Source organism: Helicobacter sp. (genome assembly GCF_014799995.1).
Lineage (GTDB): Bacteria > Campylobacterota > Campylobacteria > Campylobacterales > Helicobacteraceae > Helicobacter_D.
This window is the reverse complement of the sequence record NZ_JAAVGY010000042.1, coordinates 1-57,671: the sequence shown is the minus strand read 5'-3', so window position 1 is coordinate 57,671 and position 57,671 is coordinate 1. Positions and strand designations below refer to the sequence as shown.

The following is a 57,671-nucleotide window of genomic DNA, read 5'->3' as shown; positions in this document are numbered from 1 at the left end:
ACCCACTTTCCAATCTTTATAATTCTAAATTTTATGAAGTTCAAAGCTCTATTACGATTTCAAACCATGGTTATCTAGGATATTTGGTTGTTGCAAGTGAAAAGTTTTGGAAAGAATTGCCTCAAGATTTGCAAGAAAAATTCTCTATTGCAATGCGTGAAGCAACAATTTTTGAACGCGAGGAAAGTGCAAAAGAAGAGAAAATGTTGCTAGATAAATTAAAAGCCGATGATAAGACAAATACAACAATTTATGAGCTAGATGAAGCGCAAAAGAAACAATGGCAAGATGTGATGATTGCGATTTATCCTAAATTTTATGATTTGATTGGTAAAGATTTGATTGAGAAAACACTCAATACAAAATAATCAATGATTACTTTTAAAGGGTTTTATTTTGCGTGATTTATTATTAATGATTCAGAAACCTTTTTTGTGGGCTCATAAAGACCCGGGCGTCAATAAGCTTTTTGCTATCTTAGATAAGATTATTGCAGGAATTAACAAAAATGTCGCCGTGATTGGAATGGCACTTGGAATCGTAATTACCGCAATCAATGTAAGTGTGCGTTATATTGCAGGATTCTATCCAGAAATTGGTTCCTTGACTTGGGCAGAGGAAGTGGCAAGATATTGTTTTTTGTGGTCAGCATTTTTTGGGGCAGCGTATGGCTTTAGAAAGGGAGTGCATATTGCCGTTACAATGTTGGTTGAGAAATTTCCGCCTGCACTTGCTAAGGCTTGTGTATTGGCAACACACATTTTAAACTCTATCTTTTTGGGCTTTATGTGCTATGCTAGTTTAATGGTTTGTTATTTAAACTATGAAATTGGTTATATGAGTGAAGCACTGCACGAAGTACCTTTATGGGTATTTCTTCTCTGTCTGCCTATTGCATTTTTGGGGGCAACTTATCGTTCTGTGGAAAAAATCTATGAAGTTTCTTGGACAGATGCGGATAAAGTTGTCAAAAATGCAGAAGAAGAGATGATTCACGATTCTGTGGTTAAAGATTAGTAAAGTTTGGAGAATCAATGAGTGTTGCATTTTTGCTGATTGTATTGTTTGGTTTGTTATTGGTGGGTGTGCCTGTTGCTGTTTCTCTTGGAGTGAGCGCAGTTATTACAATGTTACTCTTTAGCTCCTATGATATTATGGGTGTGCCTGAAATTATGCTTAATGGTTTAAAGCCCGCTTTAATGGCGATTCCAATGTTTATTTTGGCGGGTTCTTTGATGAGTAAAGGAAGTTCGGCACAAAGAATCGTAGATTTTGCTAGAAGTATCGTAGGGCATTTGCCCGGCGGTCTTCCGATGAGTGCTATTTTGGCGTGTATTATCTTTGCCGCTGTGAGTGGAAGTTCTCCCGCGACAGTAGTTGCGATTGGTTCTGTTATGTTTGCTGCCTTAAGTCAAGCGGGTTATCCTAAAAGCTATTCTGTGGGTGCAATCACTTCGGCAGGAAGTCTTGGAATCTTGATTCCGCCTTCGGTTGTAATGATTGTTTATGGAGTAACAGCGGAAGTCTCTATTGAAAAATTATTTATGGCTGGTGTTGTGCCCGGTGTGATGATTGGCGGAATGATGATGGTTTATGCGTATTTTGGGGCAAAACGATTAGGCTTTAAGGCTACAAAACCCGCAAGCTTTGGCGAGCGTTGGGCGAAGTTTAAAGAAGCATTTTGGGCATTACTCATTGTTTTTGTCGTCATTGGTGGAATCTATGCGGGGATTTTTACCGCCACAGAAGCGGCGGGCATTAGTGCGGTGTATGCGTTTGTCGTCTCAATTTTTGTCTATAAAGATATTAAGATTAAAGACTTGTATAAAGTGCTTTTAGATGCAGCAATCACTACGGCGATGATTTTTTTCATTATTGGTTTTGCGGTTGTATTCGCGCATTTCTTAACGAGCGAACGTATCCCTCATATGATTGCGGAATCTTTAGTGAATATGAATATGAGTTGGTGGCTCTTTTTGATTTTGGTTAATATTGCTCTTTTTGTAATGGGGCAATTTATGGAACCTAGTTCGGTGGTAATGATTATGACACCTTTGCTATTGCCGATTGCGTTGCAGTTAGGTATTGACCCAATCCACTTCGGAATCGCAATGATTGTGAATATGGAATTAGGTATGCTGACACCACCTGTTGGCTTGAATCTTTTTGTGGCAAGCTCACTTACAGGCTTGAGCCTCAAAGATGTTACCCTTTCGGTAATTCCTTGGCTTTGCGTCTTGCTGTTGGGGCTTGGACTTGTTACTTATGTTCCAATTATTTCACTTTGGTTGCCAAGTTTGCTAGGTTAATTGAATCCACAAGGCTTAGATTGGAAGAATCGCTTATAGCATTTTTTGAAAATGCGCCCCACCTTATTAGTTTAATAGCGGGGATTCTGACTTTCATAAGCCCTTGTGTGTTGCCACTGATACCTGCTTATCTCTCCTATATTTCTGAAATTTCACTTCAAGAGTTAAAGGATTCTACAAGACTTGATTTAAAGAAACGTTTTAGAATCTTAAGAAGTGCAGTATTTTTTGTTTTGGGGCTTGGAATTGTTTTTGTGCTTTTAGGAGCGGTAGCGGCTAGAATCTTGCAAGGTGGAATCCTGCTAAGCCCGATTCTGCGCTTTATTGCTGGAGGGATTTTAATCATTTTTGGATTGCATACATTAGGAATATTCAAGATTCCATTCTTAAACTATACAAGAAGTTTTCATACGGAATATCGTTTTAGAATCTTAAGAGATTTTTTGACACCCTTTTTGCTTGGGGTGAGCTTTTCGCTCGGTTGGACGCCTTGCGTTGGTCCAATTTTGGCGGGCATTATTTCACTCGCAAGCTTAGACGAAAGTAATGGCATAATTTTGCTAAGTATTTATACGCTCGGATTCTCTTTGCCCTTTTTGTTTTGTGCGCTTTTGATTGGTTATGCTTTTAATTTTTTAGAGCTTATCAAATCTCACTTTCAATGGATTGAACGATGTGCAGGAGGCTTATTAATTTTGATTGGAATCCTTGTTGCAAGTGGAGGAATGAGCGCATTATCTGCTTATCTTGTAGGGATTTTGGGCTAGGATTCTGTGATGACATTAAAAAATTTTGTGGATTTAGACGAGATAGAAAAGATTTTGGTGTTTGGGTGGCGCAATCACCTAAAAATCGCCCCTCTAATGAAAACACAAACGATTCCCCTAAAAGAGCATTTACATTTCTTGGAATCCTTGAAGCAAGATACAACCAAGCAATATTTTTTGGTTTTAGAAAATAGTGAAATCTTAGGCGTGATTTGCTTTGTGGATATAAGGCTTGGAATCTCTTGCGAATTTGGGATTTATCAGAATCCGGATTTGCAAGGATATGGCACAAAGCTAATGGAAGCTATGCTAAAATATGCTTTTGAAGTTTTAAATGTCGCGACACTTTATGCTTGTGCCTTTAATGATAACACCAAAGCCCTTGCGCTTTATACAAAATTTGGCTTCAATCTCACAAACAAGGACGCAACAATGAGCTATTTCACATTATCAGCGGGGGGGGGGGGCATTAAATAGCTATTTCATTGCATATTTTTGGAATCTTACAAGCAAACAATATGCAATCAAGACAAAGCTTCCTTTCGTCTTACAATCCCTAAAGTCGCAAATCCCCAGCTTTTCACCTTTGCATAGGAGTGCTTTATGCAAAGTGGGTTAAAAGTCGCGATTCTAACTTCTGCCAATCAGTGGTTTATCCCTTATGCTAGGGAGTTAAAAGATAAGATTGTCGGGGCGCAGCTTTATTTTTCTCACCAAGAAATCAAAGAATCTTATGATATTGTGTTTATTTTGTCGTATCATCAGCTCATAGAGCAAGAATTTTTAGAACGACATAGAATAAATTGCGTCATTCACGCTTCTGCACTGCCTCGCGGCAAGGGTTGGTCGCCTCTTTTTTGGCAAGTGTTAGAGGGTAAGGATTCCATTGTTTTTACGCTTTTTAGGGCGGATACAAAGGCGGATAATGGAATGATTTATTTGCAAAAGACTTTGCATTTAAGCGGTTTAGAACTCTATGAGGAATTGCGAGAGAAGCAGGCGAAAATGTGTCAGCAAATGTGCTTGGAATTTTTGAGCCTATTGCCGACTTTAGAACCAAAAGCCCAAAGCGGGGAGGAGAGTTTCTATCCTAAAAGAAGCCCAAGAGATAGTGAATTAGACATTACAAAAAGCATAGAATCGCAATTTAATTTATTGCGCATTGTAAGTAATGAGGAGTTTCCCGCATTTTTTTATAAGAGTGGTAAGAAATTTATTATAAAGATTTATCAGGATTCTGTTGTGGGGGGGGGGGAATAATTCCTAGTCTTTGTTTGAAGCTAGAAAATTATATTGATTTGCAAGTCAAGGCACAAGAGGAGATTTTGCAATACCGCAATGATGTGCGTGTGAAGTCAAACTTGTATCATCAGCATCATATTTCCTCCCAAGAGCATTTTGCCTTTATAGAATCTCTGAAAAATAATCCCCAAAAGCAGTATTTTGTCGTTTCTCTCTGTGGGCAAATGCTTGGGAGTTTGAATTTTTCCTTTCAAGATAAAAAGGCGGTAGAGTTTGGATTCTTTGCAAATCCTTGCTTGAATGTCGGCGGAATCGGGCGGGTATTGGAGCAGATTAGCTTATTTTATGTTTTTGAGATTCTAGGGGCGGAGCAATTACACTTAGAAGTGTTTAAGTCCAACAAGCAAGTAATCAATCTACACAAGAAATTTGGATTCCAAGAGAGTGGCGAGAAGCTAGTAAATGGCGAAGAAGTACTAGAAATGTCGCTAAAGAATCTAAGGGCAGAATCGTAATCTACTCTTAGGAGTAGATTTTAAGGTATTTGTATAAATAGTGTAAATGTCGTTCTTCTTCTTGCTTGACTTGATTGACGATATACCATAAGCCCCAAATATAATGCACTAAAATACGAGCTTGATACACTTCTTTTTCTGTGATTCCACCATAGATTTGGATAAACTCTAAGGCTTTTTTTCTTGGCACATCAAATTCACAAATAAAATTTGCAATATCCCATAATTTCGAGCAGAATCCAGAATATTCAAAATCTACTAATCTAACTTCTTTACCATTATACATTACATTTCCCCTTAGTAAATCCCTATGATTGAGCACTTGTGTGTCTCCTTGCAAAATATTAGCTATTTTTAAAATAAAATCACTTTCTTTTGAAGTAATGATTCTTTTGCCTGCTAGAGATTCGTATTTATGAATTTCATCTATAAATGAGATGGGAGAGAAGTCTTGAGGCATTGGAATAGAATGGAGTTTTTTTAGTGTTTTTGCAAGGGATTCTAAAAAGTGTGTGCTCAAATCGTTGCTTTTGGTTTGGTCTGAAAATCCATTCAAAAAGGCGCTTGTTTTAATATAATCAGAATAAAAAGTTGTTTCAGCAGAAATTTCAGTTGGGATTAGTGCAATGACCTTGGATTCTTGTTTTCTATCTACAAAGGATTCTGTGCCAATACCCGGAATCCTAAGAACCTTTGTGCCATTGAGCTCTATTTTGAAGTTATAATTTGTAAATCCTCCAAGCCTTAAAGCTTTGCCATTTGTGGAGCATTGGGAAGCAAACTCTTGTGGAGTGAGAAGAGAAGCATTTAAAGCATCTTTTAAGCTGTCAATCTCATAAACGCTATCTTGAACTTCTAAAATGCGGTAGGATTGGTGAGGAATCATCTTTAAAATTGCATTTTCATAATAATCTTGTGGTTTGCAAGTTTGTAAAGATTGTTTAAAGGGCTCTATATCCTTTGCACCAATAAAACTAATGCCACATTCGCAAAGCCCACTTTTACAATTTGTGTCTATTCGTAGGAGATTGTTGTTTGCATCTATTTCAAATCCCCAAGTTAGTGCGGTAGTTTGGTCAATATGTTGGGCTATAAGTGTAGAATGTTTTGTGAGTGATTCTAAAAATGCCCCATTTTTAATATAAGAATCTCCATTAATTAATAGAGTATCGCCTACTAAAAACTTTGAAGCAAATGCAAGAGTTGCTGCACTATTGGTCGTCTCAAAGTGTGGAAAATATAAGGTTTGGAATCCTAATTTTTGAGATAGAGAATCTATTTTTTCTGCCTTGTGTCCCGTGATAACTAAAATATCAGTAATCTTGTGGGATTGTAATTGACAAATTATCCTCTCTAGTATGCTTTGGTTGTTGAGAATTAAAAGTGGTTTTGGCTTGTTTAGTGTGAAAGGCAATAGCCTTGTGCCTTTTCCAGCAGCTAGGATAATTGCTTTCATTTTTTATCCTTTAAGATTGAGTCTATTTGTGTTTTGATTGCTTGACATGAAGTGCCGATATTATAGACATTGTCATCACGCAAATTTTGGAAAAATTGTTTTTGGGATTCAAAGTCAATGGAATCAATCTTGCTTTTAAGCTCGGCGAAGTTGCGTGAATTTTGCTTTTCTATAATATATCCACCTCTTTTTAAATCTTTATTCAAAGGAAAAGGCATAAAGAAAAAGCTAGGTTTCAGAGTTGCATAAGAATAAGTAAAGGCTGTGGCAGACCAATCTGTAACTAGATAATCGCTGAAATTAAAGAACTCATTGCCCATTTTGCAGTCAAACGAAACGCGGGGTTGGTTTTGGAATCTTGCTCTAATTTGTTGATGAAAGAGGTGGTTGTTGGTATAGTTTATTGGGTGGGAGCGATAAGAAATATTGTATTGCGTATTTTCTAACAACCATTCTATCATATTGCAATCAAAACCCGCATACGCATTGAGGTTAGAATATCTCATATCCACATAACGCAAAGTGGGAGCATAGGTGATAGTGTTTGCGGGGGTGTAATGGTAATTTTCTAAGGTTGTATCAAATTGCGGATAGCCACAAGGCAATAATTTGACTTTCATTTTGCTAGTTCTTAGCTTAAACTCTTTCATTGCTGTTTTTGAAGGCACGATGATGTAATCTATATTATCACTAACACCGCAATCTGTCGTTAGTCTGTGGGGCAAATAAATGCGTTTGGCTTTTTTGCTTAAAAATGTGCGGTCAATTTTGCCCTCTTGATAGCCTACTTGGTCTGCAGTGATGATTAAGTCAATCTCTGGAATATCGGTGTTTAGATAATAATGCGTTTCGCCATCTATAATACGATAAGGAAAATGAAAATTATGGTGGGCTGATTTTTCAAAATCGTCATTTAGGATGCTATCCACAATCGTGATAACATTGTAATCTTTCTTTAGTTCGGAGATGAGATTGCCGTAATTAGAACGATAAGTAGGATAATAAGAAACAATCGCAATATTTTTTTTCCTAGAGCTTAGGGATTCTTTGATTTTTTGGGTAGTCAGTCGAATAAAAGTATCAATTTGGTATTGTGCATTCATAATAAATCCTCTTGTGTAAAATTTAGAATCTCTTGTGTTTTTGCTGGTGCTAGATTTGGCAAGTCTTTCAGCGTTTGCTTGAGTTGTTGTTGCGAGAAGCTAAAAAAATTGAAGCGACTTATTAATAAATAGAAATGGTCTTTTCCGAAATCAATAGAAGTAAAACAAGGCAAAAAAAGCACGCTTGGCTTTAAAAATCTTAAGTTAAAACATAGGGCAAGTGTAGAAAAATCTGTGATGAGCGTGTCGCAGCTTTTGGCACTTTGTAAGGATTTTATGGGTTGGATAGAGGGGAGGGAATCTAAAATAACTTTGTGGTAAGATTTGGGAGTTTTGGGATTGGGGAGATAGAGAACTTCATCTCCTGCCCCCCCCCCCATTTATTTGCTTCTAATAAGCATTCAAGTACAGAAATATCGTAGCCGCATAAAGCATTGGCGTGTAGAATGTCTTTAGATTCTCTAAAACTTGGCGCATAAACAAGTTTCATTTTACTTCCTTTGTAGTGGTATTTGTTGTGTCATATTTTTTAGGAATCTCCATCCAAGTTTTTGCTGCGCGTTTTGTAACTTCCAAAGTTGCATCCATTCCCCCTGCAAGAGAAAAAAGCCAAAATTTATGTGCATAGAGCCAATCAATTTGTTTGACTTGTTTTTCAATGAGCGTTCGCACAGGACGCACGGCGATTTTTGCAAACTCTAGCTCTTGATGCACGATATAGGATTGCACCGCATCAATGAAGCATTTGATAAAAATATCCTCTTGAAAGAAATTTTTAACATCATCAATCTCTTCTAGTAATTTATCCATTTTGGCAAAGTTGATTTTTTCTAGCTTATTGGCACGATTGAGCCGCTCTAATTCTTCTGTCATCTTAACAACTCTCAAGAAGAGCTTTTCTACTATTTTTTTTCTTTTGTAGCCATAATCTAAAAATTCTTTGACTTTTGCCTTGATGAGTTTTTGATTCGCAGCAATTTGCGCTTTGGTAGGCGGTGTAAGCTGGATAGGGGACTTTTTCGCTTTTGGCAGAGATTCTAGCACCTCTTGGAATGGAATCTCTTTCGTCCCTGTGATTCTTGCTCCTCCTTCTGTGGCGTTAATCACCTCTATCGGGTAAGGTGTTTCTGCAATGTCCTTTTCAAAGAAGTTGAGAAACATTTTCCACACATTGCTTGTTTCCACGACACCCTCTCCGCCATAGGCAGGCACTAGAATCTTGTCTTTTGCATTTTCTTTTGGTTTGTATTGCGTTTCGTTTTCGCCAAATATTGCGTCTTTGGAGTGTGTTTTGCCATCAGGAGAAAACGCCAAATCTTGCCCGATAAAAATGCAACGTTTAAATTGGCTATGCACAATGAGTTCGTATGCCATATTTGCAGCACTCATTCCGATTCCAGCATAGCCATATTCTTTTAAATCAAAGAATCGCGTATAGCCAAAGGGGCGCATACTATAAGTTTTGATTCCTTTTGTAATCGCCTTGCTTGTCGCTTGATGCACAATGCTAGTGATTGCAAAAATCACATTTTTTTGTGCTTCTTTGGGAGTTTTGATATAAAAATCTGCTGTGGGCTCTACACGTTCTAATGTTACGACAATGTCAGGTTTAATCTTGTGCTTCACAAGAATTGGGAAAGAAGCATCAACGCAGAAAATCGTAAGATATGGGGCGTATTTTTTTAACAAAGGTAATTGCTTATAGAGCGAAGGTCCTGTGGAGACAATCACGGCAGTTTCTGTGTTTTTGGCAGATTTAATAAAATCTAGCATAGAGGGCGTGGTAATCATTTCGGGGAGATTTTGCAAATGGTGTTCTAAGCCAATCAAGGCGTCAATGGCGTCATTACCCACAGAGATGACATGGTGTTCTAGTAAGCGGACAATAAGGGTGTTTAAATCCAAGCATTCTTTCGTGTATTGTCCATAGTAACTATTGTAAAGATGTAAATTGTAAATACGAGAATAAATCCATTGCCCCTCACTAGACAAATAGGAGCTTAAACTCCCAAAATCCGTTGTTTGTGTCCAAAAAATCAAAAGCTTTTGCTGTGCAATTTCTTCGCTAAAATCCGCGAAGTTTAATGCAATGTAAATTAATTCCAATTCGGGCTCAAAAATAAAGATTTTTTTCAGAGATTTTGCATTTTGGTTTAGCAATAAACGATAAAAAATGCCGTTTCCAAAACCAAAAAAGTATAAAAATGGATAGAGTGCAAAGGGTTCAAATTCTTTTATTTTTTCCAATGTCTGCATTAAGGGTTCGTTTTCATAAAGTGCAATCTTGTTTTCTTTATCATAAATGTTAATATTTAAAGGGTCATCTCCAATATAGACTTCGTATTTTTGATTGGGGACTAGGAATTTGAGCTGCGCTGCTAACATGGGATTGACTTTGGAGAGGGCGTCAATGTTTTTGTCCAAACGAGAATTGAGAGATTGAGACATAGGGATTCCTTATAATGAATTAAGCTAAGAAATTATAGCAGAAAAAGCCCAAGAGATTGGGCTTAAAACTATTGTAAAAGTCTCAAAACATTTTGTTGCACTTGGTTAGCTTGCGCCATTGCGAAGCTTCCGGATTGTGCTAAAATGTTTGTTTTAGAGAAGTTTGCTGATTCACTTGCGAAATCCACATCACGGATTTGAGATTCTGCGGATTTGACATTGACTTGTGTTACAGTAATGTTGTTGATTGTTACCACAAGTTGTTGTTGCACAGAACCCAAATCCGCACGGATTCTATCTAGGTGTTCTTGTGCGGATTGTGCCATATCCATAACCGCCATTGCACCTTCCATACTTGTTACACCTGCCCCGATTCCGTTTTTATTGACAAAAGCGGTAGCGGTGTTGTAGTTTGCACCAATGGCTGAAGCGACATTAGCGTCAAACTCACCATTGACGCTGCGAAGATTAACGGTGTATTGTGCAAGTCCAGAACCTGCTTGGATATTTGTCGCACCAGAGTGCAAGCCAACTTGAGAATAATTTACGCCAGAGACGAGAATATCCCTTGCATTGAGACGAATCAAAGTCAAGCGTCCAATGATTGCGTGTGTGTTTCCTGAAACTGCAGCAAAGGAACCACCTTCTGTTATTGGGGCATTCGCACTATTGACGCCATTAAGCACGTGAGAGCCATCATCTACATGGACAGAAATTGCCCTTCCGTCATTACTTGTGAGTTGTAACGCCCCAGAGATACTAAGGGAAGCATGCACGCCTGTGCGCTCTTTTTGTGCGTTGATTGCCGCAATCAATCTGCCATCATAGTCATTTTTTTGCACATCATTGACATCGCCGATTTGGATTCCATTAATGGTAAGTCCGCGCACAGTTCCAGAACCAATCGCACCCACGCCTTGCCCCATTACGACATAAGTTGCACGCACGCCAAGTATATCAGAGTTTTTGTTGATTGCCTCTGCAAGTGCCCCAATTCCTGTTCCCGCAGTAGTGGAGATTTTGATAGATTCAATAGCGTAGTTGGAAGTTCCATCAGTATTTAAGAATCTAAGTGTAACTTCTGAAAGACTATCTGCCCCAGCACTAACAGACATTTCTGCACCGGTTTCGTAGCGAACATGTCCGATTTTCAAAGAATTTGTTGGTTGAATGGAAGCCTTAACGGTTGTGTTAGAATAAGCACCAATTTGGAACTCTTTATTGGTAAATGCACCAGAGAGCATTTGTTGCCCGTTGAAACTTGTAGTGTTTGCAATATTGTCTAGCTCTTCCATTAGTCTTAAAATATCGCTTTGGAGAGCGTTTCTTGTTGTTTTTGTTTGTCCATCTTGTGCAGCTTGAACGGCTTTAGTTTTAATCAAATCTAAGATTTTGATTTGCTCGTCCATTGCTTTATCCGCAGTTTGAATCATACCAATTGCGTCATTGGCGTTTGCTGTTGCTTGACCAAGAGCGGAGGCTTGAGAGCGCAAACTATCGGCGATTGCCATACCTGAAGCGTCATCTGCCGCTTTATTGATTCTTAAACCAGAGCTTAATTTCTCTAGCGATTCTGCCATATTGCGATTATTCACAATTCCTGAAGTGTGTGCGTTTAACGCATTCACATTGGTGTATATCCTATAACTCATTATGCATCCTTTGCAAAAATAAAATTTCAAGTGGTAAAGCAAATGGTGTTCCACTTTTTGAAATTGTGTTGCAAAAGAGGCGATTTTTGCTGTCATTGTGAGGGGCAAAGCGACGAAGCAATCTATAATATTGAATTTCTTGAAAGATTCCATTGTATATTTTCTGTATGCAACATTATGGATTGCCACGAATTGCGAGCAATTCTCGCAATGACAAGTGGATAGCTGCTTTTATGCAAGATGATAGATTGCCACGATTCCTTGCGGAATCTCGCAATGACAATGAGCTAACCACTGCGTCAGGCAATCCAAATCCAAGCAAAAATTGACTTATTTACATTATAGATTGCTTTGTTACCTTGCTCTTTGCAAGGATTTTGTAATTATCATAGTATTTTTAACTAAAGTTTTGCTAGAATTTGCCGATATTATAGAATCCTAAATGCAAAGATAAAATAATGCAAATAATTGTAGAAGAGATTTTTACTAGGCTTAAAGACGCTAGTAGCAAGCAAGCTTTCAATGAAGCAGTAATGTTGATTCGCTCTTTAGGGCAGCAAGAGCAAGAGAATTTGGAGTTTGAAACAAGAGTGGAGCTCATTACTTTATTGCGTCAAAAGTGCCTAGAGCTGATTTATCAGAAAGGCGACATTCCAGATTATAATGTTTTGTGGATTTATGGAATCTTTGGAGATTCTAGCACCAATTATGCAGATAAGATTCCACAAGATACGCGATTTGATACTTATATTGACTTACTAAGTTATGTTAAAAGCACGGAATCTGATTATGAACGTTTAATATTTATTCATTGCATTAGTGTGGCAATGATACTTAAAGGAGAGGGAGAAAAGGCGGTTAAGTTTTTCTTGCGTCATATTATTTATTTGGATTTGATGGAAACCTATATGGACGGGCTAAATTCCTTTATGCTAGACTTTTTGTTTTATTATCATATTCCGATTGAATGGATTTTAGAGATTCAAAAGGAAGCCTTAGAAGAAGAGTATTTCAATCAAATAAACGATAGGAGAAAGAAATCCATTTTTTTATGGAATATGCACATTTTTTGGAATGTCAAACATTATTTTAATAATTTAAAATGGCGTGAGAATTTTCCTGTATGGCTTGGGGTGCTTGAACGGCTCTTGAAGTGCGGAAATTTGGATTTGGCAATGTATGTAGAGTTTTATATCTATCATAAATTTGGCAATTCCGCGCAATTAGCAGAGGATTGGCAAGAATATAATGACAAGGTAGTCAAGCTCGTAGAGCCGTATTTCGTAGAATATGGCAAAACATTGCCTAAATGCAAAAGCAAAATTGACAGACAAGAGGGGCGTAAGGTCAAAATTGGAATCTTAAAAGACAGAATCGTAGAAAATTCACCTTATAAAGTAGAATATTCTTTGATTAAGACATTGTTAAATGATGAAGAATTTGCGAAAAAATACGAGATTGTCGTCTATTCTATGGCTTATATTCAAAAAAGTTTAGATGATATGCAGGCAATGCGAGCCTTAGCAGAGCTTGGTTGTGTCGTGATGAGCCCCGCATACCATTTGGTGCAACAATATAGCTACTATGTTCCGCATTTACAAAAAGCAATGTTGTTTAGAAATAAAATCCTAGAAGACGAAATAGATATTTTAATCTCCACAGGCACGATTGATGCAAGTGATTTTTTGTTTGCTACAAGAAGTGCGCCAAAACAGATATTTTGGAGTCACGGAAATGGGCGATACGATATTGTCGGAATTGATGAGAGGATAAGTCATTTTGCTCAACAATCACCGCAATATGTTTTCAAGGATTTTAAAGTCTCTATGGACGCAGAGAAATTCTATAATCCCCCGATAAACCCTGAAGCAATCAAGGCAGAAAAGGCGAAGTATCCTATTAAAGAAGATACGATAGTGCTTGGTGTGATTGGCAGACTTGTAAAAGTAGATAGTGAGGAATATTTGGAGTGCATTGCAGAAGTGATGAAAAAACATCAAAATACGATTTTCATCGCTGCTGGGGCGGGGAATGTCCCTGTGATTCGCCAAAAAGTGGAGAAGCTTGGAATCTCGGAGCGATTCTTTATGCCCGGATTCGTGAATGCACATCTCTATGGGCATTTGATTGATATATTTTGCAATACTTTTCCATTGGGGCAGGGGGAAAGTTGGTCAGAGTTTAAAGCCAAAGGTACTACAAAGCGTCTTATTGGGGTTATAAGTAGAGAAAAGGTTGTATCGACTTATTTGCAAATTATGGAGGATATTAAAGAATGTTTTATTGAAAAATATGGTGAAGCAATGTATCAACAAGCATTTGAAAAATTAAAAAATCTTAAAAGTGCTTATTGGGCTTTTGACGCAAATGAATTTAAGAAAAAGCTATCTAGGTATATTCAGATTGACAAGGCAATCGTCATTAAAGAAAGAGATGATAACTTATTGGATAGGATTCTTTTATCAAGACAAGAAATGGGTATTAGACAATTTATAAAAGCTATGGAAATGTAAAAACAATAAGATTTTGACTGAAAGTGAGATATAAGAATGCTAGAACAAGGTTTTTTGGAAATGTTGGAATTTGCTCTTAACGCAATGAGGAGCAAAAAGCAAGATGTGATTTTAGATTTTGGTTGCGGTAATGGACGCTTTGTAGAAGCAATGCGGGGAAAGGGCTTTTTAGCTTATGGTTGTGATATTACTCCTGAATTTAGAGGAGATATTTTTTTGCAAAGACAAGGGCTAGAGCAAGATGAGCTAAGTCGGGCGATTCGTTATTATAGGTTGGGAGAAAAATTGCCTTTTGAATCTGACAAATTTCAAGCAGTGTTTTCTTATCAAACATTTGAACATATTAAAGATTTAGAGGGTTCAATCAAAGAGATATCACGTGTCCTCGGGGGGGGGGATAATGTATAGTGAATTTGCAGCTTCTTATCCTTTAATAGATTGCCATACGGGATTACCTTTGGTTTGGGCTATTCAAGGAGTGAAGCATAGAATGATTCAAAAGTTATATTGTTATTTCGCTGTGAAATTTGGCTTTGTTAAAAAAGAGGAAATCTCTCAAATGTGGAGATTTTCACGCAAATATTTGTTTTATCGGAGTTATCATCAGATGGATAGCATTTTTAAACAAAATGGATTTAAAGTAAAAGATATTACCTACAAAAGACGATTTGAGAGATTTTTATCCGATGGAGTTGGCACGATTAGGGAGCTTTGGAATTATAAAATTCATAGAAAGAAAGGTATTTCTAAAAAAATTGGATTTTGTGTGAAATGTTATTTGTATTTTCACGCAAAGTCATATCGGCTACTTTCAAATCGTGTTATACTACTACAGAAGGACTAAAATGAAAGGAATTTTTATTAAATTTCAAAATACGATAGAAGCTAAAATACAAATAGAATCTTTATTTGATGAAGTCTTAGAGTATGAAGTTGATGCTTTTTATTCGGAAGAATTTTATGAATTATTGCGAAAACACTATCAAGAAGTAAAACAAAAGCAAGCAGTGATTATCGGATTAAACTATTCCATAGAATCTTTAGAAGATAAGAATTTTATCAAAGATTTTATTATGTACTCACAAAATTATGAGGAGAATCTTTATTATTTTCCCAAAGCAACAAACAAAGCAAATATTAATAATTTCGCTTTGTTTGTTTTAAAAGACTCCATTACATTAGATGTTTTTAAAATTTCTCTTTTACAGCAAAAAGGAGAAATAACGATTCGACTCAAAGAAAAGTTGCAAGAATTACTTTATCAATCTTTAAATAAGGAAAATAAGATTTTTAAGAGATTTTACCCAGAATCTAAACAACTTTTTGAATTATCCCCCTTTTGGCAAGAATATCGTGTGAGTAGTAATATTAACTATTTAAATCTTGTTCAAAGAGCAACTAAATTTTATCCTGCACCAAAAGGGATTGCAATACAGCTTAATAATATCTGTAATTTACAATGCACGATATGTTGGCATTTTTCTCCGATTTACCAAGCAATGCACGATAAAGCAACAAAAGAATTTTATGCAACTAAAAAGGAATTAGCCACTTCCGTTGTTTATGCAGTTTTGGATTATGCCGGTAAGCATAAATGCACAGTGCATTTTAGTGCTAAAGGAGAGCCAACTATTGATAAGCGATTACCAGATTTTATTGCTTATGCTAAAAAGGCGGGTTGTCCTGTCGTTTCTCTTATAACTAATGCAACCTTGCTAGATAATAAGCTTTCTAAAAAACTTTTGAAAAAGGGATTAAATAGAATCTATTTTAGTGTTGATGGAGCAACTCCAGAGACTTACAAGGCAACACGTGGTGTAGAGTTAAGCAAGGTTGAGACGAATATTTATAATTTTTTAGAAGAATCTAAAAATTATAAAGATATTAGAGTGCGATTTAATTGCACTTTGGAGGGTAATGCTATTAATGAAGTTGAAACTTTTATTGATAGGTGGAATCCTTATGCTAACGAAATTCAGTCGTTGAACTTTACTTATGTAAATACCTATACACCAGAAGGAGAAAGTAAAAAGTTACAAATTCAATCTCAACAAGAATATGGACGCATATGTAACGATCCATGGCTTACAGATTTATTAATTATTGATCCAGTGGGGAATGTTTATCCAAGCTGTAATTGTCCCGCTTATCAAAAAAGTGCGGGGGGGGGGGCATTATTAATGGGTAATGTTTATCAGGAATCTTTAGAGAAAATTTGGGGAGGAGAAAAGTATCAAGATTTGCGGAGAGAAAATCTTTTACAAAAATTTGCTCAATTTGCTCCTTGCGAAAATTGTTCCTCGAGATTATTGTTGATTCCTGCTAAAGAGAATCAAAAAACAATTGATATTGGCACAAGAAGAATGTTTATCTTTGATAAGGATGAAGATAGATGATGCCCTTTAATCAACCTCATTGTGGGAAAAAAGAAAAAAAAGAAATTTTAAAATGTCTAAAAAGCAAAAGCTTGAAAGGCAATGGTATCATTAATCAACAAATTACATCTTTTTTTCAAAATCAGCTTAAAAGCCCGAAAGTATTATTAACTCCTTCTGCCACAGCAGCATTAGAAATGATGGCTTTGTTGTTAGAAATCCAAGAAGGAGATGAAGTTATTGCTCCAAGCTTCACTTTTGTTTCTAGTGTCAATGCTTTTGTATTGCGAGGCGCAAGAATAAAATTTATTGATATTAACCCTAGAACAATGAATCTTAATGAAAAATTATTGGAAAATGCTATCACCAAAAAAACTAAAGCAATTATTCCTGTTCATTATGCGGGCGTAGGTTGTGAGATGGACTCAATTTTAGAAATTGCAAAACATTATAATATTGCTGTTTGTGAAGATGCCGCACAAGGAGTGCATGCTTTTTATAAAAATCGTCCATTAGGAAGCTTGGGGGAGTTTGGAGCTTTTTCTTTTCATGAAACAAAAAATTATACAAGTGGTGGTGAGGGTGGAGCATTAATTATTAATAAAAAAAAATTTATTCAGAAAGCTGAAATCTTGCAAGAAAAAGGCACGAATCGTAGCTTATTTCTTCAAGGAATGGTAGATAAATATAGTTGGGTAGATATAGGCTCTTCTTATTTGCTTTCTGAAATTCAAAGTGCATTCTTAATGGCACAGATTAAGCAATTTGATAAGATTAATCGGAAAAGACTTAAACTTTGGAAAGATTATTTTCAAGCTTTCATAGAGTTACAAAAAAAAGAAAAAATAGAATTACCAGAAATACCAGATTATTGCCAACACAATGGACATATTTTTTATTTTAAACTTAAAAATAAAGAAGAAAGAATAAAATTTCTTGAATTTTTTAAAAAAAGAAATATTATTGCTTCTTTTCATTATATTCCCTTGCATAGCTCACAATTAGGTAGAAAATATGGAAAATTTATAGGGAAAGATCAATATACAACCAAAGATAGTGAGAGACTTGTAAGATTGCCAATATATTATGATTTAAAGAAGAAAGAACAAGAAAAAATAATTACAAGTGTTTATGATTTTTGGAGGGGGTAGGTAATGAAAGGAATTATTTTGGCAGGGGGCAATGGGACGAGGTTATATCCCGCCACTTTAATGGTTTCAAAGCAACTTTTGCCTATCTATGATAAGCCTATGATTTATTATCCTTTCTCTGTATTGATGTTGGCTGGAATTAGAGAGATATTGATTATTTCAACACCTAGAGACATTGTAAGATTTGCCGAACTCTTTGGAAAAGGTGAGTGGTTGGGAATGCGAATAGAGTATTGTATTCAAGAGAACCCTAATGGTTTAGCTCAAGGCTTGATTCTAGCAGAAAAATTTATAGGAAATGATGAGATTGCCCTTATTCTAGGAGATAATATATTCTATGGACAAGGATTCACACCTATGCTTGAAGAAGCGAAAACAGACGCTAAAAAAGGCTTTGCGACACTTTTTACTTATCGCGTCAATGAGCCTAAGCATTTTGGTGTGGCGGAGATTGATGCGCAAGGCAATGTGCTAAGCTTGGAAGAAAAGCCCTTGCGCCCTAAAAGTCATTATGTCGCCACAGGGCTATATTTTTATGATAATAAAGCCATTGAAATTGCAAAGAATCTCTCCCCTAGCCCACGCGGAGAATATGAAATCACCGATGTGAATTGTGCTTATCTTAAAATAGGCAAACTCAAAGCTCAAATGTTGGGACGCGGTTTTGCATGGTTTGATACAGGCACACATAATAGTTTAATAGAGGCAGGGGATTTTGTGCAAACCATTGAATTGAGGCAAGGGTATAAAATTGCGTGTTTAGAGGAAATTGCTTTCAATTCTGGCTGGATTAATCAAGAAATTTTACTAGAGAGAGCAAAAATATTGGATAAAAGTGGTTATGGAAAATATTTAATATCCCTGTTGAACTGATTGTGTAGAATGCAAGATTTATTAAGAGAATAAAAATGAAAAAAAATATTTTAGTTACAGGTGGAGCGGGGTTTATCGGAAGTAATTTTATCCTTTATTTTTTGCAAAAATATCCACATTATCACCTTGTCAATGTGGATTCTCTGACTTATGCAGGAAATTTAGAGAATCTTCAAGGCGTAGAAAAATATTCCAATTACACTTTTATTCAAGGTGATATTTGCGATGAAGCCCTTATGCGTGAGATTTTCTTCAAGCATTGCATTGAGGGTGTGATTCACTTCGCCGCAGAATCTCACGTAGATAATTCCATTACGAATCCAAGTGCTTTTATAAAAACCAATGTCAATGGCACTTTTAATCTCTTGCATAGCGCATATTTGAGTTGGTTTGACGCTCCAAATAAAGCCAAGAAAGACAAAGCGCATTGCGTCTTTCATCATATCAGCACTGATGAAGTGTTTGGCTCATTGGGTGAGAGTGGGTATTTTAGCGAATCCACTCCTTACGCACCAAATTCCCCTTATAGTGCGTCTAAAGCCGCAAGCGATATGCTTGTGAGAAGCTATTATCATACTTATGGGTTGAAAACTTTTATCACGAATTGTTCAAACAACTATGGACCAAAGCAACACGATGAAAAGCTGATTCCAACGATTATTCGCAATGCTTTAAATGGCGGAGAGATTCCTATTTATGGTGATGGAAAAAATATCCGTGATTGGCTTTTTGTAGAGGATCATTGTCGCGCAATTGATAGGGTGTTTCATTCATCGTATTTTGGGGAGACTTTCAATATCGGCGGCGAGAATGAAAAAAGTAATATAGAGATTGCGAGACTCATTTGCGAAATTTTGGATAAACTGATTCCAAGCAAAAGCGGGGCTTCTTATGCTTCGCAAATTACCTTTGTGCAAGATAGAGCGGGACACGATAGGAGATATGCGGTAGATTGTAGCAAGCTAAAAAAGTTTTTCAATTGGAGGTGTGTTAATATGGAGAAAACATTAAATCAAACTATCAAATGGTATATACAAAAATATAATTCTAAAGTTGGCGGGGGGGGGGGGGTAAATTAACCTTATATTGCCTTTTATCACTCCTTTTGTATCTCAATCTCATCAAAAGGAGTTGGAGATGAAAGTCAATCATTTTAACGCTAGTGAGAAAATTTTACACTACACTCACAAAATTGATTATTTTCTTAATGCACATAAGACACTCATTGTAACCGAACTGGACTTAACAAATAAGTGTAATCATCATTGCCCTGGTTGCTGTGGGCATAATGAAAACAATGCAGAGTTAAGCAAAGAACAAATTGATATTATTATTGCAGGATTAAAGAGTCTTGAAAACAAAGGTGTGATTCTATCGGGTGGAGGTGAGCCGACTTTAAGCCCACATTTTAGTTATGCCATAGAGGAGATAAAGCGTGCGGGAATGAATATTGGGCTTAATTCTAATGGTGGATTGCTTGATGAACAGAAGTGCCGTGTGATTGCAAAGAATTTAGAATATTTTAGAATCTCTCTTGATGCAGGAAGTGCGGCAATGTATGAGAAAATACACGGAATGAAATCAAAGCATTTTGCTAAAACTTTGGAAAACATTGAACTCTTTGCGCAGGTAAAAACCCAAATGGATTCCAAGATTAGCTTTGGAATAGGATTTTTAACTAGTCAAGAGACACAAGGCGATATGGAAAGTTTTGTAAGACTTATCAAAGATATTGCTAAAAGGCAAAAAGGCATTGATTTTGTGCAATTTCGTCCATTTATCGGCGATACCTTTAATATCGCACCAGTGCTTGCAGAGCTACAAAGCAAGTATGAAGAGACGGATTTTAAAATCTTAGCAAGTCATCAAAAATACAATCAAATGCACGATATAGCTAATCGTGGCTATGGGCAATGCCACGGAATGTTTTTTAGCACTTGTATTAGCGCAGATTTCAAAGTGTGGGCTTGTCTGCACTTTCGTCAGAGTTCTGCACATTTACTTGGAGATTTAAGAGAGCAAAGTTTGGAGGAGATTTGGAGAGGAAGCAGGATAAGAGAGGTCTATAAACACATTAATTGTAAGTATTGCCCGATTTTATGTCGCAATGATAGTTTTAATAAGACTTTAGATAAATTACAACTTGAAATAATCAATAGCGAATTTTTATAAGGAGATTTTATGAGATATTTTATCTATCCACGCGGAGGACATGGCAGGACTCTAGGAGAAATGTTAAAGTTTTTAGATTCTAATATAGAAATTTGCTTTATTGACGATTCTTATGCGGAAATTTCACTGGAGAGTTGCAAAAATGAGATTCTCTCTAGTGGCGATAAGGTATTGCTTGCTTTAGAGCAAAAAAATCCTTATAGTCGCGTAATTATGCAACAACTTATTAAAAATCTAAAAGAATCTAAAATTACAAATTATCAAAAATCAGTTTTGTATTATTCAACAAGAATTGTAGGAATCGCAAAACAAGAAACATTAAGAAGAGGTTGGAAAGTAAAAAATACCATTGCAATTGGCGTTTATAATTTAGGAGGCGAAAAGCATTTGGGGTTTATTGATGAGGCTTTGAAGAATCACGGATTTCATATCCTCTATCTATGTAGTAATGATGTCTCTTACCACAAATGTCGCAAAAAAGATTCTGACAATTCTTTGGCAATTCCTCTTGTAGTAGAGCATTTTGATTTGGTAGATTTTGTCTGGGCACTTTATATGACAACCCCGTGTAATTTTAAGAATCCAAAGGTAAAGTATTTTTACCAACCCCATGGAATTGCGGATTGTTTGGAGAATATTTTAAGATTTGGCGGGATAGAAGAAACTATGGAGATAGTGCGACATGCAGATTATATTGTCGTTCCGACTAGATTAGAAGCAGAGATTTTAAAGAAATCTTTGGAATATTATTGCTTAGATAAAGAGCTGATAGAGGGAGGATATCCTGCCTTTGAGGTAGTTAATAAGGAAATCATAAATAATAAAAATTTGACAAGGGATAGTGTATTGATTGCTATGCACGATGAGAGTGATTTGTCCGATATTCAAGAGGGGGTGAAGTTGCTTTTAGAAAATTCTATTAAAGTGATTTTTCGTCCGGGATATGGCTGGAGAAAGCAAGCCATTGATGAATTTAGTGCTAGATTTTCTAGTAATCCTTGTTTTAGCATAGATGAAGGAGAGAAAATTTCCGCAGATAGTTATAATAAATCTTTTTGCGCAGTTGTTTCTGCATCATCGGTGGGTTATACTTTCCCTCTTACGACTTTTTGTAAAGCTATTTTATATTTTGAGGATAAAAGTATCATAGATTCTAATTGTCTTGGGTATCGTTATTTTAATCCAATTTTACATGATTATGCTTATAATCCACAATCTTTGTTGCAAGCAGTGGAGAGAGCTAGGGATTTGCAAGTCAAATATCAAAGCATAATTCAAGAATATAAAATACAGCAAGTGTTTCACTTGGGCAATGCAAGTGAAGTGATTGCAAAAAAGATTAAAGCAATTCATAAAGCCATTTATTAATGTATTTTTGCTAGAATGCAGACTAAAGGATTTTTATGCAGTATGGTTCAAAAACATTTAACATTATATTTAGCGGAGTGCATTAAGTGGCATATTTAACACAAAAAGAACTTGAAAGTTTAGACTTTAAAAGATTAGGGAGCAATGTCAAGGTCTCTTCTAGGGCAAGTTTATATGATGTGCATTTGATGTGTTTGGAGGACAATGTAAGAATTGATGATTTTTGTGTTGTTAGCGGAAATGTGATTTTGCAAAATTCTGTTTGGCTAGCCCCATTTTGTTTGGTGGCTGGCGGAAGTAAGTTTGAGGATTTGCAAGAGGGCGGCATTGTGATTGGAGAATCTAGCGTGTTTTCTTATGGAGTAAGAGTTTTTTCGCGCAGTGATGATTATGTGGGAACAAATAAGAAAATTGTTGGGGCAGTGCAAATTGGCAGACATTGCGTTTTTGGTGCTAATAGCGTGGTTTATGCAGGAAGTGAGGTTGGAGATTATGTTTCTGTTGGAGCCTTAAGCTTTGTCAAAGGAAAATGCGTGGAATATGGTGTTTATGCCGGGATTCCTGCCCAATTGATTCAGATAAAATCTAGGCGGGGGGGGGGGGATAATTTTGGTTGGATTATTTTTTTATGCTTTTTCTAAGATTTATTGCTTTGTAATTATGGTGTCGTTAAGGGGGCAGCAGTGATTCTACATATTTTAAGTTCTGCTGTTCATTCCATTAGATTTATAGAATTTATGAAAGAGAATTTTGATTTAAGATTTCATAAATTCGTTTATGTGCGCCCTGATGTTTGTAAATATGGCTTAAGCAATTTTGAAGAGGTAGAGCATATTAATACCTTTGGGAAACAACTTAAGTTGGCTGTTTTAATGAATCAAGCGGCTAAAATTATTTTACATGGATTATGGAGACACGAAGTAATTAGACTTTTATATTTTCAGCCTTGGCTTTTAAATAAATGCTATTGGGTGCTATGGGGAGGGGATTTCTGTTTGGGTAAAGAAGCTTATAGCAAAAGGCATAATTTTATTTTGCAAAATGTAGGACATTTGATTTCTATTGCTGGAGATTATAAGTATGTGCAAAAAGAATATGGCTGTAAAGGTAAAGTTTTTTATTCTAATAGCTTTTATGCTTCTAATATATTTCAAGGAGATTTAAGTATAGCCGACAATGGTTCTAAGACAATTTTTTTAATTGGTAACTCTGGAGACTCACTCAATAATCATAAAGAAATACTAGAATCCCTCAAGCAATATAGAAATCAAGAAATTGAATTAATTTGCCCTCTATCTTATTGTGCGTCTAAAGAATATCAACAAGAAGTTATTGGTTATGCTAGGAATCTTTTTGGAGATAAATTTAAACCGCTGTTAGATTTTATGCCTTTAAAGGAATATTTAGAGATTCTAAAAAGCGTTGATATTGCTCTTTTCGCCCATAAAAATCAACAAGCTTATGGAAATATTATTCAACTTCTTGGAATGGGCAAGAAAGTCTATATGAGAAAGACAACTTCTTGGGAGATACTTAAAAGCAATGGTTTTATTATTTTTGATTTTGATAGTAAGATTACTTTAGAGAAACTCAATGGGATACAAGCTTCCAACAATCATCATTTAGCTAAAGATATTTATTCTTATGAAAATATGAAAAGAGAATTTGTAACCTTGTTTGAAGGAGGAGAATAGTGTCGAAATTTGCAAGCCTTTCCTTTAGCGGAAAATTTGTAAAATATTATGAAACTTTTTTTGCTGATAAAAATTTTGATGGAATGGGAAAATTTTTTGTTAATCTATTCCAAAAAGAATGCAGAGGTAGAAAAATATTAGATTTTGGATGTGGCACAGGAATCTTTTGCGAAAATTTTGCTAAAAATGGTTATGATATTGTGGGTGTAGATTGTAGTGAAGATATGATTTCGTATGCTAAAGAAAATCACTGCGGGGGGGGGGGCAAAAATATTACTTATTTTTGTGAAGATATTAGGACTTTTAAAATGCCATTAGTATTTGACGGAGTGTGTGCTTTGTCTCATGTTGTTTGTTATCAAGTCTCTAATGATGATTTGTTGCAAGTCTTTTTAAACGCATATTCTCATCTAAAAGAAGGCGGAATCTTTATTTTTGATTTTTATCATCAAGCAGGAATCTTTACACACAATCTTGAAGCGAGAATTAAAAGAGTGCAACATAATGAGATTACTATTACAAGATTTTCTGAAGCAAAATTTGATTTAATGGAAAATTGTATTGATTGCTCTTATAAATATTTAATTGAGGATAGAGATAATAAACCTTTATTTTTGGAAAGTAATGATAAAATGCGCTTTTTCTCTCTTAAGGAATTGGAATATTATCTTAAAAATATAGGCTTTAAAGCTATTGAATTTTTTGACTTGAGCGATTTTAGGGAAGTCAAGCTGACAAGTCAAAGTAGAAATGGTTATTGCCTAGCAAGGAAATGAGTAAATCATTTGATTTGCAAAAAGGGTTATTATGTGCAGCATTTGTGGCGGAAATTATCCTTTGGAGGTGATTCAAAAAGCTTCGGAGAGTATGCGGCATAGGGGACCGGATTTTAGCGGAAGTTTCAGTGATAAGAACTTTTCCTTTGCCCACAATCGTTTAAGTATTATTGATTTGGATTCTGCCGCTAATCAGCCCTTTACTTCTCCTTATTGTCCGCATTTGGTGCTTGTTTTTAATGGAGAGATTTATAATTATTTAGAAATCAAACAGGAATTAGAGGGATTGGGGATTCCATTTTTTACCCATAGTGATACAGAAGTCTTGCTGCATTCTTTCGCCATTTGGCAAGAGAAAGCGTTAAAAAAATTCAATGGGGATTTTGCGTTTGCAGTTTATGACAAACGCGATTCCTCATTGTTTTTGGCGCGGGATAGGCTAGGCAATAAACCGCTATTTTACGCATTAGAGGGAGACAAAATCTTTTTTGCTTCCGAAATCAAAGCATTTTTGGCAATAAGAGACTTTCCCTTTGATTTAGAGGAAGTTTCTAAGTGGTTGCTTTTTAGCAATGGAGAGCCAACGAAAACTATCTATCAAGGCATTTTTAATTTTCCTCAAGCGCATTTTGCGTATTTTAAAGAGGGAAAATTGAGTTTTTGGCGTTATTGGGAGTTGGAAATCGTCTGCGACAAGATTTCCTTAGACGATGCTTTAGAAGAGCTAGAATCCCTGCTTTTGGATTCTTTAAAATTGCGTTTGCGCTCCGATGTCCCTGTCGCCTTATCAGTCTCTGGTGGCGTAGATAGCTCTATTTTAGCACATTTGGCGCATAAGATTTCGGGGAATTGTCAGTTTTTTGGCATAGGGTTTGCGGGATTTAAAGAGAGTGATGAGAGTGCGCATATTAAGCAGTTAGAGCAGGATTTGAAGAGAGAGATTGCCTTGATTTTTCCTCCATTAGATTCTATTCAAAGAGACTTTCAAAACTTGCTCAAAGCACAAGATGAGATTTTTAGAAGTTTTTCGCAATACGCGCAGTTTTTATTGTTTAAGGCGATGTCGCCTTACTGCAAAGTCGTTTTGGGAGGGCAAGGGGCAGATGAGCTCTTTGGGGGATATTATCATCATATAGGAAGATATATTTTTGCTAATAGAGAAGAGTTTGAGAATCGCATAAGAGTTTATGGCGGGAGTGCCTTAGGAGAATATGGCTTCGGGCTTAAATGCTCTTTGGCAGAGGAATTAAAGCTGAAAATTTTTGCAGAGGATAATGTGCAAAACATAGAAAAATTGCGACAAAATTCCCTTCCAATTCCCTCAATGCGAAATCTTTTAGAACGTTTTTTGTTAGATTTCAATCAAGGATTGTGGCTTGATGTGGTGCGCTTTAACCTCCCGAATCTTTTGCGCTATGAGGATAGAAATGCTATGGCGCATAGTATGGAGAATCGCACGCCCTTTACCGACTTTAGAGTGGTGGAATTTGCCTTTAAGATAGATAAATCTTTAAAGTTTCAAAAGGGATATTCAAAGTTTATTTTAAGAAAGTTACTAGAGAAGTTAGGAAGTCCGAAGCTAGCGTGGCGATTGGATAAAATCGGATTTGGAGTTCCAGAAGAAATGTTGATGCGACAATTAGGCTATAATTGCACAACGATTTTTGATGCGCGTTTGATAATTTTTAACGCTTTAAAGGGGTATAGATGATTTGGATTGATGTAGCAACACCTAAATATGCGATGTTTTTTACTCTAATGATTGAGGAGTTGCAAAGACGCGGCTATGAGGTTTTAGTAACTACAAGATACGCCCCAAACTATACAGAAGCAAAAGAGATTTTAGATTTGCACAAGATTCCACATATCGTGCTTGGAGAATATGGCGGGGCGACTTTGCTAGAGAAATTTCAAGCAAGAATCTTTCGCCAAAAAGAAATTTTGGATTTATTTAAAGTGCGTGGCGTGCCTAAAGTACTGATTTGTGGCGCGGTGGTAGATAGTGTGCAGGTGGCTTTTGGCATTGGGATTCCAGTTGTGAATATCTATGATGCACCCTCAATCGCAAAACCTTATGACAATAAGCAGGAATTAACTGCTGTTGCAAGGCTAACCTTGCCTTTTTCTAAACTCTTTTTTTATCCCTTTATTTTTCCTAAAGAATTAATGCTCCGTTTCGCGTTAGATGAATCCCAAATCGTGCCTTATCCTTTTATTGATGTGGCATTATGGATAAACAAAATCAAAAAAGATTCCAAAAACGATTTTAGATTGCGTTATGGCTTGGATACCACGAAGCCTACGATTATGATAAGAGAGGAGGAGTATAAGGCACATTATGTCAAAGAACAAATTCCTACTATTTATCAAGTGATTCCACTTTTGAAAAAAGAAGTTGATGCAAACATTGTTGTAATGCCAAGATATGAAAAAGATAGGTTAAAAAGGGACTTTAAGGAAGCCGCAATTATTTTAGAAGAAAAACTAAAACCAGAGGAATTTTATCCCTTTATTGATTTATTCATTGGCGGGGGGGGGACGATGAATCTTGAAGCAGTTTGCTATGGGATTCCAACGATTTCTGTTCGCTCTTTGTGGATGATTTATGACGAATATTTAATCAATAATGGGTTAATGTTTTGGTGTCAAAATTGTGATGAGGTAGTAAAAACAGCCAAAAAAATGTTGGGTAAAAGGATTGATTCAATGAAGTATTTGGTGCGCGGAGATTGTAATTTTAACCTTATCGTTGATAAGATTGAAGAAGAAATTTTGAAAAGATAATGAATTTAGGAATAAAGATGAAAAGTTTTGAAGAAGTTTGTAATCAAGTGGAGACTCATAGAGAAAGTTTTAGAGAGAACCTAAAAGAGATTGAATTTATAGATTATGGAGCGGGGAATCCAAGTGAGCATCGGACAAAGGAACAAATGGAAAAGGGTGTCGTGGTGCAAGTTGCACTTAAAAGTTTAGCGTCTATTGGTGTCAAAAGAGAAAAGGCACAAGTCATTTATCAAATTTTTGCCAAACTAAACCCTAAAACAATCCTAGAGCTTGGCACTTGCTGCGGGTTTTCTAGTAGCTATATGAGCTTTTTTGCCCCAGAGGCTAAGATTTGGACATTAGAGGGAAGCCCCAATGTCGCACAGATTGCTAGAGAGAATCATCAATATTTTAACCTCAAAAACATTGAAGTTCTCACAAGTCGTTTTGATAGAATCCTGCCACAACTCTTGGAGGAAATTAAGCCTATTGATTTTGCCTTTATTGATGGACATCATAACAAAGACGCCACGATTGCATACTTTAAACAAATCCTTCCCTTTATGCAGCGGGGGGGGGTAATGCTTTTTGACGATATTACTTGGAGTGAGGGAATGAAAGAGGCGTGGAGAGAAATTGTAGAAAGCAAAACTTATGCAAGCTATGAAAATTTTGAGAGAATGGGAGCATTATGGATATAAAGTTTTTGGATTCTCTAATAAAGCATCTTTAGAGGATTAAAATGCATTATTATATTTATCCAGCCGGAAAAAGTGGTAAGACATTTGGTAAAATGTTGGATTTTATCAAAGCCAATGTTGGATATAGTTTTATTGATGATGGGAAACCGGGAATTACACTGCAAGAGCAGGCAGCGGAAATTAAGAATAGAATTGCTAACAAAGAAGCAGAAGTTGTGATTGTTCTGACTCAAGGAATTAGAATTACAGAAGAAAGACAAAAGCAATTAGAAAATAATCTGATGAATGTTGGGATTTTTACTTGGTTAGGGAGTGAATTTGTTGAAAAAATTGCTTTGCAAGTTTGCATAGAGGCTAAAAAGAGAATTTCTGCTCTGACTGCGCGGGGGGGGGGGCTTATTGGAGTTGTTCTGTATGGTTTAGCGGGTGAAAAACACTTAGGAAATGTAGATTATGAGTTATTAAGAAAGGGTTGCAAAGTTATTTATTTGGATAGTTCTGGAGAGGATTTTACGAGGGTTGAAAGGAATGATAATGTAATGGTGATTCCTTATTTGATGGATTATTTTAAATATATAGACTTTGTTAAATATTTTTTTTCCACAGCAAGTACTTATACGCGCAATGAAAAGCAAATTTACTTTGTGCAGCACCATAGTTATTCAAGTGTTTTAGAGGCAATTATGGAGAACAAGATTGATTATTTAAGAGAAATTTACAGAAATAATATTGATTATTTATTTGTTGCTTGTGAGCGAATTGCAAAAGCAGCAGAAACTTTAATTAAGGACTTGCCCCAAAAAAATCAGCCTTTTTTGATAAAAAGTGGTTATGCAGCATTTGATAATGTAAAAGAGATACAAGAATATTCCCGAGATTTGGTATTGTTTGCTTTGCATGATGAAGAAGAAGTTTTAGAAATTTATGAAGCAATCAAAATGCTTTTAGAGAAAGGTTATAAAGTTGGGTTGCGTTATCGTTACGAATGGGTTGGTAAGAGCAAAGATATAATAGAATCGCTGAAGTCTTTTCCTAATTTTTTTGTAAATTATAATAATAAGGATTTTGAAACGATTCTAGCAAAAACATTTGTTTTAATTACAAGTGCCTCTAGTGTGGCATATACTTTTCCTATCAAGCATTTGTGTCCTGCCATTTTATATTTCAAAGATAAAAGTTTGTTTGAGAAAACCTTAGGCGGTGTTGGATTTTTTGACAACAGAATACATTTAATGGCAAATTCTAGTATGGAAATTTTCCTAAAGGTGCAGGAAGTTCAAAAAATAAATTATAAAGAGAAAATTTTATCTTATCGCGATACTGAAGTGATTTATTTTAAGGAAGCAAGTCGGGTGATAGCAGATAAGATTTTGGAAATAATGCAAAAAGGGTAGGATAATTGGTTTCAAAAATTGGAGAACATAAAATTGCCCAATATGAAAAAGTTTGTAAGCTTTTAGGATTTGAAATCCCTTCAAAAGTTATTTTGGATTATCAAAGCAACAACGAATGTGCTTTGGGGCTTTTGGTAGAATATATGAATAAGATATTAAAAGAGCAGATACCAAAAGTAGAGTTTTTTGGGAAGATATTAAGAATTTCTTTTGAACAATATCAACGAGGCTTAACTCTCCTTTTAGCTCATTTTCAAGATTATTTGCTAGAGGAGAGTTTAAGTTCTCTTCAGGATAGCTTAGAGATTCATTTAAATAATACATATGCAATGATTGCAAAATTTGAGAATTGTATTAAAGAATACAATATTGGAATCACAATGATTGGTTATACAAAAGATAATAAGCATATTGGAGAGATTGATAAATTTTTACCACATTCTCTTGTGTATTGCTGTGATTCTGAAATGGCATATGAATTAACAAAGGAGAGGATAGGAAAAAATTATGCTTTTATTTCTCATTCAATGTATTATGTTATTTTTCCTAAAATGAAAGTTTTGTTGTCTATAAATACGCCTTTGCCTTTGGTAAAGTTGGAATCTGTTAAGCCAACTATCGTGCATTTAGGGCACAATTTTAATGAGTCTTTACAATATACGCTTCATCGCACAGGAGCGAAATATATTTTTGAAAGCTTAAATAGAGAGCGCATACAGCGATGTCATTATGTTATTGCACACACCGTGAATGATTTTAGGCTTTTAGAGCAAATTTGCGAATATTTTCATTTGCCAAAAGAAAAGATTATCAAAGGCGGTAATCCAAGTTTGGATTGGGTATTGCAAAAAATCAATGGTAAGAAATCTCAAAATTATTATTTGCTTTTTGCCCCCTCTTATTTGGAAAATTTTATGTGTGATGAATTTATACAATCCATTAATGAACTATTGAATAATGGAATCAAGATTGTTTTTCGCCTTCATCCTGCATTAAGAAAAAAACAAAAAGCAGAATATGCAAGAATAATTGCACAATGGTGTAAGAATAAAAATTTTATTTTTGACGAAACTCCAAGTTTTTTAAATGAATACATCTTAAATAGTTTTGTTCTTTTGACTGATGAAAGTTCTATGGGAGTTTCTTATCCATTTTGGTCTCTTAAACCTTCTATTATTTATATGCCAAATAAGAGAAAATATGGAGCAAGGATTAATGATATTCACCTTTACCATAAGGAGTGTAATATCATCTTAAAAGATTTAAAAAATTTAAAAAAGGTTGTTATGGATATTAGGGATTCTAAAATTCAGCAAGCATTTGAAATAGAAATAAATCAATTTAGAGATAAACAAGCATATAACTTATATCATTCCAGTAAATTTTTAAGTGAGTTTATAATGGATATTTACAGGAGAAAATGATGCAACAGGGTGCAGTTATTTGGATATGCGGACTAGCAGGGGCAGGAAAAACAACTTTTGCCCAAGATCTCTTTTTGTTTCTAAAAAAACAAAGAGACAATGTTGTTTTGCTTGATGGAGATGTTTTTCGCAGTATTTTTCAGGAGCAACCAGATTTCAGCAAAGAGGGGCGACTAAAAGTTGCTAAAAAGATTTCTGCTCTTTGTTCATTTTTGTCAGCCAATGGCATGATTGTCGTATGTGCGACCATTTCACTTTTTGAAGAAATCTATATAATGAATCGTCAAAATATTCCTCATTATTTAGAAGTTTTTGTTAAATGTGAAATGGAGGAATTAAAGAAACGCGATAAAAAAGGGCTTTATAGTGCAGCTCTTAGAGGGGAAATAAGTAATGTTATGGGTGTGGACATTGCTTTTGTAGAACCTGAAGCGCATTTTGTTATAGATAATTCTTTTTTGGAAAATTTAATTGAAAATCAACAAAAATTACAAGAGAGAGTTAATATATTCTTATCTGGTCTCACAAAAATAGATGATAGAGTGTATTGGGAGAAATATTATGCGATTCATCATAAAATAGGAGAATCTTCTTTATTTGCCAAAACTTGTATGACAAATTATTTTAAAAAAGGACAGACTCTCGTTGAATTGGGTTGTGGAAATGGTAGAGACAGTATATATTTTGCCCATAATGGAATTCAAGTTTTAGGAATTGACCAATGTAAAAATATCATTGATTTTCTCCAGAAGCATACTAATGCAAACTTGAATTTTCAATGCGCTGATTTTGCAAATCTTTCGGTTAAAGTGCAGTATGATATAATTTATTCGCGTTTTACTTTGCATTCTATTACGCAAAAGCAACAAGATAAGGTAATTTTATGGGCTAAGGAATCTTTGAAAAGAGGTGGGATTTTTGCCATAGAGGTTAGAGGATACAAGAATTCTCTTTATAAAATGGGAATTCCTGTTGAGGGCGAAAAAGATGCATTTATATTTGAAAATCATTATAGAAGATTTTTAAATCTTGAAGATCTACTTAGACAATTACAAGATTTTAACATAATTTATGCCAAGGAGGAAAAAGGATTTGCGCCTTTTAAAGAGGAAGATGACTATTTTATCCGTGTGATAGTTAGAAAATAATATTTACCATTTAGGATTTGTTTAGAGAAATCAAAATAATCAATTAAAGCGATAAAATTAAAACTGATTTGGAGATTTGAGAGATGAGTAAGCTTTCTGTAATTATACCCGTGTTTAATGTAGAAAATTTTATAGCAGAAGCCATACAGAGTTGTCTTAAGCAAAGCTTACAGGATATAGAAATTATCGTCGTAGATGATTGTGGAACAGACAAGAGTATGGAGATTGTTAAGGAGTTTGCCAATCAAGACAAAAGAATCAAAATCATTCATAACCAAAAGAACCTTGGATTGTTAAAGGCTAGATTTGAGGGAGTAAAGTCTGCAGAAGCAGAAATTATTATGTTTTGCGATGGAGATGATTTGTTAGAAATGCAAGCTTGCGAAAAGGTTTATCAAGAGTTTTTGGATAATGATTTGCTCTGTTTTTCATTATAAGGATTTAAAGCAAGGAGTATTGACAAAGTCTTCAAATTTTTTTACCCAAACTCAATTTTAACGCTAGAGGAATTTAAAGAATTCTATTGTGCTGGGGGGTAAATATGTTTAATAGTATAGTTCTTAAAGCATTCAAGAGGGATTTATACCTCAAAAATATTCAGTTACACCTAAACAATCTTGAGAGAAATATCACACTATCAGAAGATGCGTTGTTTAGTACTTCTTATTTAATGTTATGCCATAAAATCAAAGTCCTAAATGAGTTTCTTTATATTTATCGTCATAATGAAGATTCATCAACCAAGTCAAGGGATTTGCAAAAAATGAAAATTGGTGCTGACGATTTATTGTTTGTGGTGAATAAATTGCAAGATGATCCTAGATCCTTGCAAAACTACCTTATGCTTAGCAAAATCTAAATGATCCTTGATGAAATGGGGCTCTAGCACCATATTCCCATCAATGAGGATAATATACTCCCCTCTTGCTGCATTGATTGCCTTGTTGCGAATCGTATTTAATCTAAACCCCTCATCTTCTTGCCAAATATGCAAAAGAGGGCAGGGGAAAGTCTTTTGAAATTCTTTGATGAGCAGGGCGGTTTCTTCTGTGCTTCCATCATCGGCGATTAAAACTTCCTTTGGCAGGTAATCAAGATTCTTAACACTTTGAAGCACGGAGCGCAAATAATCCTTGCTATTATAAGTGGTGATAATCAAAGAGCAAGTGGGAATCTTGTGTGTGAGTTCATAGAGTTTGGCGTATTTGAAAAACACTCCTAACGCATTGCAAAGGCTTATCACAAAGCCCTTATAGCCATATAAAAAGCCTTTTTTTAGAAAATAATCTCTAATAAACTTCCATAGGCTGCGAATAATGCTTCGTCCCATAGAGCTTTTTTTGTGTAGATTTTGTTGCGCCCAAAGATTAGAGTATTTTTGCATTTTTTCAAGCAGGGTGTAAATATCCTCATAGGCATAGTGTTTCAAGCCATTTTGTGTTTTGATGATTTCTGCATTAGATGGGATAATGAGGCTTTCATGCACTGCATTGTCGTTAAAGCGGGTGAAAGATTTATTGAATACTCTTAGGACATAGTCTGGATACCAACCGCACGCTTTAATCCACTCTCCCTTATAGAGATTCTTTCTAGGCAGGGCAAGGATATTTTCTTGTTTTAAATGAATAGTTTTGAGCTCCTCTAAGCAATCTTTCTCTAAAACCTCGTCCGCGTCAATCAGAAAAATCCATTCATTTTTTGCATAAGAGACCGCGAGATTCTTTAAAGCTCCAAAGCCTATAAATTCGCTATGATGAATCGTAAGGTTTGGGAAGTGTTTTTTAAAAGTTGTGGCAATTTCTAAAGTATTGTCAGTGCTTTGGTTATCAAGCAAGACGATTTCATCAAAGCAGTTTAAGGATTCTAGGCATTCTTGTAGAGTTTGCCCGCCATTTTTGACAAGAATCACTGCAGAAGTTTTGGAGAAATCCATAAGCAAGCAACCTTAGTTTTTATGTGCTATTGTATCAGAATTTCTTTAATTTTGATTGTAAGTAGCGGAATCGCAAAAATTGGTTTGCTTTAAAGGATAGTTTGGATATAAATTTAAGATTTATTTTTTTAAGGAAATGTATGCAAAATTTACTCTATCAATGCGCTATTATCGCAATCAAAGCCGGGAAAGTAGCCTTGCAATATTATGGGCTGGAGGATTTTAAACTTAAAAAGGATTCCTCGCCTATCACGCAAGCGGATTTAGAATCTAATGCGCTGATTATGCGAGAATTACAGGAGAATTCGCCTTATAAAATTTGCTCTGAAGAGGCGATTTTGGACTATGAAGAGCGCAAAAGTTTGGAATATTATTGGCTCATTGACCCGCTTGATGGCACAAAGGATTTTTTGGCTCAAAATGGCGGTTGGACGATTAATATTGCCCTAATCCACCAAAAGCGTCCGATTCTAGGTGTCGTTTATGCGCCGGTGTTTCATCAGCTTTTTATTGCTTTAAAAAGCTTTGGGAGTTTTGCTTATGAGGTAGAAAAGCTCCAAGGTGCGTTGGAATCTCAAACGTTTAATGCGCTATGGTTAGAGAAAAATAAACATAAGTTAAGTGGCGATAGAATCATTCAGGATACGCAAATCATCGCTTGCGATTCTATGTTTCATAGCACGCAAGAGACACAAGAATTTTTTCAAAAATATCATCTTAAAGCGCAAAAGTGTGGTTCATCACTTAAAGTTTGCGCACTCGCAGAGGGTAAAGCAGACTTGTATCCACGCTTCAATGGCACGAGTGAATGGGATATGGCGGCGTGTGAAATCGTGCTAGAGGAAGCGGGCGGAGTGATACTAGATTGCAAGACTAAGCAGCCTTTGGAGTATAACAAGCCAAGTGTGCGCAATGATTATTTCATTGCCTTTGCGAAATCACAAATCGGCGGGGAAATTTATAAGGATTTTATGAATGGATTACTCAAGTAAAACTTGCTCACAAGGACGAAATAAACGACACTTGCAAGGGTAAATTTTGTAAGCCTTTTAAAGAATCTTGAAATTTTAGTGCAAATTTTTGTATGATTAGCAAAATTTAAATTATAAATTCTAAGGTAGAAATTTGAAAAGTTTAATCATTGTAGAATCTCCGACAAAGGCACGAACGATTAAGAATTTCTTGGGAAATAAATATGAAGTGATTGCTTCTAAGGGACATATTCGTGATTTGCCCAAACACACCTTTGGTATCAAGATTGAAAACCAAACCTTTATTCCAGAATATAAAATTGACACATCGCATAAAGCGGTGGTGAATGAGCTGAAAAAACTAGCAAAAAATTCCAAAGAAATTTATATCGCAACCGATGAGGATAGAGAGGGGGAGGCGATTGGCTATCATATCGCCACAGCCATTGATAAAGACCCGCATAAGCTCCCTAGAATCGTGTTTCACGAAATCACACAAAAGGCGATTGAGGATTCTTTGAAAAATCCGCGCTTCATTGATATGGACAAAGTCAATGCACAGCAAGCAAGGCGATTATTAGATAGAATCGTAGGCTATCGTCTAAGCCCTTTGATTGCCTCTAAAATCCAGCGGGGTTTGAGTGCGGGCAGGGTGCAAAGTAGCGCGTTAAAAATTATTGTAGATAGGGAAAAGGAGATTTTGAATTTCAAGCCCATAACTTATTATGTGATTGAAAGCAGCTTCGCCGCGCCTGATAAAAAAGTCAAAGGCATAGAAGCGGAGCTCGTGGAATTTGGAGGGAAAAAGATAGAAAAGCTTAGTTTACAGGAGCTAAAAGAGGCAAAAAACATTGTGGAATCCCTTAAAAAATCAAGCTTCAAGATTCAAAAGATTGATAATAAGAAACGAAAAACAGCCACTCCACCGCCTTTTATGACTTCCACTTTACAACAAAGCGCAAGCTCACTGCTTGGATTCTCTCCCTCACGCACGATGAAAGCAGCACAAAATCTCTATGAGGGAGTGCTAACACATAAAGGCTCTATGGGTGTAATTACCTATATGAGAACTGATAGCCTAAATATCGCCAAGATTGCGCAAGAGGAAGCACGTAATCTCATTGCTAAAACCTATGGCAAGGAATATGTGCCAGCCAAGCCAAAAGTCTATGCCACTAAGGCAAAGGGCGCACAGGAGGCGCACGAGGCGATTCGTCCTACCTTAATGGATTTCACACCGCAAATTGCCGCGCAGTATTTAAAGGGTGATGAGCTCAAACTCTATTCCTTGATTTATAAGCGATTCTTTGCCTCTCAAATGAGCGATGCGGAATTTGAATCACAAAGCTTATGGATTCATAGCGGCACAGCACTCTTAAAGGCAAGTGGGAGCAAGCTCGTCTTTGATGGCTTCTATCACGTGCTTGGAAATGAGGGCAAAGATAAATTATTGCCACTCTTAGAAGTCGGAAGCGCAATGCAATTAGAGAAATGCAAAGAGCAAGAGCACGCGACAGAACCGCCCGCAAGGTTTTCTGAAGCAAGCCTCATTAAGACTTTGGAATCTCTTGGCATTGGACGCCCAAGCACCTATGCGCCTACGATTTCTCTGCTGACTTCGCGGGATTATATTGCGATAGAAAAAAAGCAAATCAAACCTCAAGAAGTTGCCTTTAAGGTGGTGGAATTGCTAGAGCAACATTTCAATGAGATTGTGGATTCTAAATTCACTGCGCATTTAGAGGAAAAATTAGATGAGGTAGCGGAATCCAAGCAGGATTGGCAGCAACTATTATGGCGTTTTTATGAGCCTTTTATCCAAAAGATTAGCGAGGGCAAAACCAACATTCAGAGCCAAAAACTCACGATTCCAACAGGCGAAACTTGCCCGCTTTGTGGCAAGGAATTGGTGCGTAGAAATGGGCGATATGGAGAGTTTGTCGGTTGTAGTGGTTATCCTAAATGTAAGTATATTCAAAAAGAATCCAACGCATCAAGTGAAGAATCCCAAAGCTTTGGTGTGTGTGAAAAATGCGGCAAAGAAATGGTGAAAAAACACGGTAGAAATGGAGAATTTCTCGCGTGTAGCGGTTATCCAGAATGTAAAAATACAAAATCCTTAAACTCCTTCCAAAAATCCGCTCCACAAGCCTTAGAGGGCGTGAAATGTCCCAAATGTGGCGGGGAGATTTTGGAGAGAAGCAGTAGGCGCGGGAAATTTTATGGTTGTGCGAATTATCCTAAATGCAATTTTATCGCGAATTTTCCCCCGACAAATCATCGTTGTCCCAAATGCCAATCCCTAATGGCAAGGCGCACATTCCGCAAGAAGCCCGTGCTAGAATGTATCGCGTGTAAGGAGCGGATAGAGGACACGGAAGCTTTGGCTGATTTAAAAGATTAATTTAACAAAAGGAATCAAATGACACAAGAAGTTTTGGATTTTTTAGATAAGAATGTAGGATTTTTGGCAACTAAGGGCACTTGTGGTAATCCGCGCGTGCGCCCGATTCAGTCTCCTTTGTTGCATCAGGGTAAGCTTTATTATTGCACCTCCAAGACCAAAGGAATGGTAAAACATATACAGAATTTTTCTAATGTAGAGCTTTGTGCTTTTGACTCTAAGGAAACTTGGGTAAGAATCCGTGCGGAAGTGGTGTTTGAGGAGAATGCAGAAGTCAAAGAGGCAATGTTTGCAAAATATCCTATCCTAAAAGAAATTTATGGAAGCCCCACAAATGCGGATTTTTCTGTTTTTTATTTCAAGAATCCTAGTATCAAAATCCAAAGCCTAAGCGGACGCGAAGAAGTGATTAAGGAATCTTAAATGAGTGAAATTTTTTTATGTACGATTTGCAATGTTTCTAGTGGGAGTTGCGCAGAGGATTGCGCATATTGCACCCAAAGTGCGAAGTATAATGCAGACATTGAACGTTATAAATACAAGCCAATTCCACAAATCCTAGAGGAAGCAAAAAGAGCAAGTGAAAATGGTGCGTTGGGATTCTGTCTTGTTACGAGCGGACGCAATTTAGATTCCAAACGAACAGAATATATTGCAGAAGCTGCGCGTGCAATCTCTAAAGAGGGCTTGCACTTGCATTTGATTGGTTGTAATGGAATCGCAAGCGTGGAATCTTTGATAGAGCTGAAAAATGCCGGAATCGCAAGCTACAATCACAATCTTGAAACAAGCCAAAATTTCTTTCCAAAAATTTGCACAACCCACGACTTTAAGGAGCGGTATGCAACTTGTGAAAATACATTAAAGGCAGGGCTTGGGCTATGCAGTGGCGGAATCTTTGGTTTGGGAGAGAGTTGGCAAGATAGAATAGACTTATTGTCTGCTTTGCGCACCTTGAATCCTCACAGTGCGCCGATTAATTTTTTTATCCCCAATCCTGCCTTGCCGCTTAGTCAAGAGATTCTAAGCCAAGAAGAAGCATTAGAATGCGTCAAACTCGCACGAGAATATTTACCCAATGCGCGTTTGATGATTGCAGGAGGGCGCGAACGCGTCTTTGGAGAAAACCAAAAAATGCTTTTTGAATGTGGCATTAATGCGGTGGTGTTGGGGGATTATCTAACCACTAAGGGCAATACGCCAAAAGAAGAAGTGGAACGTATCAAGGCTTATGGATATGGAATTGCGACAAGTTGCGCGTAGGATTAAGATAAATGGAATCGCCTAAAGAACAAGATTTAGAATCACAAGAGAATCCACTCAAGACTCGCGAAAATCTTTCACGACTCCAATCTCTCTTAAGCGTAGATTTATTTAAAACAATTTGCAAAAAATTATGGCTGCTCGTGCGCTATTTGTATGTGTTTTTAAAGGGTGATTTGCTTTATTTTGCCTCAAGTCTTAGCTTTTATACGATTTTCGCGCTTTTGCCTATGCTTCTGATTATTTTTTCGCTTGTCGCGGCAATGCCGGAGTTTAAGGAATATTTAGAGAGCTTTAAGAATCTGATTATCACAAATTTTATCCCTACGCATTCCGATGTTTTTTTAGCCTATATGGATAGCTTTTTAGAAAACTCTACAAAACTCGGTGGAATGGGATTTATCTATGCGTTTATCACTTCTATTTTGTTTTTTAAGAATTACCAAGATATTGCAGGAAAGATTTTCCATTCCAAAGCGCGGGGATTTTGGGATTCTATCTCGGTATATTGGACTTGTATGACACTTTTTCCTTTGGGGATTTTATTCTCAATCTATTTGAGCACTCAAGCGTATGTGTATTTGCAAGAATTGGGTTATAGCACTTATATTGCTTGGTTTTTTCAACTAATACCTTATTTTGTGGTGTGGGCAGTGTTTTTTATGCTCTTTAAAATCTCCGCTAATACAAACATTAGTAATAAAAATACCTTGATAAGCTCGCTTATTACCGCACTTTTGTGGTCCATTTGTAAATGGGGTTTCGTGTATTATGTGTTTTACAATAAAGCCTATTTAACGCTTTATGGTTCTTTTAGTATTTTACTTTTTTTGTTTATTTGGGTGTATCTCTCGTGGGCAATTTTACTCTTTGGAATGAGCCTTAGTCGCGGGATTGATGAGATGTTTATTAAAGAGCTAGAATCTCAAAGTGAGTAATGAAAGATTGATAAGCTTACTTCTTGTGAGACTTGATTTATCGTTTGCGATTCCACCTCTTGCCATTGTGAGCAAGTTTTAGGCTTGTGTGGTAATCCATAGTTAAATATATTCAAGCAATAAAATCGCAAAACTAAAGCAAGATTCTGTGCAGTGGGTAGTTTTAGCTTAAATTCATAATAGAATCTTGGATTAAGATTCTACCTTGGATTTTGTGGCAAATCACTTTGTAATTGTGTATTTCATTAGTTGCACTTCCTCGCAAAGACGCCAACAATGAAAATTTTTAAAATTTTAATATAAAATTATGCTAAAATTACAAAATTTTTCTATCTTTGAACAAGGAGATTTTTTGGAAACCGAGTCGTTTCTCTTGGCTATTTTTGCATTATTTTTGGTAATGTTAAATGGTTTTTTTGTGCTTTCTGAATTTGCAATCGTCAAAATTCGCCGCTCGCGTTTAGAGGAACTAACCAAGCGGGAAGTGCCGAGTGCGGAGCTAGCACTTAAGATTACGGGCAAGTTAGATTCTTATCTTTCTGCGACACAGCTTGGTATTACGCTTTCTTCTTTAGGCTTAGGTTGGGTGGGTGAGCCAGCAATTGCTCGTTTGCTTGAAACGCCTTTTCAATATTTTATAGGCAAGAATCCTGTATTGCTGCATTCTGTTAGCTTTGTCGTTGCTTTTAGCTTGATTACACTCCTGCATGTCGTGGCAGGGGAATTAATCCCAAAATCTGTTGCAATTGCCAAGGCTGAAAAGGCGGTGTTGTTTGTCGCTAGACCTTTGCATATGTTTTGGATTCTTTTCTTCCCACTCATTCGCATTTTTGATTATTTAGCAGTGTTTTCTTTGCGCAGAATGGGGATTAAACCTGCAAGCGAGGGGGAGGAAAATGCGCATTCTGAAGAGGAATTAAAAATCATTGTAGGCGAGAGTTTGAAAGGTGGCTTTTTAGATACGATTGAAAATGAGATTATCCAAAACGCTGTAAGCTTTTCAGACACGATGGCAAAAGAAATTATGACGCCTAGAAAAGATATGATTTGTTTGTATGATGATAATACTTATGAGGAAAATATAAAAATCGTCAAATCTACAAAGCACACACGTTATCCTTATTGTAAAGAGGGCAAAGATAATATCATCGGAATGGTGCATTTGCGGGATTTGCTTGAGACAATGTTGGGTGAGAATCCCCCTAAAGAATTAGGAAGCCTCGTAAGAGAGATTATTATCGTGCCTGAAAGTGCTTCTATTTCAAAGATTCTAATCCAAATGAATCGCCGCCAAATCCACACCGCACTTGTCGTAGATGAGTATGGAGGAACTGCTGGATTACTGACAATGGAGGATATTTTAGAGGAAGTCATTGGGGATATTAGCGATGAACACGATAAGAAAAATGATGATTACCACAAGATAGATGAGGATTCTTATTCTTTTGATGGTATGTTAGATTTAGAACGTGTCGCCGATGTGCTAGAGATTGAATTTGAAAAGGATACAGAGCAAGTAACGATTGGTGGTTATGTATTTAATCTCTTGGGACGTATGCCTGTGGTAGGGGATAGAATCAGCGATGAACACTGCGATTATGAGGTTTTGATAACGCAAGGGGCTAGAATTGTGCGCTTAAAAGCTACGAAAAAATCTTTTGAGAAGGAAGGATAATTTGCTTTCGTGGTTTTTAATGCTTTTGCAACTTTTGTTTATTGGGTTAAAGCTTGCAGATAAGATTCAATGGTCGTGGTGGCTTGTGCTATTGCCGACTTTTATTTATCTCTTTTTTTACTTTTTCCTCTTTACTCTAGTGGGTGGATTTTTAGTTGGGCTTGGTTTGTCGTTATCAGCAATGTAAAGGAGAGAAAATGGGATTTGTAGCAATTTTGATGGGAAGTAAGAGTGATTATGAAGTGATGCGTGAGTGCATTGAAGTCCTAAAAAAGTTTGATGTTTCTTATGAAGTGATTATCAGCTCGGCGCACCGCAGTCCGAATCGCACAAAAGAATATGTCCAAGCTGCAGAACAAAAGGGCGCAAAGGTATTCATTGCCGCAGCGGGTATGGCGGCGCATTTAGCGGGCGCAGTGGCTTCTATGACAACGAAGCCCGTGATTGGTGTGCCACTCAAAGGGGGAGCATTAGAGGGTCTTGACGCATTGCTTTCCACTGTGCAAATGCCCTCTGGTATGCCTGTCGCCACGGTGGCTTTGGGCAAAACAGGAGCGGTAAATAGTGCTTATCTTGCAATGCAAATCTTGGCATTAAGTGATGCAGAATTAGGCGGAAAGCTCAAAGAAGACCGCGTGATGAAAGCAAAAAATGTAGAATTAGATTCTAGTGAGATTGAAGTAATTTTGTAAGGTTAATAATGGAAACTTGGGTTGTAATTGACGAATTTGTAAAACTTGCACAACTAGAAAAAGAAAAAGTGTTAGAAATGGTGGCAAAGGGAGAGCTAAAAAGCAAACAAGAAAATGAGCAATTTTATATTGATGCAGGAAGCGGCACACAAGCTCTTGTCAAGAGTGGTAATGCAGTAATGGTTCAAGGGGATACCGCAGTGAGTGGCGCAGTAGATAGCGGATTTGTAGAAAAAACGATTGGCACGATTCTAAGTTTGCACGAAAAAGTCGTAAGTTCCAAAGAGGAAACGATTTCAAGTGTCAAAAATGAAAACCAATTCCTAAAAGACGCGCTTTTTAATACGCAAGAAGTTTATGAGGACGATAAAAAAACTATTGCGATTCTAAGGGAGCAATTGCGTGTAGCGCAAGAGGAGATTGAGTTTTTGAAACGCAAATATCGTTTGATGTGGGGTAGGGCAATTGGCGAAAAAGCAAAAGAAAATAGCGAAGAACAAGAGGATACACAAGCACCAAAGGATTCTTAGTTTCAAAGAATCTTCAAATAAGGATTGAGCAATTAACTTAACATACGAATGCCTAGAGTGCTTGTTGAAGCAAGCAGAATGCACCGCAGGAGTGCAAAGTCTCAAGTCCTTTCAAGATTCTAAGGAATCAGAAAAAAACAAGCAAAAAGCACTTGGTGCGGTGGAGGAAATCTTTGCGGCATTAGAGGGCTTCCAAGAGTTTGTTTCTAAGAACGCAAGCCCAAAGAATCAAAAGCTAACCCCTAAGGACAAAGTAAAATTACAAATTTTATTAAAAGAGTTTTTTCAAAACCAATATCCCTTTCTTTCTCCTTTAGAAAATGACTTTGAGATTCCGCCTACAATGCTTGCCATTCTTGTGTATGACAAGATTTGTCAAGCCCTCAATGATGTTTCGCCCTATGCACAAATCAAACTTCAAAGTATTCAAAAAGCAAGGAATTATAAACAAAAATTCTTAGAGCTTTTGCGCGAAAAATTATCCCACAAGGCAAGCACGAAAGAGGTTTTAGAATTTGCGATTCGTATTTGTGTGCTTGGGAATGTATTAGATTATGGCGCGCAAAAGCAATTTGATTTGGAGGAGCAAGCGCAAAAGATTCTACAATCTCCCTTTGCTTATTTTGATTTGAGAGCCTTTATGTCCTCATTGGAATCCGCAAAGGATTTGGTAGTTATTGGGGATAATGCGGGAGAAAATGAGTTTGATGAAATTTTAATTTATGCCCTCAAAGCCCTTTATCCGAATTTAGAAATTTTTTATTTTGTTAGAGGAGCAGAAATCATTAATGATATTACTTTATCTGACTTAAACAAGACGGATTCTGCGATGTTGCACCTTGCCAAAGTGGTAGATAGTGGCGTGATGAGTCCCGGGTTTCTTGAATCTCTTGCACACAAAGAGGCAAGGGAAATTTATCAAGAAGCCGATTTGATTTTGGCAAAGGGTATGGGGAATTTTGAATCTATGGAGAATGCAGCCAAGCAAGATAACAGAATCTTTTTGCTTTTCAAAATCAAATGCAATGTGGTAAGGGATTATTTGCAACAAAATTTGGGAGATTTTGTGTTTTTTAGCCCATTTTTGCACCCCATTCCATAATTAAAGTCAAAATTCCTATCAATTCTAATTTTATATTAGGTAAAATATCATTTTATTTTTCAACAAAGGCTGTCAATGCTGACGAATCCTGTCGTAGTGTCTATTTTTATAATGGGTGTGCTATGTTTAGCGCGTTTAAATGTGCTTTTGGCTATTTTGATTTCTGCTTTGAGTGCAGGAATCTTAGGGGGATTAGGTGTAGAAAAAAGCATTAATTTGCTCATTGCTGGTATGGCAGGGAATCTTGAAACTGCATTGAGCTATGTTTTGCTTGGTGCGCTTGCAAGTGCAATTGCCCGCACAAATCTCACATTAATCTTAATTCACTATATCGCGAATTTCGTGCAGAATCGGCGTTTGATGTTTTGTCTCTCTATCGCCTTTTTTGCTTGTTTTTCACAGAATCTAATTCCTGTGCATATTGCTTTTATTCCGATTCTGATTCCGCCTTTGTTGCCACTGATGAATCGCCTAAAAATTGATAGACGCGCCGTAGCTTGCGCACTTACTTTTGGTTTAAAAGCCCCTTATGTAAGTTTTAGTGTGGGGTTTGGATTGATTTTTCACACCATTTTGCGCGACCAATTAAATCAAAATGGCGTAAATGTCAGTCTAGGTGATGTTTCAAGCGTGATGTGGATTGGCGGATTGAGTATGTTGGTGGGTTTGCTACTCGCTATTTTTGTATTCTATCGCAAGCCGCGCGAGTATCAGAATACCTACTTAAGCGAGGAATCTATGGAGGTGCTAGAGCGTCCTAATATGCGGCGAAAGGATTTCGCTGTTTTGCTTGGCGCAGTCGTAGCCTTTGGTGTGCAACTATGGGTGGGTTCATTGCCTCTAGGGGGGCTATGTGGAATCCTTGTAATGGTGCTACTTGGCGGAATCTTGTGGAACGAGATTGATGAGGTAATGGAAGAGGGCTTTAAGATGATGGCGTTCATCGCATTTGTGATGTTGGTTGCCGCAGGATTTGGCGCGGTTTTGAAAGAAACAGGCGCGATTCTTTCCCTCGTGCATTATGTCGCCTCGCTTGCTGGAGGTAAGTTTGGCGGGGCTTTGATGATGTTGCTTGTTGGATTATTGGTTACTATGGGTATTGGGACTTCTTTTGGGACGATTCCAATCATCGCAGCAATTTATTGTCCTTTGGGGCTAGAGCTTGGTTTCTCTCCTGCCGCAATTATTTTGTTGGTTGGAATCGCGGGTGCATTAGGGGACGCTGGAAGCCCTGCAAGTGATAGCACATTAGGACCAACGGCTGGCTTAAACGCAGATAAGCAGCACAATCATATTTGGGATACTTGTGTGCCAACTTTTTTGATGTATAACACTACATTAATCATAGGTGGGACGATAGGCGCGATTTTATTATAAGGGGTAAGAATGCAAGATTTTACAAAAGTGGCAAAAGAAGTTTTTGATTTGGAATCTAACGCAATTTTAGGATTGAAATCTTTTGTAGGAGAGGAATTTAATGCAGTAGTTACGAAGATTTTGAATCTTAAGGGACGTTTAGTGATTAGCGGTATGGGGAAGTCTGGGCATGTTGGAGCAAAGATTGCTGCGACTTTGGCAAGCACAGGGACACCTAGTTTTTTTATGCACCCTGCCGAAGCATTGCACGGAGATTTGGGTATGCTAACTCAAGAAGACGCATTGCTAGCAATTTCAAATTCAGGAGAAAGTGAAGAGATTTTGCGATTAATCCCCTCTGTCAAAATGCGCAAGATTCCATTGATTGCGATGAGTGGCAAGGTAAATTCTACACTCGCAAAAGAGAGTGATTATTTTTTGAATGTTGGTGTCGCGCAAGAGGCTTGTCCTTTGCAGCTTGCTCCTACGAGCTCAACGACTGCAACACTCGCAATGGGTGATGCAATCGCTGTTGCTTTAATGCGAGCAAGAAACTTTAAGCCAGAGGATTTTGCATTATTTCACCCCGGTGGTAGTTTGGGACGCAAGTTGCTAACCCGCATTAAAGATGTGATGATAAAGGAAAATTTACCGCTTGTTACACCGCATACGTCTTTCAAAGAATTGATTGCAGAAATGACTTCTAAAAAACTCGGAATGTGTTTAGTGGTAGAAAATAATAAATTATCGGGCATTATTACTGATGGGGATTTGCGCAGGGCTTTAAGTGCGGAGAAATTTGACGCATTAGCATATCAGATTATGACAAAGAATCCAAAAACAATTACGAGTGATGCAATGGCGACAGAAGCGGAATCGCTAATGCTAGAATACAAAATCAAAGAATTAGTTGTCCAAGATGAAGAATGTCTTGTGGGTATCGTGCAGCTTTATGAGATTAGTAGGGTTTGAAGCACGATTTTAACCCTCTCCAATGGATTCTACACTTTAGAGAAATCTTAAAATTTCTTGAATCTAAACGTTTATTTTCCATTTCATTTACTATTTGTTGTTAATTTTAAGCTAGCAATTATGCTTTATTTTATAAAATATCAGGATTCTCTATAAAATATGTAAGGGAAATCTTAGAGGAAGGAGCAAATATGCAATCAAATCCTGCGTTAGAGTATGATTACTCCATTGCAAAATTATTTCTTTTTGCAACGATCGCATTTGGTATTGTTGGATTGTTGTTGGGTGTTGTGATAGCTTGTCAAATGGCGTTCCCAGACCTTAATTATTTAGCCGGTGAGTTCGGAACATTCGGACGCTTGCGACCTTTACACACTAATGGAATCATTTATGGATTCACATTGAGTGGTATTTGGACAGCCTGGTATTACTTAGGACAAAGAGTTCTAAAAATTTCTTATAATGAACATCCACTTTTAAAAGTGATTGGACATTTACACTTTTGGATTTATATTGTGCTAATGGCACTAGCAGTTGTAAGTTTGTTTGCTGGTATGAGCCAATCAAAAGAATATTCTGAATTGGTATGGCCATTAGATTTATTAGTCGTTGTTGTATGGGTATTGTGGGGTGCTAGCCTCTTTGGTTCAATGGGTGTGAGACGCGAGCAAACACTTTATATCACATTGTGGTATTTTATTGCGACATTTGTAGCAATTTCTGCGCTCTATATCTTTAACAACCTCTCGATTCCAACTTATTTAGTTTCAGGTGTAGGTTCTATTTGGCATTCTATTTCTTTATATGCAGGAACAAATGATGCGATGGTGCAATGGTGGTTTGGACACAATGCGGTTGCGTTTGTTTTCACTTCAGGAATCATTGGTGTTATCTATTATTTTCTACCAAAAGAATCTGGACAACCAGTTTTCTCTTATAAATTGACTTTATTCTCATTTTGGGGCTTAATGTTTGTTTATATTTGGGCTGGAAGCCACCACTTGATTTATGCTACCGTTCCTGATTGGATGCAAACAATGGGTTCAATTTTCTCTGTTGTGTTGATTTTGCCATCTTGGGGAACAGCGGTGAATATGCTATTAACAATGAAAGGGCAATGGCATCAATTAAAAGAATCTCCGCTTATTAAGTTCTTGCTTTTAGCTTCTACATGGTATATGCTTACAACTTTGGAAGGACCAATTCAATCTATCAAATCTGTTAATGCTTTGGCACACTTTACAGATTGGATTATCGGACACGTTCATGATGCAGCATTAGGTTGGGTTTCATTTACGATTATTGCAGCTTGTTATCATATGACACCAAGATTGTTTAAACGCGAAATTTATTCTAAAAAATTAATGGATATTCAATTCTGGGTGCAAACTGTTGCGATTATTCTTTATTTCTCAAGTATGTGGATTGCAGGTATTACGCAAGGTATGATGTGGAGAGCAACAGATGAGTTTGGAAGCTTGGCTTATTCATTCATTGATACTGTAACCGTGTTAATGCCATATTATACAATTAGAGCAATTGGTGGAATCTTGTATTTCTTAGGCTTTATCATTTTTGTTTATAATATTATTATGACCATTGTTGCTAGTAGGGAGCTTGAGAGCGAACCTAAATACGCAACTCCAATGGCAGCGTAAAGGAGGCTTGTGATGTTTCATTGGTTGGAAAAAAATCCGTTTTTCTTTACGGTAGTCTTTTTAGTGGTTTTTTCAATTGCGGGATTGGTCGAGATTCTGCCTGATTTTGCTAAGGCTTCACGTCCGACAGAAAATCTTAAACCCTATACGCTTTTGGAAGTAGCAGGGCGTCAAGTGTATATTAGCGAAAGTTGTAATGCGTGCCATTCACAATTGATTCGTCCATTCAAAGCAGAAACAGACCGATATGGTGCTTATAGTTTGAGTGGTGAATATGCTTATGATAGACCATTTTTGTGGGGTTCTAAAAGAACAGGACCTGATTTGCATCGTGTAGGTGATGTCCGAACCACAGATTGGCACGAAGAGCATATGCTAGACCCAACTGCAGTTGTTCCGGGTTCTATTATGCCAGCATATAAACATTTGTATAATAAAAATGTAGATATGGAAACTGCTTATGCTGAAGCTTACACACAAAAAGTTGTTTTTTCAGTTCCTTATGATACTGCAAACAATCCTAAATTGGGTGATTTAAAAGCAGCAAAAGCGGAAATCTTGGCAGAGGCAAAACTCCTCGCAGAAGATATGAAAGATCCAGCGATAAAAGCTGCTCTTGAAAGAGGCGAGATTAAACAAATTGTAGCATTGATTGCTTATTTAAACAGCTTAGGACAAAAAAGAAGGGCTAACTAATCGTGGAATATGAAACGATAAGAATTATTCAAGGCTATGCGTATTGGTTTATCACGGTTTTATTGGTGTTTTTATTGTATGGATATATTTATCATCTTTACAAAAGCCAAAGAAGTGGAAAGATTGATTACGAAAAGTATGCAAGGCTTGCATTAGATGATGACTTGAATGATGCTTTAGTGGAAAAGCGAAATAACAAAGACGAAAAGAAGGAGAGCTAAATGGAATGGTTTAACTTAGGCGACAGTGTAAATCAACTTGGATTGCTTGGCGCCGTAGCAATTTTAGCTTTGACTATTTTCATTGTCGGTGGTTACATCAAAAAGATGAAAGATAGCAAGGCAGAAGGTGAATTAACAGACGAAGATTGGGATGGGATTAAAGAATTTAAAAATGATATTCCAATTGGATGGGGTGCGACTTACCTTGTATTGTTAATTTGGGGTTTGTGGTATTGGTTCGTAGGTTATCCTCTCAATACTTATTCACAAATTGGAGAATATAACGAAGAAGTCAAAGCATATAATGCAAAATTTGAAGCACAATGGCAAAATATTGATGCTCCAACTTTGACTAAAATGGGACAAAATCTATTTCTAGTGCAATGCTCACAATGTCATGGAATCACCACAGAGGGAATGAATGGCACAGCAGCAAATTTGACAGAATGGGGTAGAGAAGAAGGCATTATTACGACAATTAAAAATGGTAGCAAAGGCTTAGGCTATATGCTTGGGGATATGTTGCCAATTAGCGAAGTCGCGCCCGGTGTATTAGAGAGCGAAGAATCTCAAAAAGCAGTTGCTGCTTATGTAATGGCACAAATTTCTGAAGTCAAAAAGACAAAATATCCAGATTTAGTGGCAAAAGGTAAAGAGCTTTACACTGCTGCTACTTGTAATGCTTGTCATGGTGAAGATGGTACAGGTATGGGTGGTATGGCACCAGACCTTACAAAATACGGAACACCTGCATTTGTAGCTGAAGTGCTTGAAAAAGGCAAAAAAGGACGCATTGGTATTATGCCAACTTTCAAAACTCAAATGCTCACCGATAAGCAAAAAGAAGCTTTGGCGCATTTTATCTATTCAGAGAAAAACTAAGGAGGTTTGAGTATGAATGGTTTATTTGGAGTTAATGGACTTTTGGGTTTTATCGTAGCAGTTGTCTTATTGCTTAGCATTGTTTTTTGTTTAGGTTATACCGCAGTGGTAACACAAAGTGCGCAAGCGAATAATCATTATACAATTGAAAATGCTAACACTTTGCAAATGAGAAGTGCTGATAATGCGCAGCATTATAAAGAATTAGGAGCAAAATGATGAGATATAGTGGATTAGAAAAAATTCTTTTTGCAGCCCATATTGTAGTGATTATTGCGTCTATTGCAGTAGCTTTCATTCCCAATATGCTTCTTTATGTTGGTTAATGAATGTTAAAATTGCTTAAAATAGGGATTCTTTCCCTATTTTTTTGCACATTGGCTTTTGGGAAGCCTTATGTGCTAGAGAATCAAAATCAACTCATTGATAAAACCACTAATTATATGGAGATATTATCGGGTGAGGTATTTGAAAAAACGGGTGTATCTATGTATGTTGTTGCTCTTGAGGGTTTAGGAGAAAGGAATCTTGAAGAGCAAGAGCAGAAGTATTTAAGAGATTTAAAAGAGCCTTTTGTCGTCCTCTTTTTTGTGCGTAAAGAAAAAAAAATCAACATTATCGCAAGCCCAGAAGCTGAAAAGTTATTTGATAAAAAGGCAGTTTATTGGGATTATATTGTGCCTTTGATTCCAAAATCCGATACAGAACTAACACCACAAAGCATATCCGCTTTTTTACTTAATGGCTTTGTGGATATTGCCGATAGAATTGCTAAATCGCAAGATGTTACACTTGAGCATAGCTTTCCCAAACAAAATAAAGGTGTGCAGATTGCGGTGCGCACTGCACTTTATGTGATGTTGTTTGTTTTGTTTGTGCTCTTTGTGTTTGTGTATCTAAGGAGAAATAAATGAAAAATTATTGGCCTTTTGGAATCTTTTTGCTTGCAATGGTTGTCGTTGGGCTTATCATTTTAACCATTAAGACTGCAATTACGAATCCTGTGGAATTGCAAAGTATGTGCCAACGCAAGGCGCAAGAGATTGACGCAAACATTAACGAGATTACTAAAAAACGCGAAGCATTTTTGCAAAAATATAATATTGCCTTTGAGGGCGCATTACAACAAGATACAAAAACTTTTCGTCAGGTTTTTATACGTTTAAACGACAAAATGAGCGGCAAAATAGAAACAAATGCTAAAGTGAGCTTTTTTCTTACGCGTCCAAATACCACAAGAGAAGATCAAAATTTAGGAGAGGGTGAATTAGTAGAGGGATTATGGCAGAGCAAGACTTTCGAAGTGCGCAATCCCGGACGCTATCAGAGTGAAGCATTAGTAGAAGTTGGTGAGGATTCTATTTGTATTGCACAAGAGTATTTTATTCAATCCATAGATTCAAAATAATTTAATTTATTTAAGAATCTATACTTGGATTCTATAATGGAGTAATCCTTAAATGAAAGATAAGAACCAAGGTATTCCAACAGATAGTTTAACTAATTCTAATTGGCAGTTGGCAGTCATCACGATTGCGCTTGGGGCATTTATTTTTAATACTTCAGAGTTTGTGCCAATAGGTCTTTTGAGCCTCATTGCGAATGATTTTAGTATCAATGAGGCAAAAGCTGGATTCTTAATTAGCGTGTATGCGTGGGCAGTCGCTCTCACATCACTGCCTTTAATGTTGGCTTGTTCGCGTTTTGAAATGAGACGACTTTTGCTAGCGGTCGTTGCGCTTTTTGTGTTAAGCCATATTGGTTCTGCTCTAGCGGAAGGGTATTGGACGCTTATGCTTGCGCGTCTTGGAGTGGCGTGCGCACACGCATTGTTTTGGTCTATTGCTGCTCCAATGGCAGTTCGCATTGCCCCTAAGGGCAAAGAAAGTTTAGCACTTGGCTGTATCGCAACAGGTTCCAGTATTGCATTGATAGCTGGATTACCTTTAGGGAGGGTGATTGGATTGTATTTGGGGTGGAGGATTAGTTTTTTAACGATTGGAATCCTTGCCTTTTTGCTCCTTTTGGTATTGCTTAAAAGTCTGCCAACAATACCAAGCGCAGGTGCGATTTCTGCAAGAAACTTGCCAAAATTACTTAAAACTCCTCAATTGCTTGGTGTCTATGGAATCACGCTTTGCCTTGTGAGTGCGCATTTCATTGCTTATAGCTATATTGAACCCTTTTTGGCGCAATATGCTAATTTTAAAGAAAATGCGGTTACGATGGTGCTCATTGTTTTTGGAGGCGTTGGGTTTCTAGGGAGTTTTTTGTTTTCTAAGTATTATGATAAGCATAAGACATTTTTTGTAAATTGTGCAATTTTTGGGATTTTTATTGCTCTTGCGAGTTTGGTTGGGGCTAGGTTTGGCTTGTTGAATACACTATTGATTTGCGTGCTTTGGGGCTTGTGTATTACATTATTTAATCTCACTTTCCAATCCCAAATTTTAAATCTTGTGCCTATGGGGACTTCGGTTGCAATGTCAATGTTTTCTGGAATCTATAATGTCGGAATTGGCAGCGGGGCATTTATCGGTGGAATCATTATTCAGTATTTAGGGATTGCAAATATCGGCTATGTTGGTGCGGTAATTGCTCTGTGTGTTTGCGTTTATTATAGGGGTTGGTTTGTCAAATAATGAGACAAAGCTACTTTATGCTATGGAATCATAAAATAGCCTTTATCTTAAGCTTTAAATGTGCTCTGCAATCACACTGCCCATACGTTCGCAAGAGCAAATTTCTTTTGCGCCAAAATTTGCAATGTCTTTCGTGCGGTAGCCTTCTTTTAACACCCTTTCAATCGCGCTTTCTATCGCCTCTGCAGCTTCTTGTTCCCCTAGAGAGTAGCGAAGCATCATTGCAGCACTCGCAATCGTTGCAATCGGGTTTGCGATTCCAAGTCCCGCAATGTCTGGAGCACTACCGTGGATTGGCTCATAGATTGCTGCCTTTCCTCCGATAGATGCAGAGGGAAGCAAGCCGATAGAGCCACTTAGCATACTCGCCTCATCACTTAGAATATCTCCAAATAGATTTCCTGTTAGAATCACATCAAACTGCTTAGGATTCCTAATGAGCTGCATTGCTGCATTATCTACATACATATGGCTTAGCTCCACATCAGGATATTCTTGTGCAACTTCGCTCACCACTTCGCGCCATAGTTGGCTGACATCTAGCACATTTGCCTTATCCACAGAACAAACTTTTTTGTTGCGTTTGAGTGCTGCTTGAAAAGCAGTGTGGGCAATGCGTTTGACTTCCTCTACACTATATACCATTGTATTGTAGCCACGATTTTTATCGCGTCCTTTTGGAGTGCCAAAGTAGATTCCGCCAATCAGCTCACGCACGACTAAAATATCTACACCTTGCACAACTTCGGGCTTTAATGTGCTAGCCTCAAGGAGTTCATTATAGACTTTTGCAGGGCGAAAATTCGCAAAAACTTCTAAACTCTTTCTTAAGCGCAAAAGCCCGCTTTCTGGTCGTAATTCACGCGGCAAGTTGTCCCACTTTTCCCCACCAATAGCACCAAAGAGCGTTGCATCGGAGGCTAAACAGCCCGTGATTGTTTCTTCTGGAAGTGGATTTTGTGTCAAATCATACGCAATCCCACCCATTAAAAAGTCTTCAAATTCCAATGCAAAGTTAAATTTCTGTGCGGTTGTTTTTAAAACCTTGATTGCCTCATTGATGATTTCTGGTCCGATTCCATCTCCTTTAATGACAGCGATTTTATAAGTTTTCATTGTTTGCCTTTCTTAAAAATTATTTTGTGATATTTTGTGCTTTAGCATAGGGGATTAACCCGCCACTTTCTAAGAGTTCAAGCATAAAAGTCGGAATCGGAGCAAACTTATAGGTGCATTCTTGGGTGAGATTCTTAACCACGCCGCTAGCCAAATCTACTTCTAATGTGTCCCCCTCACAGATAGAATCCGCTTCTTGAATCTCTAAAATAGGCAAACCCGTGTTAAAGGCGTTGCGGTAAAAAATGCGCGCATAGCTCTTGGCAATCACCGCGCTAATGCCCGCTTCTTTAATCGCCACAGGTGCGTGCTCTCGGCTAGAGCCACAGCCGAAATTTTCACCCGCTACGATAAAATCTCCTTTGCTGATATGATTGACGAATCCCACGCGCGCATCTTCCATTAGATGAGAAGCCAAAAATGCTTTATCGCTCGTATTAAGATACCTTGCGGCAATGATTAAGTCTGTGTCAATATTATCACCGAATTTCCATACTTTTCCACTCAAGTTTTTCTGCATAAAATCCCCTTAAATGTTAAAAATCTTTGGCGCATTATAACAAAGTGAATATAAAATTTAGGTATTGACAATCGTTATATATTAAAATATAATTTGCTAGTTTTGTTTTGAATCTTGAAACAAAATTTAAGTTTTGGAGGTGAAAAAAATGCAAGTGCAAGGAAGATTTTGGATTAAGGAGCAAGATAAAAATTTCTTAGGGCACGGTAAAGTAGAATTGTTAGAACGTATCGCCAAAACAGGTTCTATCTCCAAAGCTGCAAAAGAAATGAAAATGAGTTACAAAGCCGCTTGGGATAGCATTGACTTGATGAATAAAATCACAAATGAGCCTTTAGTGGTGCGCGTAACAGGTGGTAAAGGTGGCGGTGGCACGCAAATTACGCAGAAAGGAATAGAAGCAATCAGAATCTTTCGCGAAATGGAACGTGTCCAAGAGGAACTCTTCACACTTTTTGAGGGTAATTTAAACGAATGGGATTCTGTGATGGATTATTCTCAATGGAGCAATTGCGCTAAAAGGAGATTTATGATTAAAACAAGCGCGAGAAATCAATTGTTTGGTGAAATTATTTCTATCAAAGAGGGCAAAGTCAATGCGGAAGTTGTATTGAAAATCAATGATAAAACCCAAATTTCTAGCACGATTACTTTGTATTCCGCAAAGGAATTAGGCTTAAAGGTTGGTTTGAAGGCTTATGCGCTCATTAAGGCAAATTGGATTGTAGTTTTTCAAGAGAAGCCTAAAGGGGTTTCATTGAAAAATTGCATTGGCGGGGTGGTAAAAAGTATCGTTGATGGTGTCGTAAATTGTGAGGTTGTAATGGAGAGTGATGGGGTTTGCTTTAGCGCAATCATCACAGAGGATTCCAAAGAGAATCTCGCATTAAAAGTGGGACAAGAAGTTTGGTTTGGATTCAAATCCAATAATGTGATTCTAGGTATTTAAGGAGAGAATAATGAATTTTGCAAAGAAATTTTTGGCTGTTGGAGTTTGTGGGTTGATTTTATCTTTGAGTGCGCAAGCAGAAGAAATTAAAGTCTTGGGTGCGGCTTCCTTGAAGTATGTGTTAGAAGAAATCAAAAACGATTTTCTAAAAGACAAGCCAGAAGACAAAATTGAAATCTCTTACATTTCAAGTGGCAAGGCTTATGCGCAGATTAAAAATGGAGCACCTGTGCATTTATTTGTCGCTGCCGATGTGGGCTATCCTGCAAAACTCTATGAAGAAAAGCTTGCACCCCAAAAAGAAGAAATTTATGCAAAAGGAAAATTGGTGCTTTGGAGCAATAATGAGAATTTCAAACTCAAAGAATTTAAGGATATTTTGAATCCAAAAATTACTCATATTTCTATTCCAAATCCAAAAGTTGCGCCTTATGGTAGAGCTTCTGTTGAAGCATTGAAAGCCACAAAAATGCTAGATATTGTGGAATCTAAATTCGTAACAGGTGAGAGCATTGGTGCGGCGACTACCTATGTGGAATCTAAAAATGCAGAAGTAGGCTTTACTGCGCTTTCTATGCTTGGTGAAGGAGGAATCAATACAAAAGAGATGAGCTTTGTAAGCATTGATGAGAATCTTTATGAGCCTATTAGTCAAGCACTTGTGATTCCAAATTATGGCAAAGATTCTAAGCTTGCAAAGGATTTTAAAGCTTATATTTTGGGTGCTCAAGCTAAAGAAAAATTTTTGAAATTTGGTTATAGCGTTGAATAAGCTAAGCGGAGTTTTGGAACATTTCGTAGAGCAAGAAGGCGTTTTGCGCCTCTTTGTGCGATGTTGGGATTCTATTGGTGGGCAAGCATTGGAGCAGACACAAGAGGAAGCGCAAGATGTAGAATCCCAATATCGCATTTGTGTATTGCTATTAGAGGATTCTTCTTTTGTTTCTAATATGCTTTGTGCGCCTCTTAGTTTGGGGTTTAAGGAAAATAATATTGTCGTAGCAACGAAACTAGAGGGCGCGTGCAATACCTTTAAGGCGGAAATCTTAAATCTAGCCGAAGATAATCTTTTTGCCCGATTGACGCTTGCTTGTGCGTGGGCAGAGGGTGGCAAGATTAACGCTCTTTGTGCTTTGGATTTTGTAAAAAACAATCATCTTCAGCTTGGGGATTTTGTTTTTTGGCATATTCCAGAAAATGAAATTATGCTTTTCTTGTGAGAGGAAAAAGCAATATAAGAACAATAAAAAGCCAAAACTTTCAATAGCAGAGAAATTAAAAGGAGCGAAAAATGGAAAATTTTAGTGATTTTTTTATTACTATGCTTTTGAGTTTTAAGGTCGCACTTATTACGACTTTTATTTTATTATTCCTTGCGATTCCTTTGGGCTATTTTCTAGCTTTTACGCGCAGCAAGGCTACACCGATTTTAGAAGCAGTTGTTTCTATGCCGCTTGTATTGCCTCCTAGCGTGCTTGGATTCTATCTTTTGGTTACTTTTAGCCCACAAAGTCCTTTGGGAAAGTTTTTATTAGAGGTGTTTAATCTCAAACTTGTCTTTAGCTTTGAGGGCTTGATTGTGGGTTCGGTTATCTTTTCGCTTCCTTTTATGGTTAATCCTATTCAAGCAGGTTTTGCCGCATTGCCTATTTCGCTTTTTGAGGCTGCCTTAACACTTGGAAAAAGTCGTCTTAGGATTCTTTATTCTGTCTTATTGCCCAATATTTCGCGTTCCGTGCTTGTGGGCATTGTCGTAACCTTTGCGCACACTATTGGTGAATTTGGAGTTGTAATGATGATTGGGGGCAATATTCAAGGGCAAACGCGTCTAGCAAGCATTGCGATTTACGATGAAGTGGAATCCTTGAATTACTCCCTTGCGCACCAATACGCCTTAACGCTTTTTGTGATTACTTTTTCTGTCTTACTCATCACCTTTTATCTCAATAAAAGAAGCGCGCAATGATACTTTTAGATTTCAAAAAACATTTGCATAGCACGCAAGGTGATTTGACTTTGGAAGTGCATTGCGAGTTAAAATCACAAGATTTCATTACATTGTTTGGCAAAAGCGGCGCGGGTAAAACTACGATTTTGCGTATTTTGGCTGGATTGAGTGAGCCTGATTCTGGAATCATTAAAGTCAATGATATAACTTGGTATGATTCTAGTGCGAAGATTAATCTCCCCCCACAGAAGCGTAAGATTGGATTTGTGTTTCAAGATTACGCACTTTTTCCCAATATGAGTGTAGAGCAGAATTTATACTTTGCCTTGCCTAAAAAAGCAGACAAAGCACACATAGAATCTTTATTGGAGATTACGGAATTAGGTGCTTTGCGGAATCTTAAGCCTAATATGCTAAGCGGGGGACAGCAACAACGCGTGGCTTTAGCGCGTGCATTGGTTCGTAGTCCAGAGATATTATTGCTTGATGAGCCATTCTCTGCACTAGATTCCGCAATGTCTCATAAATTGCAAGAGGAATTGCTCCGCATTCATCGGCATTTCAAGCTTACCACCTTTTTGGTAAGTCATAACTTTAGTGAGGTTTTTTTCCTATCGAACTTTGTCGTGCATTTAGAATCAGGAAAAATTGACAAACAAGGAAGCCCTAATGAAGTCTTTTTGAAAGGTATGCCAAGCGGAAAATTCCGACAAAGTGGCTTAGTATTGGACATAAAAGAAAATGGCTTGGTTTGTATTGTGAGCGTGCTTGTAGGGAATGAGATTGTCCAAATCACTACCAACAAAGACGAAACAAAGGATTTGTGTAGTGGGGATTTGATAGTGATTGCCTCTAAGGCTTGGAATCCCGTGTTTGTCAAGATAGGCTTTAAATATTCTGCAAAATGATAGATTGCCACGATTCTATTATATAGAATCTCGCAAGGATATTTTCCACTGTGTCATTGCGAGGGAGCGAAGCTGACGAAACAATCTATAATTGTGCATATTTTTATTTTGACAATGGAATCTAAAAGGTGAGATTCTTTCGTTTAGATTGCCACAGCCTTTTACAAAGGTTTTGCAATGACAATGGAATATCCAATGCGTGCAAGGATTATAGATTGCCACGAATGCTACGCATTCTCGCAATGACCATAAGCCAACTACCGCGTCATTGCGAACGTAGTGAAGCAATCCATAATCCAAAATATCGCCATTAATAATCTACTTTAATTAAGATTCCAAATATTCTGAAATGTCTTTTTTAGAAGTTTTCCACTCTCCAATACTTTGCCATTTTGCGAGATTGCAAAAGCGACAAAAGGGAATGGGTTTGGCTAGGAATTGCAAAATCTCG

General features: G+C 37.0%; 61 protein-coding genes and 1 pseudogene (1 of these 62 running past the window's edge). 52 read left to right on the top strand and 10 right to left on the bottom strand.

Going from position 1 to position 57,671, the window contains the following annotated elements; all coding sequences use genetic code 11:
- From HDT10_RS06540 to pseH (HDT10_RS06510), 7 genes are all read left to right on the top strand, one after another.
- A protein-coding gene (locus HDT10_RS06540; protein WP_290881383.1) for a DctP family TRAP transporter solute-binding subunit crosses the window boundary here: on the top strand, window positions 1-368 show its final stretch. 655 nt of this gene lie to the left of the window's left edge; the window shows 368 of its 1,023 coding nt (coding positions 656-1,023); its start codon lies off the left edge, out of view; it ends in the stop codon at window positions 366-368.
- Window positions 369-414: 46 nt separating this feature from the next.
- On the top strand, window positions 415-1,017 hold the full coding sequence (locus HDT10_RS06535; RefSeq protein ID WP_290881405.1) for a TRAP transporter small permease: 603 nt from the start codon (window positions 415-417) through the stop codon (window positions 1,015-1,017).
- 17 nt (window positions 1,018-1,034) lie between these two features.
- A complete protein-coding gene (locus tag HDT10_RS06530) occupies window positions 1,035-2,309 on the top strand; it encodes a TRAP transporter large permease (RefSeq protein WP_290881381.1) in 1,275 nt (424 codons plus the stop codon).
- 20 nt (window positions 2,310-2,329) lie between these two features.
- Window positions 2,330-3,076 carry a cytochrome c biogenesis protein CcdA gene (locus HDT10_RS06525; protein ID WP_290881380.1) on the top strand — a complete coding sequence of 249 codons (747 nt, stop codon included), beginning with the start codon at window positions 2,330-2,332 and terminating at the stop codon, window positions 3,074-3,076.
- A gap of 6 nt (window positions 3,077-3,082) precedes the next feature.
- Window positions 3,083-3,553: a UDP-4-amino-4,6-dideoxy-N-acetyl-beta-L-altrosamine N-acetyltransferase gene (gene pseH / locus HDT10_RS06520; RefSeq protein ID WP_367159066.1), complete on the top strand. Its 471-nt coding sequence runs from the start codon at window positions 3,083-3,085 to the stop codon at window positions 3,551-3,553.
- 126 nt (window positions 3,554-3,679) lie between these two features.
- Entirely contained in the window at window positions 3,680-4,336 is a 657-nt protein-coding gene (locus tag HDT10_RS06515; RefSeq protein ID WP_290881375.1) for a formyltransferase family protein, read from the top strand.
- 14 nt (window positions 4,337-4,350) lie between these two features.
- On the top strand, window positions 4,351-4,833 hold the full coding sequence (gene pseH / locus HDT10_RS06510) for a UDP-4-amino-4,6-dideoxy-N-acetyl-beta-L-altrosamine N-acetyltransferase (protein ID WP_290881372.1): 483 nt from the start codon (window positions 4,351-4,353) through the stop codon (window positions 4,831-4,833).
- Window positions 4,834-4,840: 7 nt separating this feature from the next.
- On the opposite strand, the gene HDT10_RS06505 is transcribed toward pseH (HDT10_RS06510), so the two are convergent.
- The 6 genes from HDT10_RS06505 to HDT10_RS06480 form a co-directional block, all read right to left on the bottom strand.
- On the bottom strand, window positions 4,841-6,289 hold the full coding sequence (locus HDT10_RS06505) for a sugar phosphate nucleotidyltransferase (RefSeq protein WP_290881369.1): 1,449 nt from the start codon (window positions 6,287-6,289) through the stop codon (window positions 4,841-4,843).
- Window positions 6,286-7,392, bottom strand: coding sequence for a CDP-glycerol glycerophosphotransferase family protein (locus HDT10_RS06500; RefSeq protein ID WP_290881366.1), 1,107 nt, complete (start codon window positions 7,390-7,392; stop codon window positions 6,286-6,288). Before HDT10_RS06500 ends, HDT10_RS06505 begins: the two co-directional genes overlap by 4 nt.
- Window positions 7,389-7,772 carry a hypothetical protein gene (locus HDT10_RS06495; protein WP_290881363.1) on the bottom strand — a complete coding sequence of 128 codons (384 nt, stop codon included), beginning with the start codon at window positions 7,770-7,772 and terminating at the stop codon, window positions 7,389-7,391. The genes HDT10_RS06500 and HDT10_RS06495 overlap by 4 nt, the downstream gene beginning before the upstream one ends.
- Window positions 7,694-7,882: a hypothetical protein gene (locus HDT10_RS06490; protein WP_290881361.1), complete on the bottom strand. Its 189-nt coding sequence runs from the start codon at window positions 7,880-7,882 to the stop codon at window positions 7,694-7,696. Before HDT10_RS06490 ends, HDT10_RS06495 begins: the two co-directional genes overlap by 79 nt.
- Window positions 7,879-9,840, bottom strand: coding sequence for a motility associated factor glycosyltransferase family protein (locus tag HDT10_RS06485; protein ID WP_290881359.1), 1,962 nt, complete (start codon window positions 9,838-9,840; stop codon window positions 7,879-7,881). Before HDT10_RS06485 ends, HDT10_RS06490 begins: the two co-directional genes overlap by 4 nt.
- 68 nt (window positions 9,841-9,908) lie before the next feature.
- On the bottom strand, window positions 9,909-11,492 hold the full coding sequence (locus HDT10_RS06480) for a flagellin B (RefSeq protein ID WP_290881356.1): 1,584 nt from the start codon (window positions 11,490-11,492) through the stop codon (window positions 9,909-9,911).
- Between the two features lie 152 nt (window positions 11,493-11,644).
- On the opposite strand from HDT10_RS06480, the gene HDT10_RS06475 reads away from it, so the two are divergent.
- The 20 genes from HDT10_RS06475 to HDT10_RS06380 all read left to right on the top strand — a co-directional run bounded on the left by HDT10_RS06475 (window position 11,645) and on the right by HDT10_RS06380 (window position 32,281).
- On the top strand, window positions 11,645-11,821 hold the full coding sequence (locus tag HDT10_RS06475; RefSeq protein ID WP_290881354.1) for a hypothetical protein: 177 nt from the start codon (window positions 11,645-11,647) through the stop codon (window positions 11,819-11,821).
- A 129-nt stretch (window positions 11,822-11,950) separates the two neighbouring features.
- The gene (locus HDT10_RS06470; RefSeq protein ID WP_290881351.1) at window positions 11,951-14,005 is read left to right on the top strand and encodes a hypothetical protein; all 2,055 of its coding nucleotides are present in this window, start codon (window positions 11,951-11,953) and stop codon (window positions 14,003-14,005) included.
- 36 nt (window positions 14,006-14,041) lie between these two features.
- Complete coding sequence (locus HDT10_RS06465; RefSeq protein ID WP_290881348.1) at window positions 14,042-14,413, top strand: class I SAM-dependent methyltransferase; 372 nt, start codon at window positions 14,042-14,044, stop codon at window positions 14,411-14,413.
- Window positions 14,406-14,849, top strand: coding sequence for a hypothetical protein (locus HDT10_RS06460; RefSeq protein ID WP_290881346.1), 444 nt, complete (start codon window positions 14,406-14,408; stop codon window positions 14,847-14,849). Before HDT10_RS06465 ends, HDT10_RS06460 begins: the two co-directional genes overlap by 8 nt.
- 1 nt (window position 14,850) lies before the next feature.
- Window positions 14,851-16,401, top strand: coding sequence for a radical SAM/SPASM domain-containing protein (locus tag HDT10_RS06455; protein WP_290881344.1), 1,551 nt, complete (start codon window positions 14,851-14,853; stop codon window positions 16,399-16,401).
- Window positions 16,398-17,531, top strand: coding sequence for a dTDP-4-amino-4,6-dideoxygalactose transaminase (rffA, locus tag HDT10_RS06450; protein ID WP_290881342.1), 1,134 nt, complete (start codon window positions 16,398-16,400; stop codon window positions 17,529-17,531). The genes HDT10_RS06455 and rffA overlap by 4 nt, the downstream gene beginning before the upstream one ends.
- A 3-nt stretch (window positions 17,532-17,534) precedes the next feature.
- Complete coding sequence (gene rfbA / locus HDT10_RS06445) at window positions 17,535-18,404, top strand: glucose-1-phosphate thymidylyltransferase RfbA (protein ID WP_290881340.1); 870 nt, start codon at window positions 17,535-17,537, stop codon at window positions 18,402-18,404.
- Window positions 18,405-18,439: 35 nt separating this feature from the next.
- Entirely contained in the window at window positions 18,440-19,483 is a 1,044-nt protein-coding gene (rfbB, locus tag HDT10_RS06440; RefSeq protein WP_290881338.1) for a dTDP-glucose 4,6-dehydratase, read from the top strand.
- 58 nt (window positions 19,484-19,541) lie between these two features.
- A complete protein-coding gene (locus tag HDT10_RS06435) occupies window positions 19,542-20,576 on the top strand; it encodes a radical SAM protein (protein WP_290881336.1) in 1,035 nt (344 codons plus the stop codon).
- 9 nt (window positions 20,577-20,585) lie between these two features.
- The gene (locus tag HDT10_RS06430; protein WP_290881334.1) at window positions 20,586-21,944 is read left to right on the top strand and encodes a hypothetical protein; all 1,359 of its coding nucleotides are present in this window, start codon (window positions 20,586-20,588) and stop codon (window positions 21,942-21,944) included.
- 86 nt (window positions 21,945-22,030) lie between these two features.
- Complete coding sequence (locus HDT10_RS06425; RefSeq protein WP_290881332.1) at window positions 22,031-22,585, top strand: acetyltransferase; 555 nt, start codon at window positions 22,031-22,033, stop codon at window positions 22,583-22,585.
- 42 nt (window positions 22,586-22,627) lie between these two features.
- Window positions 22,628-23,638: a TDP-N-acetylfucosamine:lipid II N-acetylfucosaminyltransferase gene (locus HDT10_RS06420; RefSeq protein WP_290881330.1), complete on the top strand. Its 1,011-nt coding sequence runs from the start codon at window positions 22,628-22,630 to the stop codon at window positions 23,636-23,638.
- Window positions 23,638-24,414, top strand: a complete 777-nt coding sequence (locus HDT10_RS06415; RefSeq protein WP_290881327.1) for a class I SAM-dependent methyltransferase — start codon at window positions 23,638-23,640, stop codon at window positions 24,412-24,414. Before HDT10_RS06420 ends, HDT10_RS06415 begins: the two co-directional genes overlap by 1 nt.
- Before the next feature lie 31 nt (window positions 24,415-24,445).
- Window positions 24,446-26,125 carry an asparagine synthase (glutamine-hydrolyzing) gene (asnB, locus tag HDT10_RS06410; protein WP_290881325.1) on the top strand — a complete coding sequence of 560 codons (1,680 nt, stop codon included), beginning with the start codon at window positions 24,446-24,448 and terminating at the stop codon, window positions 26,123-26,125.
- Window positions 26,122-27,198, top strand: coding sequence for a DUF354 domain-containing protein (locus tag HDT10_RS06405; protein WP_290881322.1), 1,077 nt, complete (start codon window positions 26,122-26,124; stop codon window positions 27,196-27,198). Before asnB ends, HDT10_RS06405 begins: the two co-directional genes overlap by 4 nt.
- 17 nt (window positions 27,199-27,215) lie before the next feature.
- Window positions 27,216-27,878 (top strand): O-methyltransferase, encoded by a 663-nt coding sequence (locus tag HDT10_RS06400; protein ID WP_290881320.1) that lies wholly within the window; start codon window positions 27,216-27,218, stop codon window positions 27,876-27,878.
- Window positions 27,879-27,919: 41 nt separating this feature from the next.
- Window positions 27,920-29,272 carry a hypothetical protein gene (locus HDT10_RS06395; protein WP_290881318.1) on the top strand — a complete coding sequence of 451 codons (1,353 nt, stop codon included), beginning with the start codon at window positions 27,920-27,922 and terminating at the stop codon, window positions 29,270-29,272.
- 5 nt (window positions 29,273-29,277) lie between these two features.
- Window positions 29,278-30,696, top strand: a complete 1,419-nt coding sequence (locus tag HDT10_RS06390; RefSeq protein WP_290881316.1) for a hypothetical protein — start codon at window positions 29,278-29,280, stop codon at window positions 30,694-30,696.
- Window positions 30,693-31,844 (top strand): adenylyl-sulfate kinase, encoded by a 1,152-nt coding sequence (locus HDT10_RS06385; protein WP_290881314.1) that lies wholly within the window; start codon window positions 30,693-30,695, stop codon window positions 31,842-31,844. Before HDT10_RS06390 ends, HDT10_RS06385 begins: the two co-directional genes overlap by 4 nt.
- 83 nt (window positions 31,845-31,927) lie before the next feature.
- On the top strand, window positions 31,928-32,281 hold the full coding sequence (locus HDT10_RS06380) for a glycosyltransferase family 2 protein (protein WP_290881311.1): 354 nt from the start codon (window positions 31,928-31,930) through the stop codon (window positions 32,279-32,281).
- Window positions 32,282-32,652: 371 nt separating this feature from the next.
- Here the strand turns inward: HDT10_RS06380 and HDT10_RS06375 are convergent.
- A pseudogene (locus tag HDT10_RS06375) lies at window positions 32,653-33,777 on the bottom strand (glycosyltransferase); the annotation flags it as partial.
- A gap of 140 nt (window positions 33,778-33,917) precedes the next feature.
- Between HDT10_RS06375 and HDT10_RS06370 the strand changes: the two are divergent.
- The 20 genes from HDT10_RS06370 (at window position 33,918) to HDT10_RS06275 (ending at window position 51,779) form a co-directional block, all read left to right on the top strand.
- Entirely contained in the window at window positions 33,918-34,769 is an 852-nt protein-coding gene (locus HDT10_RS06370; RefSeq protein ID WP_290881308.1) for a 3'(2'),5'-bisphosphate nucleotidase CysQ, read from the top strand.
- Between the two features lie 133 nt (window positions 34,770-34,902).
- On the top strand, window positions 34,903-37,152 hold the full coding sequence (topA, locus tag HDT10_RS06365) for a type I DNA topoisomerase (RefSeq protein ID WP_290881306.1): 2,250 nt from the start codon (window positions 34,903-34,905) through the stop codon (window positions 37,150-37,152).
- An 18-nt stretch (window positions 37,153-37,170) separates the two neighbouring features.
- The gene (locus HDT10_RS06360; RefSeq protein ID WP_290881304.1) at window positions 37,171-37,575 is read left to right on the top strand and encodes a pyridoxamine 5'-phosphate oxidase family protein; all 405 of its coding nucleotides are present in this window, start codon (window positions 37,171-37,173) and stop codon (window positions 37,573-37,575) included.
- Window positions 37,576-38,415, top strand: coding sequence for a biotin synthase (locus tag HDT10_RS06355; RefSeq protein WP_290881302.1), 840 nt, complete (start codon window positions 37,576-37,578; stop codon window positions 38,413-38,415).
- An 11-nt stretch (window positions 38,416-38,426) separates the two neighbouring features.
- Window positions 38,427-39,353, top strand: a complete 927-nt coding sequence (locus HDT10_RS06350) for a YihY/virulence factor BrkB family protein (RefSeq protein WP_290881300.1) — start codon at window positions 38,427-38,429, stop codon at window positions 39,351-39,353.
- 352 nt (window positions 39,354-39,705) lie between these two features.
- Window positions 39,706-41,028: a hemolysin family protein gene (locus HDT10_RS06345; RefSeq protein WP_290881298.1), complete on the top strand. Its 1,323-nt coding sequence runs from the start codon at window positions 39,706-39,708 to the stop codon at window positions 41,026-41,028.
- 1 nt (window position 41,029) lies between these two features.
- Window positions 41,030-41,215, top strand: a complete 186-nt coding sequence (locus HDT10_RS06340; protein WP_290881295.1) for a hypothetical protein — start codon at window positions 41,030-41,032, stop codon at window positions 41,213-41,215.
- A 10-nt stretch (window positions 41,216-41,225) separates the two neighbouring features.
- Window positions 41,226-41,720: a 5-(carboxyamino)imidazole ribonucleotide mutase gene (gene purE, locus HDT10_RS06335; protein WP_290881293.1), complete on the top strand. Its 495-nt coding sequence runs from the start codon at window positions 41,226-41,228 to the stop codon at window positions 41,718-41,720.
- A gap of 8 nt (window positions 41,721-41,728) precedes the next feature.
- Complete coding sequence (locus HDT10_RS06330) at window positions 41,729-42,250, top strand: DUF3972 domain-containing protein (RefSeq protein ID WP_290881291.1); 522 nt, start codon at window positions 41,729-41,731, stop codon at window positions 42,248-42,250.
- Between the two features lie 31 nt (window positions 42,251-42,281).
- Window positions 42,282-43,352, top strand: coding sequence for an ARMT1-like domain-containing protein (locus HDT10_RS06325; protein ID WP_290881402.1), 1,071 nt, complete (start codon window positions 42,282-42,284; stop codon window positions 43,350-43,352).
- A gap of 75 nt (window positions 43,353-43,427) precedes the next feature.
- Entirely contained in the window at window positions 43,428-44,729 is a 1,302-nt protein-coding gene (locus tag HDT10_RS06320; protein WP_290881290.1) for a Na+/H+ antiporter NhaC family protein, read from the top strand.
- 9 nt (window positions 44,730-44,738) lie between these two features.
- Window positions 44,739-45,680: a KpsF/GutQ family sugar-phosphate isomerase gene (locus tag HDT10_RS06315; protein ID WP_290881288.1), complete on the top strand. Its 942-nt coding sequence runs from the start codon at window positions 44,739-44,741 to the stop codon at window positions 45,678-45,680.
- 191 nt (window positions 45,681-45,871) lie between these two features.
- On the top strand, window positions 45,872-47,338 hold the full coding sequence (gene ccoN, locus HDT10_RS06310) for a cytochrome-c oxidase, cbb3-type subunit I (protein ID WP_290881286.1): 1,467 nt from the start codon (window positions 45,872-45,874) through the stop codon (window positions 47,336-47,338).
- Between the two features lie 12 nt (window positions 47,339-47,350).
- Entirely contained in the window at window positions 47,351-48,034 is a 684-nt protein-coding gene (gene ccoO / locus HDT10_RS06305; RefSeq protein WP_290881284.1) for a cytochrome-c oxidase, cbb3-type subunit II, read from the top strand.
- Between the two features lie 2 nt (window positions 48,035-48,036).
- Complete coding sequence (locus tag HDT10_RS06300) at window positions 48,037-48,255, top strand: cytochrome c oxidase, cbb3-type, CcoQ subunit (protein WP_290881281.1); 219 nt, start codon at window positions 48,037-48,039, stop codon at window positions 48,253-48,255.
- Window positions 48,256-49,137 carry a c-type cytochrome gene (locus HDT10_RS06295; protein WP_290881278.1) on the top strand — a complete coding sequence of 294 codons (882 nt, stop codon included), beginning with the start codon at window positions 48,256-48,258 and terminating at the stop codon, window positions 49,135-49,137.
- 12 nt (window positions 49,138-49,149) lie between these two features.
- Window positions 49,150-49,356 carry a DUF4006 family protein gene (locus HDT10_RS06290; protein WP_290881277.1) on the top strand — a complete coding sequence of 69 codons (207 nt, stop codon included), beginning with the start codon at window positions 49,150-49,152 and terminating at the stop codon, window positions 49,354-49,356.
- Window positions 49,357-49,466: 110 nt separating this feature from the next.
- Window positions 49,467-50,051, top strand: coding sequence for a TPM domain-containing protein (locus tag HDT10_RS06285; protein ID WP_290881274.1), 585 nt, complete (start codon window positions 49,467-49,469; stop codon window positions 50,049-50,051).
- Window positions 50,048-50,545: a hypothetical protein gene (locus tag HDT10_RS06280; RefSeq protein WP_290881273.1), complete on the top strand. Its 498-nt coding sequence runs from the start codon at window positions 50,048-50,050 to the stop codon at window positions 50,543-50,545. Before HDT10_RS06285 ends, HDT10_RS06280 begins: the two co-directional genes overlap by 4 nt.
- A 52-nt stretch (window positions 50,546-50,597) precedes the next feature.
- Window positions 50,598-51,779: a sugar transporter gene (locus HDT10_RS06275; protein WP_290881271.1), complete on the top strand. Its 1,182-nt coding sequence runs from the start codon at window positions 50,598-50,600 to the stop codon at window positions 51,777-51,779.
- A gap of 54 nt (window positions 51,780-51,833) precedes the next feature.
- Here HDT10_RS06275 and leuB read toward each other — a convergent pair whose 3' ends face one another.
- Together leuB and HDT10_RS06265 are read right to left on the bottom strand one after the other, a co-directional pair.
- Window positions 51,834-52,895, bottom strand: coding sequence for a 3-isopropylmalate dehydrogenase (gene leuB / locus HDT10_RS06270; protein WP_290881269.1), 1,062 nt, complete (start codon window positions 52,893-52,895; stop codon window positions 51,834-51,836).
- A 19-nt stretch (window positions 52,896-52,914) separates the two neighbouring features.
- Window positions 52,915-53,415, bottom strand: a complete 501-nt coding sequence (locus HDT10_RS06265; RefSeq protein WP_290881266.1) for a 3-isopropylmalate dehydratase small subunit — start codon at window positions 53,413-53,415, stop codon at window positions 52,915-52,917.
- Window positions 53,416-53,563: 148 nt separating this feature from the next.
- On the opposite strand from HDT10_RS06265, the gene HDT10_RS06260 reads away from it, so the two are divergent.
- The 5 genes from HDT10_RS06260 (at window position 53,564) to HDT10_RS06240 (ending at window position 57,220) form a co-directional block, all read left to right on the top strand.
- Complete coding sequence (locus tag HDT10_RS06260) at window positions 53,564-54,364, top strand: TOBE domain-containing protein (protein WP_290881265.1); 801 nt, start codon at window positions 53,564-53,566, stop codon at window positions 54,362-54,364.
- A gap of 10 nt (window positions 54,365-54,374) precedes the next feature.
- A complete protein-coding gene (gene modA, locus HDT10_RS06255; protein WP_290881262.1) occupies window positions 54,375-55,136 on the top strand; it encodes a molybdate ABC transporter substrate-binding protein in 762 nt (253 codons plus the stop codon).
- Complete coding sequence (locus tag HDT10_RS06250) at window positions 55,129-55,584, top strand: molybdate ABC transporter (RefSeq protein ID WP_290881259.1); 456 nt, start codon at window positions 55,129-55,131, stop codon at window positions 55,582-55,584. The genes modA and HDT10_RS06250 overlap by 8 nt, the downstream gene beginning before the upstream one ends.
- A gap of 71 nt (window positions 55,585-55,655) precedes the next feature.
- A complete protein-coding gene (modB, locus tag HDT10_RS06245) occupies window positions 55,656-56,330 on the top strand; it encodes a molybdate ABC transporter permease subunit (protein ID WP_290881256.1) in 675 nt (224 codons plus the stop codon).
- Window positions 56,327-57,220, top strand: coding sequence for an ATP-binding cassette domain-containing protein (locus tag HDT10_RS06240; protein ID WP_290881253.1), 894 nt, complete (start codon window positions 56,327-56,329; stop codon window positions 57,218-57,220). Before modB ends, HDT10_RS06240 begins: the two co-directional genes overlap by 4 nt.
- Window positions 57,221-57,238: 18 nt before the next feature.
- On the opposite strand, the gene HDT10_RS06235 is transcribed toward HDT10_RS06240, so the two are convergent.
- On the bottom strand, window positions 57,239-57,508 hold the full coding sequence (locus HDT10_RS06235) for a hypothetical protein (RefSeq protein ID WP_290881249.1): 270 nt from the start codon (window positions 57,506-57,508) through the stop codon (window positions 57,239-57,241).
- Window positions 57,509-57,671: the final 163 nt, after the last annotated feature.

Coding starts and splice junctions, on each gene's coding strand:
- HDT10_RS06535 (WP_290881405.1), top strand. CDS start 415: ATGATTCAGAAACCTTTTTTGTGGGCTCATAAAGACCCGGGCGTCAAT.
- HDT10_RS06530 (WP_290881381.1), top strand. CDS start 1,035: ATGAGTGTTGCATTTTTGCTGATTGTATTGTTTGGTTTGTTATTGGTG.
- HDT10_RS06515 (WP_290881375.1), top strand. CDS start 3,680: ATGCAAAGTGGGTTAAAAGTCGCGATTCTAACTTCTGCCAATCAGTGG.
- HDT10_RS06505 (WP_290881369.1), bottom strand. CDS start 6,289: ATGAAAGCAATTATCCTAGCTGCTGGAAAAGGCACAAGGCTATTGCCT.
- HDT10_RS06500 (WP_290881366.1), bottom strand. CDS start 7,392: ATGAATGCACAATACCAAATTGATACTTTTATTCGACTGACTACCCAA.
- HDT10_RS06495 (WP_290881363.1), bottom strand. CDS start 7,772: ATGGGGGGGGGGGCAGGAGATGAAGTTCTCTATCTCCCCAATCCCAAA.
- HDT10_RS06490 (WP_290881361.1), bottom strand. CDS start 7,882: ATGAAACTTGTTTATGCGCCAAGTTTTAGAGAATCTAAAGACATTCTA.
- HDT10_RS06485 (WP_290881359.1), bottom strand. CDS start 9,840: ATGTCTCAATCTCTCAATTCTCGTTTGGACAAAAACATTGACGCCCTC.
- HDT10_RS06480 (WP_290881356.1), bottom strand. CDS start 11,492: ATGAGTTATAGGATATACACCAATGTGAATGCGTTAAACGCACACACT.
- HDT10_RS06470 (WP_290881351.1), top strand. CDS start 11,951: ATGCAAATAATTGTAGAAGAGATTTTTACTAGGCTTAAAGACGCTAGT.
- HDT10_RS06465 (WP_290881348.1), top strand. CDS start 14,042: ATGCTAGAACAAGGTTTTTTGGAAATGTTGGAATTTGCTCTTAACGCA.
- HDT10_RS06460 (WP_290881346.1), top strand. CDS start 14,406: ATGTATAGTGAATTTGCAGCTTCTTATCCTTTAATAGATTGCCATACG.
- HDT10_RS06455 (WP_290881344.1), top strand. CDS start 14,851: ATGAAAGGAATTTTTATTAAATTTCAAAATACGATAGAAGCTAAAATA.
- rffA (WP_290881342.1), top strand. CDS start 16,398: ATGATGCCCTTTAATCAACCTCATTGTGGGAAAAAAGAAAAAAAAGAA.
- rfbA (WP_290881340.1), top strand. CDS start 17,535: ATGAAAGGAATTATTTTGGCAGGGGGCAATGGGACGAGGTTATATCCC.
- rfbB (WP_290881338.1), top strand. CDS start 18,440: ATGAAAAAAAATATTTTAGTTACAGGTGGAGCGGGGTTTATCGGAAGT.
- HDT10_RS06435 (WP_290881336.1), top strand. CDS start 19,542: ATGAAAGTCAATCATTTTAACGCTAGTGAGAAAATTTTACACTACACT.
- HDT10_RS06430 (WP_290881334.1), top strand. CDS start 20,586: ATGAGATATTTTATCTATCCACGCGGAGGACATGGCAGGACTCTAGGA.
- asnB (WP_290881325.1), top strand. CDS start 24,446: ATGTGCAGCATTTGTGGCGGAAATTATCCTTTGGAGGTGATTCAAAAA.
- HDT10_RS06405 (WP_290881322.1), top strand. CDS start 26,122: ATGATTTGGATTGATGTAGCAACACCTAAATATGCGATGTTTTTTACT.
- HDT10_RS06400 (WP_290881320.1), top strand. CDS start 27,216: ATGAAAAGTTTTGAAGAAGTTTGTAATCAAGTGGAGACTCATAGAGAA.
- HDT10_RS06395 (WP_290881318.1), top strand. CDS start 27,920: ATGCATTATTATATTTATCCAGCCGGAAAAAGTGGTAAGACATTTGGT.
- HDT10_RS06385 (WP_290881314.1), top strand. CDS start 30,693: ATGATGCAACAGGGTGCAGTTATTTGGATATGCGGACTAGCAGGGGCA.
- HDT10_RS06380 (WP_290881311.1), top strand. CDS start 31,928: ATGAGTAAGCTTTCTGTAATTATACCCGTGTTTAATGTAGAAAATTTT.
- HDT10_RS06370 (WP_290881308.1), top strand. CDS start 33,918: ATGCAAAATTTACTCTATCAATGCGCTATTATCGCAATCAAAGCCGGG.
- HDT10_RS06360 (WP_290881304.1), top strand. CDS start 37,171: ATGACACAAGAAGTTTTGGATTTTTTAGATAAGAATGTAGGATTTTTG.
- HDT10_RS06355 (WP_290881302.1), top strand. CDS start 37,576: ATGAGTGAAATTTTTTTATGTACGATTTGCAATGTTTCTAGTGGGAGT.
- HDT10_RS06350 (WP_290881300.1), top strand. CDS start 38,427: ATGGAATCGCCTAAAGAACAAGATTTAGAATCACAAGAGAATCCACTC.
- purE (WP_290881293.1), top strand. CDS start 41,226: ATGGGATTTGTAGCAATTTTGATGGGAAGTAAGAGTGATTATGAAGTG.
- HDT10_RS06330 (WP_290881291.1), top strand. CDS start 41,729: ATGGAAACTTGGGTTGTAATTGACGAATTTGTAAAACTTGCACAACTA.
- HDT10_RS06320 (WP_290881290.1), top strand. CDS start 43,428: ATGCTGACGAATCCTGTCGTAGTGTCTATTTTTATAATGGGTGTGCTA.
- HDT10_RS06315 (WP_290881288.1), top strand. CDS start 44,739: ATGCAAGATTTTACAAAAGTGGCAAAAGAAGTTTTTGATTTGGAATCT.
- ccoN (WP_290881286.1), top strand. CDS start 45,872: ATGCAATCAAATCCTGCGTTAGAGTATGATTACTCCATTGCAAAATTA.
- ccoO (WP_290881284.1), top strand. CDS start 47,351: ATGTTTCATTGGTTGGAAAAAAATCCGTTTTTCTTTACGGTAGTCTTT.
- HDT10_RS06295 (WP_290881278.1), top strand. CDS start 48,256: ATGGAATGGTTTAACTTAGGCGACAGTGTAAATCAACTTGGATTGCTT.
- HDT10_RS06290 (WP_290881277.1), top strand. CDS start 49,150: ATGAATGGTTTATTTGGAGTTAATGGACTTTTGGGTTTTATCGTAGCA.
- HDT10_RS06285 (WP_290881274.1), top strand. CDS start 49,467: ATGTTAAAATTGCTTAAAATAGGGATTCTTTCCCTATTTTTTTGCACA.
- HDT10_RS06280 (WP_290881273.1), top strand. CDS start 50,048: ATGAAAAATTATTGGCCTTTTGGAATCTTTTTGCTTGCAATGGTTGTC.
- HDT10_RS06275 (WP_290881271.1), top strand. CDS start 50,598: ATGAAAGATAAGAACCAAGGTATTCCAACAGATAGTTTAACTAATTCT.
- leuB (WP_290881269.1), bottom strand. CDS start 52,895: ATGAAAACTTATAAAATCGCTGTCATTAAAGGAGATGGAATCGGACCA.
- HDT10_RS06265 (WP_290881266.1), bottom strand. CDS start 53,415: ATGCAGAAAAACTTGAGTGGAAAAGTATGGAAATTCGGTGATAATATT.
- HDT10_RS06260 (WP_290881265.1), top strand. CDS start 53,564: ATGCAAGTGCAAGGAAGATTTTGGATTAAGGAGCAAGATAAAAATTTC.
- modA (WP_290881262.1), top strand. CDS start 54,375: ATGAATTTTGCAAAGAAATTTTTGGCTGTTGGAGTTTGTGGGTTGATT.
- modB (WP_290881256.1), top strand. CDS start 55,656: ATGGAAAATTTTAGTGATTTTTTTATTACTATGCTTTTGAGTTTTAAG.
- HDT10_RS06240 (WP_290881253.1), top strand. CDS start 56,327: ATGATACTTTTAGATTTCAAAAAACATTTGCATAGCACGCAAGGTGAT.